The organism is Mycobacteroides sp. LB1 (assembly GCF_013449725.1).
GTDB lineage: Bacteria > Actinomycetota > Actinomycetes > Mycobacteriales > Mycobacteriaceae > Mycobacterium.
The window spans coordinates 230,687-287,621 of the sequence record NZ_JACCFF010000005.1 but is presented as its reverse complement, the minus strand read 5'-3'; the positions used below and the strand labels follow the sequence as shown (position 1 = coordinate 287,621).

Annotated in this window: 55 protein-coding genes and 1 other RNA gene (1 of these 56 only partly in view); 27 read left to right on the top strand and 29 right to left on the bottom strand. The window is 63.8% G+C overall.

What is annotated here, in order from left to right:
- Positions 1-25: 25 nt before the first annotated feature.
- The 6 genes from MLB1_RS19625 to MLB1_RS19600 all read right to left on the bottom strand — a co-directional run bounded on the left by MLB1_RS19625 (position 26) and on the right by MLB1_RS19600 (position 6,944).
- Positions 26-679 carry a hypothetical protein gene (locus MLB1_RS19625; RefSeq protein ID WP_180751513.1) on the bottom strand — a complete coding sequence of 218 codons (654 nt, stop codon included), beginning with the start codon at positions 677-679 and terminating at the stop codon, positions 26-28.
- A gap of 1,508 nt (positions 680-2,187) precedes the next feature.
- Entirely contained in the window at positions 2,188-2,640 is a 453-nt protein-coding gene (locus MLB1_RS19620; protein WP_180751512.1) for a hypothetical protein, read from the bottom strand.
- A 673-nt stretch (positions 2,641-3,313) separates the two neighbouring features.
- The gene (locus MLB1_RS19615) at positions 3,314-3,724 is read right to left on the bottom strand and encodes a hypothetical protein (RefSeq protein WP_180751511.1); all 411 of its coding nucleotides are present in this window, start codon (positions 3,722-3,724) and stop codon (positions 3,314-3,316) included.
- 12 nt (positions 3,725-3,736) lie between these two features.
- The gene (locus MLB1_RS19610) at positions 3,737-5,782 is read right to left on the bottom strand and encodes an ADP-ribosyltransferase (RefSeq protein WP_255486026.1); all 2,046 of its coding nucleotides are present in this window, start codon (positions 5,780-5,782) and stop codon (positions 3,737-3,739) included.
- Between the two features lie 290 nt (positions 5,783-6,072).
- Positions 6,073-6,318: a helix-turn-helix domain-containing protein gene (locus tag MLB1_RS19605; RefSeq protein ID WP_219603321.1), complete on the bottom strand. Its 246-nt coding sequence runs from the start codon at positions 6,316-6,318 to the stop codon at positions 6,073-6,075.
- Positions 6,319-6,590: 272 nt separating this feature from the next.
- Entirely contained in the window at positions 6,591-6,944 is a 354-nt protein-coding gene (locus MLB1_RS19600) for a DUF6319 family protein (protein ID WP_219603379.1), read from the bottom strand.
- 710 nt (positions 6,945-7,654) lie between these two features.
- Here MLB1_RS19600 and MLB1_RS19595 point away from each other — a divergent pair.
- The 3 genes from MLB1_RS19595 to MLB1_RS19585 all read left to right on the top strand — a co-directional run bounded on the left by MLB1_RS19595 (position 7,655) and on the right by MLB1_RS19585 (position 10,618).
- Positions 7,655-8,383 carry an MspA family porin gene (locus MLB1_RS19595; RefSeq protein WP_180751509.1) on the top strand — a complete coding sequence of 243 codons (729 nt, stop codon included), beginning with the start codon at positions 7,655-7,657 and terminating at the stop codon, positions 8,381-8,383.
- Positions 8,383-9,657 (top strand): hypothetical protein, encoded by a 1,275-nt coding sequence (locus MLB1_RS19590; RefSeq protein WP_180751508.1) that lies wholly within the window; start codon positions 8,383-8,385, stop codon positions 9,655-9,657. The genes MLB1_RS19595 and MLB1_RS19590 overlap by 1 nt, the downstream gene beginning before the upstream one ends.
- A gap of 364 nt (positions 9,658-10,021) precedes the next feature.
- Positions 10,022-10,618 (top strand): LpqN/LpqT family lipoprotein, encoded by a 597-nt coding sequence (locus MLB1_RS19585; protein WP_180751608.1) that lies wholly within the window; start codon positions 10,022-10,024, stop codon positions 10,616-10,618.
- Here the strand turns inward: MLB1_RS19585 and MLB1_RS19580 are convergent.
- From MLB1_RS19580 to MLB1_RS19555, 6 genes are all read right to left on the bottom strand, one after another.
- The gene (locus MLB1_RS19580) at positions 10,608-11,666 is read right to left on the bottom strand and encodes a DUF2235 domain-containing protein (RefSeq protein WP_180751507.1); all 1,059 of its coding nucleotides are present in this window, start codon (positions 11,664-11,666) and stop codon (positions 10,608-10,610) included. The two genes, MLB1_RS19585 and MLB1_RS19580, sit on opposite strands and share 11 nt — an antisense overlap.
- Before the next feature lie 13 nt (positions 11,667-11,679).
- Positions 11,680-13,056 carry a PPE domain-containing protein gene (locus MLB1_RS19575; RefSeq protein ID WP_180751506.1) on the bottom strand — a complete coding sequence of 459 codons (1,377 nt, stop codon included), beginning with the start codon at positions 13,054-13,056 and terminating at the stop codon, positions 11,680-11,682.
- Between the two features lie 88 nt (positions 13,057-13,144).
- Entirely contained in the window at positions 13,145-13,681 is a 537-nt protein-coding gene (locus tag MLB1_RS19570; RefSeq protein ID WP_180751505.1) for a DUF3558 domain-containing protein, read from the bottom strand.
- 14 nt (positions 13,682-13,695) lie between these two features.
- On the bottom strand, positions 13,696-14,064 hold the full coding sequence (locus MLB1_RS19565; RefSeq protein ID WP_180751504.1) for a hypothetical protein: 369 nt from the start codon (positions 14,062-14,064) through the stop codon (positions 13,696-13,698).
- A gap of 122 nt (positions 14,065-14,186) precedes the next feature.
- On the bottom strand, positions 14,187-15,230 hold the full coding sequence (locus tag MLB1_RS19560; RefSeq protein ID WP_219603377.1) for a HoxN/HupN/NixA family nickel/cobalt transporter: 1,044 nt from the start codon (positions 15,228-15,230) through the stop codon (positions 14,187-14,189).
- A gap of 37 nt (positions 15,231-15,267) precedes the next feature.
- On the bottom strand, positions 15,268-16,080 hold the full coding sequence (locus MLB1_RS19555; RefSeq protein ID WP_180751503.1) for an oxygenase MpaB family protein: 813 nt from the start codon (positions 16,078-16,080) through the stop codon (positions 15,268-15,270).
- Between the two features lie 28 nt (positions 16,081-16,108).
- Here MLB1_RS19555 and MLB1_RS19550 point away from each other — a divergent pair, with 28 nt between their 5' ends.
- Positions 16,109-17,053 (top strand): cobalamin biosynthesis protein, encoded by a 945-nt coding sequence (locus MLB1_RS19550; protein WP_180751502.1) that lies wholly within the window; start codon positions 16,109-16,111, stop codon positions 17,051-17,053.
- On the opposite strand, the gene MLB1_RS19545 is transcribed toward MLB1_RS19550, so the two are convergent.
- The 3 genes from MLB1_RS19545 to MLB1_RS19535 are packed head-to-tail and all read right to left on the bottom strand — an operon-like array spanning position 17,038 to position 18,984.
- Positions 17,038-17,835 carry an SURF1 family protein gene (locus MLB1_RS19545; RefSeq protein WP_180751501.1) on the bottom strand — a complete coding sequence of 266 codons (798 nt, stop codon included), beginning with the start codon at positions 17,833-17,835 and terminating at the stop codon, positions 17,038-17,040. The genes MLB1_RS19550 and MLB1_RS19545 overlap by 16 nt on opposite strands.
- The gene (locus MLB1_RS19540; RefSeq protein ID WP_180751500.1) at positions 17,835-18,332 is read right to left on the bottom strand and encodes a low molecular weight protein-tyrosine-phosphatase; all 498 of its coding nucleotides are present in this window, start codon (positions 18,330-18,332) and stop codon (positions 17,835-17,837) included. Before MLB1_RS19540 ends, MLB1_RS19545 begins: the two co-directional genes overlap by 1 nt.
- Positions 18,325-18,984 carry an HAD-IA family hydrolase gene (locus tag MLB1_RS19535; protein WP_180751606.1) on the bottom strand — a complete coding sequence of 220 codons (660 nt, stop codon included), beginning with the start codon at positions 18,982-18,984 and terminating at the stop codon, positions 18,325-18,327. Before MLB1_RS19535 ends, MLB1_RS19540 begins: the two co-directional genes overlap by 8 nt.
- A 34-nt stretch (positions 18,985-19,018) precedes the next feature.
- Here MLB1_RS19535 and cobC point away from each other — a divergent pair, with 34 nt between their 5' ends.
- From cobC to MLB1_RS19505, 6 genes are all read left to right on the top strand, one after another.
- The gene (gene cobC, locus MLB1_RS19530) at positions 19,019-20,044 is read left to right on the top strand and encodes an Rv2231c family pyridoxal phosphate-dependent protein CobC (RefSeq protein WP_180751499.1); all 1,026 of its coding nucleotides are present in this window, start codon (positions 19,019-19,021) and stop codon (positions 20,042-20,044) included.
- Positions 20,044-21,189, top strand: coding sequence for a Nif3-like dinuclear metal center hexameric protein (locus tag MLB1_RS19525; RefSeq protein ID WP_180751498.1), 1,146 nt, complete (start codon positions 20,044-20,046; stop codon positions 21,187-21,189). The genes cobC and MLB1_RS19525 overlap by 1 nt, the downstream gene beginning before the upstream one ends.
- Positions 21,186-21,908 carry a C4-type zinc ribbon domain-containing protein gene (locus MLB1_RS19520; protein WP_180751497.1) on the top strand — a complete coding sequence of 241 codons (723 nt, stop codon included), beginning with the start codon at positions 21,186-21,188 and terminating at the stop codon, positions 21,906-21,908. Before MLB1_RS19525 ends, MLB1_RS19520 begins: the two co-directional genes overlap by 4 nt.
- Positions 21,905-23,014, top strand: a complete 1,110-nt coding sequence (locus MLB1_RS19515; protein WP_180751496.1) for a bifunctional RNase H/acid phosphatase — start codon at positions 21,905-21,907, stop codon at positions 23,012-23,014. Before MLB1_RS19520 ends, MLB1_RS19515 begins: the two co-directional genes overlap by 4 nt.
- 9 nt (positions 23,015-23,023) lie before the next feature.
- Positions 23,024-23,818: a DUF2470 domain-containing protein gene (locus MLB1_RS19510; RefSeq protein ID WP_180751495.1), complete on the top strand. Its 795-nt coding sequence runs from the start codon at positions 23,024-23,026 to the stop codon at positions 23,816-23,818.
- A gap of 116 nt (positions 23,819-23,934) precedes the next feature.
- Positions 23,935-25,134 (top strand): DUF222 domain-containing protein, encoded by a 1,200-nt coding sequence (locus tag MLB1_RS19505; protein ID WP_180751494.1) that lies wholly within the window; start codon positions 23,935-23,937, stop codon positions 25,132-25,134.
- On the opposite strand, the gene MLB1_RS19500 is transcribed toward MLB1_RS19505, so the two are convergent.
- From MLB1_RS19500 to MLB1_RS19465, 8 genes are read right to left on the bottom strand one after another with little or no spacing between them, the layout of a single operon-like run.
- Positions 25,101-25,571 (bottom strand): hypothetical protein, encoded by a 471-nt coding sequence (locus tag MLB1_RS19500; RefSeq protein WP_180751493.1) that lies wholly within the window; start codon positions 25,569-25,571, stop codon positions 25,101-25,103. The two genes, MLB1_RS19505 and MLB1_RS19500, sit on opposite strands and share 34 nt — an antisense overlap.
- Positions 25,568-26,797, bottom strand: coding sequence for a DUF58 domain-containing protein (locus MLB1_RS19495; protein WP_180751492.1), 1,230 nt, complete (start codon positions 26,795-26,797; stop codon positions 25,568-25,570). The genes MLB1_RS19500 and MLB1_RS19495 overlap by 4 nt, the downstream gene beginning before the upstream one ends.
- On the bottom strand, positions 26,794-27,756 hold the full coding sequence (locus MLB1_RS19490; RefSeq protein WP_180751491.1) for a MoxR family ATPase: 963 nt from the start codon (positions 27,754-27,756) through the stop codon (positions 26,794-26,796). The genes MLB1_RS19495 and MLB1_RS19490 overlap by 4 nt, the downstream gene beginning before the upstream one ends.
- Complete coding sequence (locus MLB1_RS19485; RefSeq protein WP_180751490.1) at positions 27,753-28,238, bottom strand: hypothetical protein; 486 nt, start codon at positions 28,236-28,238, stop codon at positions 27,753-27,755. Before MLB1_RS19485 ends, MLB1_RS19490 begins: the two co-directional genes overlap by 4 nt.
- Positions 28,235-29,155, bottom strand: coding sequence for a DUF4129 domain-containing protein (locus MLB1_RS19480; protein WP_180751489.1), 921 nt, complete (start codon positions 29,153-29,155; stop codon positions 28,235-28,237). Before MLB1_RS19480 ends, MLB1_RS19485 begins: the two co-directional genes overlap by 4 nt.
- A gap of 52 nt (positions 29,156-29,207) precedes the next feature.
- Positions 29,208-29,627: a VOC family protein gene (locus tag MLB1_RS19475; RefSeq protein WP_180751488.1), complete on the bottom strand. Its 420-nt coding sequence runs from the start codon at positions 29,625-29,627 to the stop codon at positions 29,208-29,210.
- Between the two features lie 9 nt (positions 29,628-29,636).
- Complete coding sequence (locus tag MLB1_RS19470; RefSeq protein WP_180751487.1) at positions 29,637-30,077, bottom strand: helix-turn-helix transcriptional regulator; 441 nt, start codon at positions 30,075-30,077, stop codon at positions 29,637-29,639.
- A complete protein-coding gene (locus tag MLB1_RS19465; protein ID WP_180751486.1) occupies positions 30,074-30,457 on the bottom strand; it encodes a VOC family protein in 384 nt (127 codons plus the stop codon). The genes MLB1_RS19470 and MLB1_RS19465 overlap by 4 nt, the downstream gene beginning before the upstream one ends.
- Positions 30,458-30,494: 37 nt before the next feature.
- On the opposite strand from MLB1_RS19465, the gene rnpB reads away from it, so the two are divergent.
- An RNA gene (gene rnpB, locus MLB1_RS19460) (RNase P RNA component class A) lies at positions 30,495-30,915 on the top strand.
- Between the two features lie 20 nt (positions 30,916-30,935).
- Positions 30,936-32,360: an RNB domain-containing ribonuclease gene (locus MLB1_RS19455; RefSeq protein ID WP_180751485.1), complete on the top strand. Its 1,425-nt coding sequence runs from the start codon at positions 30,936-30,938 to the stop codon at positions 32,358-32,360.
- Here the strand turns inward: MLB1_RS19455 and MLB1_RS19450 are convergent, their stop codons facing one another.
- A complete protein-coding gene (locus MLB1_RS19450) occupies positions 32,361-33,845 on the bottom strand; it encodes a CYTH and CHAD domain-containing protein (RefSeq protein WP_180751484.1) in 1,485 nt (494 codons plus the stop codon).
- Positions 33,846-34,114: 269 nt separating this feature from the next.
- Between MLB1_RS19450 and MLB1_RS19445 the strand changes: the two genes are divergently transcribed.
- A complete protein-coding gene (locus MLB1_RS19445; RefSeq protein ID WP_180751483.1) occupies positions 34,115-35,947 on the top strand; it encodes a fatty acyl-AMP ligase in 1,833 nt (610 codons plus the stop codon).
- A gap of 18 nt (positions 35,948-35,965) precedes the next feature.
- Here the strand turns inward: MLB1_RS19445 and panB are convergent, their stop codons facing one another.
- On the bottom strand, positions 35,966-36,811 hold the full coding sequence (gene panB / locus MLB1_RS19440; RefSeq protein ID WP_180751605.1) for a 3-methyl-2-oxobutanoate hydroxymethyltransferase: 846 nt from the start codon (positions 36,809-36,811) through the stop codon (positions 35,966-35,968).
- A 187-nt stretch (positions 36,812-36,998) separates the two neighbouring features.
- Here panB and MLB1_RS19435 point away from each other — a divergent pair, with 187 nt between their 5' ends.
- The 9 genes from MLB1_RS19435 (at position 36,999) to MLB1_RS19395 (ending at position 49,034) form a co-directional block, all read left to right on the top strand.
- Positions 36,999-38,381 (top strand): wax ester/triacylglycerol synthase family O-acyltransferase, encoded by a 1,383-nt coding sequence (locus MLB1_RS19435; RefSeq protein ID WP_180751482.1) that lies wholly within the window; start codon positions 36,999-37,001, stop codon positions 38,379-38,381.
- Positions 38,382-38,440: 59 nt separating this feature from the next.
- On the top strand, positions 38,441-39,970 hold the full coding sequence (locus tag MLB1_RS19430) for an alpha/beta hydrolase (RefSeq protein WP_180751481.1): 1,530 nt from the start codon (positions 38,441-38,443) through the stop codon (positions 39,968-39,970).
- A 35-nt stretch (positions 39,971-40,005) separates the two neighbouring features.
- Positions 40,006-41,535, top strand: a complete 1,530-nt coding sequence (locus MLB1_RS19425) for an alpha/beta hydrolase (protein ID WP_180751480.1) — start codon at positions 40,006-40,008, stop codon at positions 41,533-41,535.
- A gap of 38 nt (positions 41,536-41,573) precedes the next feature.
- On the top strand, positions 41,574-42,914 hold the full coding sequence (locus MLB1_RS19420; protein ID WP_180751479.1) for a glutamine synthetase family protein: 1,341 nt from the start codon (positions 41,574-41,576) through the stop codon (positions 42,912-42,914).
- Between the two features lies 1 nt (position 42,915).
- Complete coding sequence (locus MLB1_RS19415) at positions 42,916-45,897, top strand: bifunctional [glutamine synthetase] adenylyltransferase/[glutamine synthetase]-adenylyl-L-tyrosine phosphorylase (protein ID WP_180751478.1); 2,982 nt, start codon at positions 42,916-42,918, stop codon at positions 45,895-45,897.
- 49 nt (positions 45,898-45,946) lie between these two features.
- Positions 45,947-46,279: a hemophore-related protein gene (locus MLB1_RS19410; RefSeq protein WP_180751477.1), complete on the top strand. Its 333-nt coding sequence runs from the start codon at positions 45,947-45,949 to the stop codon at positions 46,277-46,279.
- A 145-nt stretch (positions 46,280-46,424) separates the two neighbouring features.
- Positions 46,425-46,988, top strand: coding sequence for a hemophore-related protein (locus MLB1_RS19405; RefSeq protein ID WP_180751476.1), 564 nt, complete (start codon positions 46,425-46,427; stop codon positions 46,986-46,988).
- Between the two features lie 49 nt (positions 46,989-47,037).
- Positions 47,038-47,748 (top strand): response regulator transcription factor, encoded by a 711-nt coding sequence (locus MLB1_RS19400; protein ID WP_180751475.1) that lies wholly within the window; start codon positions 47,038-47,040, stop codon positions 47,746-47,748.
- On the top strand, positions 47,745-49,034 hold the full coding sequence (locus tag MLB1_RS19395; protein WP_180751474.1) for a HAMP domain-containing sensor histidine kinase: 1,290 nt from the start codon (positions 47,745-47,747) through the stop codon (positions 49,032-49,034). The genes MLB1_RS19400 and MLB1_RS19395 overlap by 4 nt, the downstream gene beginning before the upstream one ends.
- 9 nt (positions 49,035-49,043) lie before the next feature.
- Here the strand turns inward: MLB1_RS19395 and MLB1_RS19390 are convergent, their stop codons facing one another.
- The gene (locus tag MLB1_RS19390) at positions 49,044-49,547 is read right to left on the bottom strand and encodes a nuclear transport factor 2 family protein (RefSeq protein ID WP_180751473.1); all 504 of its coding nucleotides are present in this window, start codon (positions 49,545-49,547) and stop codon (positions 49,044-49,046) included.
- Between the two features lie 52 nt (positions 49,548-49,599).
- Between MLB1_RS19390 and MLB1_RS19385 the strand changes: the two genes are divergently transcribed.
- Entirely contained in the window at positions 49,600-50,541 is a 942-nt protein-coding gene (locus MLB1_RS19385; RefSeq protein ID WP_180751604.1) for an endonuclease/exonuclease/phosphatase family protein, read from the top strand.
- On the opposite strand, the gene MLB1_RS19380 is transcribed toward MLB1_RS19385, so the two are convergent.
- The 3 genes from MLB1_RS19380 to glnA form a co-directional block, all read right to left on the bottom strand.
- Positions 50,525-50,944 carry a DoxX family protein gene (locus tag MLB1_RS19380; protein ID WP_180751472.1) on the bottom strand — a complete coding sequence of 140 codons (420 nt, stop codon included), beginning with the start codon at positions 50,942-50,944 and terminating at the stop codon, positions 50,525-50,527. The genes MLB1_RS19385 and MLB1_RS19380 overlap by 17 nt on opposite strands.
- A gap of 35 nt (positions 50,945-50,979) precedes the next feature.
- Positions 50,980-51,390, bottom strand: coding sequence for a DoxX family protein (locus MLB1_RS19375; RefSeq protein ID WP_180751471.1), 411 nt, complete (start codon positions 51,388-51,390; stop codon positions 50,980-50,982).
- 189 nt (positions 51,391-51,579) lie between these two features.
- Positions 51,580-53,016, bottom strand: a complete 1,437-nt coding sequence (gene glnA, locus MLB1_RS19370) for a type I glutamate--ammonia ligase (protein WP_180751470.1) — start codon at positions 53,014-53,016, stop codon at positions 51,580-51,582.
- 141 nt (positions 53,017-53,157) lie between these two features.
- On the opposite strand from glnA, the gene MLB1_RS19365 reads away from it, so the two are divergent.
- The 4 genes from MLB1_RS19365 to MLB1_RS19350 all read left to right on the top strand — a co-directional run.
- Positions 53,158-53,622 carry an RDD family protein gene (locus tag MLB1_RS19365; protein WP_180751469.1) on the top strand — a complete coding sequence of 155 codons (465 nt, stop codon included), beginning with the start codon at positions 53,158-53,160 and terminating at the stop codon, positions 53,620-53,622.
- A complete protein-coding gene (locus MLB1_RS19360) occupies positions 53,623-55,020 on the top strand; it encodes an MFS transporter (RefSeq protein ID WP_180751468.1) in 1,398 nt (465 codons plus the stop codon).
- 90 nt (positions 55,021-55,110) lie between these two features.
- The gene (locus MLB1_RS19355; protein ID WP_180751467.1) at positions 55,111-55,947 is read left to right on the top strand and encodes a GNAT family N-acyltransferase; all 837 of its coding nucleotides are present in this window, start codon (positions 55,111-55,113) and stop codon (positions 55,945-55,947) included.
- A gap of 16 nt (positions 55,948-55,963) precedes the next feature.
- Positions 55,964-56,935, top strand: partial view of a lysine N(6)-hydroxylase/L-ornithine N(5)-oxygenase family protein gene (locus tag MLB1_RS19350; protein WP_180751603.1) — the 5' portion only. 291 nt of this gene lie beyond the right edge of the window; the window shows 972 of its 1,263 coding nt (coding positions 1-972); it begins with the start codon at positions 55,964-55,966; its stop codon lies off the right edge, out of view.

Here is a 56,935-nt window from a genome sequence, read left to right as displayed (position 1 = left end):
CTCGGTCACCTCGCCGATGCTCAGGTCACGCACGTCGACCCCCGCCGAGGTGATGGTCGTGGGCGTCGAAGACAGAACGGAGACGTATCAGGGCCTCCTCTTTTTCGCCTTCCTCTTCGTACCAGCCGTTGGCGACTTGCTCAGCGATCACGGCCTCGGGGGTGAATTCCTTCCCGAACAGGCAGTCGCCCACTGCGTAGTCGAAGCCGACGTCGTGGCTGAAACCGGCGTCCGTCAACGGGGTGATGCCGTTCTTTTCGCAGTAGGCGATTAGGCCCGCGGCGATATGCCAGGTGGTGCCATCGAACCAGAAGACACCGCTGGCGTGCGGGAGGGTGTTCTCGGAGGGCGTCTCGGTCAGGTTGAGGAACTCGTAGCTCTCGGGCTGGTTCGCGACCAGTGCCACCAACTCGTCGGGCAAACCCCGGAAGATTTCGGCCTGCCCGGCGTAGTCGCTGTCGTAGAAGTTCAGCGCGCTCTCGTGTTCGAAGGTCAGCAGTAGGACCTTGCCGTCGTCGGCGAAGAACCACCCCGACGACTGGCCACCGCCATCGTTCCACGCATACCGCGTGCCGCCTGGAACCTCGACCGAATCGATGTCATTCCACTGGTCGATGATCGCCGCCCGGCGACGAACCTCTTCGATCGGCGTTTGCTGCAAGTCCTCCCACACACCCATGCGCGAATCCTGTCATACGCCTGCCGCGCACCACGACGTCCACTGAGTGAAATCAAGTTCCGTAGCAGCGCAGCGTGATCCGAACACGCATTAGCCGGCGACGTGGCGTTCGACCAGATCGAGGAGGCTGAACGCCTCGCGGAGATCAGCTGGGGGTGTGCGGAGACGCTGGCGCTGGGCGGCCGCCGCTCTGCTCCGAGCACGGAGGGTGATCGATCCGATGACCCACCGTTGACCCATTCACCGCGACGGACCCCGAACGCTACGAGGTAAAAAGCCAGGTCAGCGCGATGAGCGTAGCTACGCGAGCTGGGCGAATACTCGATCTTGGCTTTTACACACCAGCGGTCGGGGGTTCGAAACCCTCCGCGCCCACCAAAAATTGCAGGTCAGATGTCTTTCACCAATATCACGGTGATGTGGCTTCGACCAGAACAGTGAACGCAAGGACGGGACGCCTGTTCGCCGCGTCTATTTCCGACATCAGAACCAGCACCTTTGAGGACGAGGCGCTCGCCCAGGTGGTGGCTCGTAGTCATCAGGCAGGGTCGAGCTCGGCCTGTTTTGTGGCTTGGGCTAGTAGTTGGGCTCGTGCGTCGAGTAGGGCGGGGTTGATTGCTTGATAGCCGCCTATAGCTGCGAAACACAGGAAAGCGAGCATGCTGATCCGATTGAGGTTGTCGGAGGTGACAGTCGCAATAATGCCTATGGACAGGAGTCCGAGTGGGTCACCCTTTCTGCCGAGATTGGGCTGAGCGAGCTGTGTAGCTGCGTGCAGCACGACTGAATCGGTGGGGACTGGGCCGGTGCGAGAGTGGTACGGACAGCTTGTGAACGTTGTTGTGGCCATAGGTCTTTCACAATTTCGCGAGCGCGGACGATGCGCTTCCTGTCGACTAGGGCGAGGACAAATCCGATCGTCGTTGAGACGGCCGCGCATGCTGGCAGCCCGGGTGTGGAAGTCTTGCCATCCCAGCTCAGTGCTACGAACGCACTGAAAAGCAGAGTCGAATAGATGGGCCAGCGCAGCCACCAGGGAGCAAGCTCGAATCTAGATTACACGAGCAAAGTGTAGTTGTGTAGCAAACTTCTTGGCGTTCGTGTCGGCCGCGTGGGCCTGTCAACGATCAGAGGTGCCCTCATTGACCTCTCAGCTCCGGGGTTCGCGGTGATGCCACCATGGCGCTGATTGCCAAGCGTGATTCCGCTCCCACCGTGCGGCCTGACTGCTTGGTGGCTTGGGTCATTGTCAGCGAGCGGTCCAATGCGACCGCCAGTTCGGCACCGGACCACCGCTGCGGTTTGCGCTGCGCTACCGGGTCCGGCGCATTCTCGGAGTATGCGAAGCGGGCCTGCTCCACCGCGAAGATCGACCGGGCCTAACTGTTCGGCGACTTGGCGTGCGGTCAGCGGTCGCCTAGTACGGCAAGGTCGGCGTCAGACCACCGCCGCATTCCACGTCGCCCAGCCACAGCAGCAGAGACTACTTTCTCCGGGCTGGGGTGTTGCTAGGACGGTATTTGGTGCGCGACCGCGTCACGCATGTCGGCGAGCAGTTGGGGTGTCTTGCCTGCCTGCAGGTCGCTGGTCTGTTCGGCGGTGAGCAGGGTGTCTCCGTAGACGGGGATGATGCTGTAGATGTGTTCGTCGCCGCGGTAGGTTGCGGCGAACAGATAGGTGCTGCCCACTGTGAGCGGTGTGTCGCCCTTGACGATGTAGGTGATGTTGTTTTTATCGTTATGGCCACCTTCCTGCTCAACGACGACATCACTTGCAGGTGTGCCTTTCAACGCTTGCAGGACTTTGACCTTGAACTGGGTGTTTGCTTGCCCGTACCGGATGATGACACCGGACTGTTCAGATACGGTGCCGACAAAGACGGCGTTCGCCAGCCCGGCAAGGCGCCGCAAGTCTTTGATATCGGTGGCGTAGTAGGGCACTACTTCACGTAGTGTCGGCACGGTGTCAAAAGGTGTCGGTGCTGCGGTGGGAGAAGACTGTGGTGAAGCCGAGGATTGTTGTGACGCAGTGCTGGACTGGGGTGAATGATCTTTTGTCGCTGGTTCGCTGCCGCACGAGACGAGGGTAATAACGCATACCCCGCCAAGTAAGAACCGTTGAACGACGCCATGAAAACGTGTCAAGGTTGTCGCTTTTAAGGGTGTGCTGCTGGCGTGTAGGAGCAGATTTTCCATCCCGAATCCCCCTTCTGCATATCTACCACATAATCACGTGTCAGTTCCGCTGCGCGTGGCAGGGTGCCGGTGTATTTCACCGTAATCGGTACGTACGCTCGATCTCCATCTAGGTGTGGTGTCGCGACTTTTGTCAATTCTGTACGCAAACCCATCAATTCGGCTGGGCCTTGATTGTCGCGCAACTTATCGTCGGGATGGGCTAGATCAGCGGCCATCGTCCCGCACGCCAAAAGCCGTGCACCCGTAAAGTCGTTCTTGCTGATTGCGGCACTAAACTCGTGCACTACCTGTGTTATCGCCACAACTGGGTCCGGCTCCTGGGTGCAACTGGTGACCAACATCGTCCCGGCCGCAATCCCCGTGATGCCCACAACTTGACGCAGCGCCCGTGCCGCTGCCAACGTGCTCCTAGTTATTGGTGAGGTGCTCTGGCCTGTCATTGCGAGCCGAATATTCTGCGAAGGAATGCACGCCGCTTCCCTTTGCGTACTTGTTGTTGGATTTTCTTTTGTCGTTGGCGTTCTTGCTGGTCGGATTCTTCTTTCCACTTCTTGAGACCTAAGTCGATTGGCTTATCGCCGGGTTTCCAATTTGCGAGTACGTCGCCGGTCACATTCAGCGTCCCGTCTGGCGACATGCCGATCGGCCAGTTCTGATTCCCATATTGTCCCCTTGATGGGGGCAATGTTCCTGCCTCCTCCTGGCGTTCGTGTTCAAGCAGGTGTTCGCGGCCTTGTCGCAGCAACTCTTGGACGACCTGCTGATCGTCCTCCGTCATCCAAGTGATATCGCTGGTGTATGAACTTTTGTCAGGTTCTAAGTCACCGGGCTCCATGCGATCACCCACCTTTCGCTCCATCTACGGTACCTCGTGCATCACGATATTTACGCCGTCTTTCCCGACCTGCTGGATGGCATCGACCATGAATTTTGTGCCCTGAGTAAACAGCACTTCGCTTTCGATTCCTTGATAGGCAGAATACTCGGCAATATGTTTTCCAGTCTGTGACGTTATTGTCATTACAATATTTCCCGGCAATGGCTTTATCATGTCGGTACTTGTGAAGGCATTTTCTGCCACGATCTGCCCAGGCTTGTATTTTGCAAGTATCTCGCCTGGATCGTGTGAGAATCCACGAACTACGGTTCCTATATAATTTGGCATTTTCGCCAAAGCTGCGCTGAGATTTGTTGCGAGTTCTTGTTGCCCAGTTGTCAAACTTTGGCCATCACGGAGCGCGCTATTGAGTGCCTTAAAGAAGTCATCGCCTGTGTACTTGGCGAGCGCTTCGACCTCCTTAGCAGTCAGCCCGATACCACGTACTGCGCGCAAAACATCGGCAACTTTGCGCACGGCGCCACCTACCCACTTAAGGAGTTTGGCGGCTGCGCCAGGTGCACCCATAGTGATGGCGAGTTCGAATGCTGTCGCTACGACTCGTTCGGCGGCCTTCTTGTAGTTTCCGGCGAACCAGTCGTCCCATCCAATGAGCTGGTTACCGGACTCATGCAGCAGTTGCAACCAGGCATCCCCAATGCTTGGGCTTCCGTTAGGTCCCAGGCCTACCAGCGGACCTAAGGCCTGCCTCAGAGCCGTGCGGGATATCCCGTCGTCGGTGTTGCCTATCGCCCGATAGAACATCTGGAGCGCTTCCCACAGCTCCTTGACATCCCCGCCTACCATTTGACCGGAGCTGCTAACAAAGTCCCAGGACTGCCGGGCAACTCCCGCACCAATGCAGCTACCATTGTCATTTGTTCCGAATGGGCACCAGAATTCTTGTAACGCTTTCGCCATATTCTGCGCGGCACATTGTTGAGTTGCGCCTTGAGTGCTTATTTGCTGGAGCATTTGTGCGTCGAGGGCTTGGGGGCCGTCTGGCAGCGGTCCGGAAGGGGCCATGAGCTGTCCGGGCACGCTATCGGAAAGACCTAGGTCATGCCCGAGTTCATGGCCGAGCACAGATTCCATACCGCCGGGTCCGGCGTCTTTCATGCGGGCCAGGTTGATCAGGATTTCGGCAGGGGAATCGTCATCACGACTGGTGTGACGGCCACCCCACCCCACGTTAGGGTCGTCGATGACCGAGATATTGAGTGTGACCGGCGAGTCGGCATCGTCTTGCGACTCCTGCCCCGAGCGGTTGTCATTGTCGTGTTGGTGGTCGCTTGACTTGTTCGAGGAATTGGAACTCGCCGGGACAATCTGAATGCCGCCTAGGTCGTTCCATTTCTTGGCCGCGTTGGCCACCTTTTGGGCGATCTCGGCCGGTGCAGAGTAGGTGATCTTCCCGTCAACTGCCGACGACATGCCCGAGATGTATTGGCAATCTCGCTCTTGTTCTTGCTTGTCTTCCCGGTTCGGGCTTGACGTCTGTGTCGGCGACTGCGTCGGCTGTTGACTGTGCGTGGGAGTCTGCGTCGGCCGTTCTGTGTGGGTTGGCTGTGTGGGTTGCTGCTGACTTGGTTGCTGCGGCTGTGGCGAGTTTTGTTGTGGCCCTTGATAATCAGGGTTAGACCGACCGGGTCCCTGGGTGTATCCGGGTGCGGTGGAGTAGTCGGGGATCTGGGTGCCGTGCTGGGGTTGCTGCGCGCCTTGTTGAGGCTGGCCGCCTTGCTGGCCTCCGGGTTGTTGCCCGGCTTGCGGGGCGCCGGAGTTGTAAATTGAGATCCCTGAGTTCTGGTCCAACGGGGGGAGGTTGTTGCCGCCCCGGTACTCGGGTTGCTGCGGTGGTAAACCGGGGGGTTGGAATTGCCCGCCGTTCATACCGCCATCGCCGGGGCCACCTGTGGGTCCGGTTGGGTCCGCGGCAGCGGTCTGGACGGTCGAAAAACCTGTGCCGGGCATCGTGTGGTCGCTGGCGATCTTCGCTCCGCCGATGACGAGCGTCGTGATGGCCACCATCGCCGATACCCTGCGCAAACCTGGCGACATGCGCCAACGATCGCTCGTAACCACGTGTAGATTCCCCTCCAAAATCCTTGCTGCATGCGACCCGTGCATGCAGCTGCTGCCAGGATCATGACAGACCGTCCCAGGTTATGTCCAGAGAACTGAGTAATGGCGGTGTTTGCTGAATCGAACTGACCGACCGAGTGGTGACGCTGAATTGATGAGTAACCTGTATCCACCTGGCAATATCGCGACCGCGGCGTCAACGCCGAATCGAGAGCACGGCAGGAATGCTGGCTTAGCTACTGATCTGACACCGCACGCGAGCCCCGGCGCCGATCGGTCGTCTCGGGTGGGAATGGAACCTGGTTGGGTTTGTTCGGTCCACCGCGCCCGCGCAGCTGTGTACCTGTCTCGATGAGTGCATCGTGGACGTACCCGTAGGAGTAGCCATCGGCAACAGCCGCGGCGCGGATGCGGGTACCGCCCTCACGGGCCGCTTTCAACGCCGCGCGTTCCTCGGTGCGTTGAGCCCCACGTATTTTCATTCTGGGCCGTGCCCATGCGCCAGCGCTTGCACCTCATGGATCGACCGCGGCGCGATGCGCAGCTGAAGGTTCTCTAATGCGGCGAATCGGAGCGTGATCGGCCCGGCACGCGTCGCCTACCACGCACTGGCCTGAGACGCTTTCGCCTGATCAAGAGTGGCCTAAAGACGTTGTAGAACAATCCAAATCGGCCGATGCTGGACTAGGCGTCAAATAGTTGTAGCCGGATAGCTTTCATTCGTCGGCAATGACCGGGGTTTGGTTCAAGGATCTCAGTCCAAGTCGGCGAGGACCTTGCGGGCGGCTTCGAGTTCGGCTTCGAGTGTGGCGACCCGGGCGGCCTGCTGGGAGCGTGCTTCCTCGATTACCGCGTCGATCGGGGTGGAGAGATCCTCGTGCAGTTCCTTGGCCGCGCGGGAGACGGCGGCGGCCGCGACGGCGAGGTTGCGGGCCAGATAGGTGCTGCCCTGCTTGAGCTCGGCGTGCCATTCGCCGTCGGCGGTACCGGTGACAGTGAGGGTCAGTTCGAGAGTCTTGGTCCGCTTGCCTGTCGCCTTTTTGGCCGTCGCCTTCGTCGGTTTCTCCTCGGCGGAAGTTTCAGAGGCCGACGCGTCGGGTGCTGGCATATCCCCAGGTGAGGTGATGTCGACAGGACTGATCGGGACGTCGGAAGTGTCGAGGTCGGTGTGCAACACTTCTGCCGCCAGAGTGTCTACAGTCATCGTCACAGTGAGCTCCTTCTGAAGTTCGCGCGCAGGGGCGGGCCGTAAGAATCATTAGAACACATGTTCGATACCCTGGGACAACTTGCCTCGCGCACCAACTCATCGCCGGCAATCACTCTGGGGTGGCTGGGTTCAGTCGAACCGTCCCGCGCCCGCCCCGTCAGCACTAGTTAGCAGGCAAACGTCTCGGCGTTGCCCGTCAGCAACCTTCCGTTTTGGTGCCGGATGCTGCCCCTCGCCCGTTTGTCGATCATCGTCAGCGACATTTCCGCAGATGTGGCATCTGTGTGCGACCAAGTCCTCTGGTGTGTTGTCGGATGTCGCTCCCTGTGCTGGTCGGTATCGCGCCAGGAACGTTTCCTGTAGCTATGCTGGCGTCCTTTTGCTCTGAACTGCAGTCACCTCGGCAAAGTTCGCGATCTTGAAGGCGCAAACTATGACGACACGGTCTCGGTGTTGACAAGAGAGTGTCTCGGCCTTAGATTCTCCAGCATTGCCATGTGATGTGTTTTCGCAGGAAAATACAACTTGCAACATTATCTATGGCGAGGGGATTCGAACGGGGGTCCGGCCCACATGGGGCAGGACGAAACACGGAGGGGTTCAGTTTCATGAAGTTGCCAGATCTGGCGCGTCGAAGCTGTGTCACTGCCGTCGCAACATCAATGGCAGTTGCGACAGGGATCTTGATCGGCGCGTCTGGCGCCGCCGCTGATCCGCAGGGGATGCCGGACCAGTACCAGCAGTTCGTGACAGACGATGGCTGGACGGTTGGCTTGACGTTGACCAACGAGGTCATCGATCACATCGACAACATCGCGGGTGCGAGCAACTCCTGGCAGGCGCGGGTGTCCTACCGCGCCGAGGCCACGATCACCGGCAATGGCGGTGCTGTGATCCAGGATGCGCAGCTCGAGACGGGGTATTTCGTAGGTTGCCGCACCGACTCCTCGTCGGGGGTGGAGTTGGGCGGTGACCTCGGTCTAACGCTGAGCCAGCAGGTGTTCGGGCAGGGCTATGGCGGCGGTTACGGCCAGGGCAGTCAGAGCGGTGGTGGCGGCGGTGGCTTCGGCGGTGTGTCCGGTGGTGGCTCGCTCGGCGCCCAGGAGCACATCGGCGGCTACATGCGTGTCCTGCTCAAGCCGGGTGGTTTGGCTCAGCTGCCGATGGACCGCATCAACTTCCGGAACATGCGTGCGGTCTCGCAGGTGCGCAACCAGAACGTCGAGGCCGACGGCTGCGGTGGCCAGGTGAAGATCCAGTCCTTCGCGACATTCCGGATCCGCACCGAGAACGGCAACGACACCCAGACCATCTACGGCGAACCCAAGGATCTGTGATGACTACCCGCACTCGCGGTGCCGCGCTGATGGCCGCGCTGGCGTTCCTGTTTTCGATCGTGATGGGTGCTGCGCCAAGGGCTTTGGCGGACCCGATTCAGCCGCCGCCTCCGAAGCCGATTCCGTATCCGGTGGCTCAGCCCGATGATCTGCCACGGATCGCTCCGATCGGTGGGGCTCAGGTCAAGACGAACACGCCGTTGGGAATGGGACCCGGGACGGGACGGCCGTTGGCGGCGGGCCGCGAGCGCTCCAATGCCACGATCTCGCCCTCGCCCACCGATGGCACCCATTTGCCGACGGCCATCGCCGGTAAGGATGTCGTGCTGCACCTGCCGCAGGAGCGTGAGCTGACGCCAGCGCAATGGGGCGACGGTGGGTCCGCGACCTTTACCTCGCGTGACACCGACTACCGGATCTCCCCGTTCGCTGGTGGCGGAGCCGATGTGAACATCATCCGGCGCACCATTTTCACGCCGGAGAACTTCACCTTTGGCCTGCGGGTTCCCGAGGGGACCCACGTGCGCCAGGGCGCGAACGTGGTGTTGGTCGAGTCCGACGCCGCGCCGGGACTGCCCGCAACGACCATCGCCACGCTTTCGGTGCCGGTCGCGCGCGATGCAAAGGGCAATCCGGTGCAGGTGACGCCGGTGATCCACGGCGATTACATGTACCAACAGTCCAACCTGGCACTGGATCTCGGACCTGCGGATATCTTCGCGTTCCCGATCACGATCACCCTGTCGTACCGGGCCTCGTCGATTCCGGCGAGCGGGCAGCTCGCCACCGACTGGGAGGGGCTGCCGGAAGGTGGTGGGCCGCCCGAAGCGAAGAAGGCTGCTCAAATCATTGGTGCACCAGGCGATTACGTGGTGGACCCGGGCGGCTCCTACCGGCCCGCGAGCGTCGATCCGGTCCTGTACGGCCAGCGGCATGCTGACCGGTGCCTGTCCGGACCGAACGAATTCCGTTCGGAGGATGGACGATCGACCGATTTCTGGAGTTCGTGCCAGCGGCAGGCCATGTGCCTAGATGTCACGCCGGCGCAGATGTCGGTGGATGTGTGCAATAACCAGGCGTTCGCCAACATGTCGGCGCAGTGCACCGCCACCTTTGGGCAGACAGGTCCCGAGTATGACGCGTGCCTGAATGTGGCGAACGGACACTCGGTCTGGTCCAAGGCGAACCTGTTGGGTGGGTGGCTCTGCCAGCCGGTCGGTCCCGGCACCAATACCCGGTTCTTGCCATCCAACAACAACCGTTATTGCAGTTGACCGGTAGCAAAGAGGGGATCGCTATGACTCCGGATGAAGTCGCGTAGGACGCGTATACCCGCGAGTTTGTGACTACAGCTGGCTGCTGTGGCGATCGGTGTTGTGGCGATGGCTGGGTTGGCATCTGAACGCCAGCGCTCCCTCCGGGATTGGTGTGTTCGGGTTGCCCGCGCGGCGGCTGACGCACCGCTGAAACGACTAGAAAATAGAGACCTATCGATGACAGATCACGACGTTGCACAGCGGCATCGGACGCACCGAATCGGCTGTCGTCCAGAAACGGCTCCAGGTGCATAGAGACCGTTACGCTGATCCAATGATTCGGGCGACTCGATGGATGCTGGCCGCGATGTGCGCTGCAACGATGCTGGCTTCGGGGTGCTCGGCCGTCGTCGACGGTGACGCGATCGCCACTCCCGGCGAGGAGGGCAAGCGGCTTACCAACCCGAAATGCAATTCGGTGACGGTGCCGCTCATGGAAGTGCCGCTGGACAACGACTCCGAGCCGCGGGTAGAGGTTCCGCAGCCTGCGGGGTGGGAACGGGTCAAGCGCTTCGAGAGCGGAGTGGTGCGTATCTACCTGGCGGCCACGAATCTTCAGTCCAACGGGTTTGTGCCAAATGCGACGGTGGCCATCGCGAACCTCACCGGCAAGGCTTCCAATGAGGACGCCGCCTTCGCCGCCGAGCGTAGTGGGTTGGAGTCGTTCGGTGTCACGGATCTCGTTGAAGCCGCGGGCACTATCTGCGGGTATCCCTCGAAGACTTTGACTTATAACATGGGGCTTGGGCCCATCCCATCGCACCGGGTGACCACGACCCTTGTGGCGGTCAAGAACGGCAGCAAGGTTTTCACCATCGGAGTGTCGGTACAGGCGTTGGACGACACCGTGCGTGGATTTGACACCGGCCGCGAGACGATCCTCTCGGGGCTACAGGTCAGTCCGCCCGCTATATCCTGATATCTGTTTCCGGAGAAGCCCATTGGGCATCGATAACGGTGGTGTGCTCCGGTAGCCGGGGACGGTAGCTCTCATCCTCCGCCATGCGGTCGGCGACGCTGGCGTGAATCCAGGCGCCGTCGGGGATGCGGCGACGACGGAATGTCAGGAGTATCCAGAGCCAGCTGACCCGGTGAATCTCACCCATCGCATAGGTGGGTTCCACCGAGCAATACCGTTGATACTTCTCGGTGTTGAGCACCAAGCCATGTTCGGCGGCGCCTTCGATGACCCATTTGAGTGCGATATCGGAGAGTCTGTCGTCGTCGGGGTAGTCGCCACCGATATCCGAGTGGATACCGGCGAACCATGCCTCGTCAACGAGTCGTTGATCGCCAAGCGGTTTGATGAGGTACTCACGATACGGTCGGCGCTTCTCGTCGATCGACACCGCGTGCCGTCCGGCCGAGGCGTTGGGAACACTTGGCGCATAAGGCCATTGCATGCTTCGTTTGAAGATGCCGGGCGCACTCACCGTATCCCACAGGCCGAGATACGCGATGGGGATGGCGACCTTGCCGTCTTGGCGGCGCGCCAGGGTGCGTGTGAACGAATGCAGCTGGTCCCATCGATCGGGGGACCAGCGCGCGCACGACTGTGCGTACAGGCTGATGGCGTACGGCACCAGGTTTGCAGAACCGGGGCGCAGCATGCCCACCGAGTTGAGAAGCCCGGCAAGGCCTCTCGCGCAGAGCGCGCCTCGACTGAACCCGAAGATGAAGATGTGATCTCCGGGTTGCCATCGTTCGATCAGATATGTGTAGGCCTGCGCCAGCTTGGCCCGCAATCCGATCCCGAACGCGATACCTAGGATGCGAGAGACGAATTGGCTGACTGGGGCATAGGTGCCGATGGCGGGATCGGTGCCGACGCCCGGGTCGTAGTACGAGATCTGGCGGTCGGTCAGATCGTGGACCAGCATGTCGTAGCCGCGGACCACGTTCGTGTTTCCCGAGGCACGGATTTGATTACCCGTGCCGTCGAAACAGATGACGATGTTCTTGCCCATCGTCGGTCTGTTTTTAGTCGTCGCCGTCGTATGGCTTGGGGTCGTACACCGAGGGATGTGGATTCTGGTAGGCCACATGCTCCTCGTTCCACACGCCAATAACGGCGGGGGACACCTTGGGCAGCGGGCCGACGAGTTCGTTGCCGTTGTCGATACTCACCAGGAATTCGGGGGTGAAGTGCTGATCTTCGTCTTCCTGGTGTTGGTGTGCGCCCGCGGCACCCGGAGTCATCATGGTCGGCGGCTGGGCGATGCCCATGCCCTGCATCGGAGACGGCGCGGCCGCAAGTCCCATGCCTGCACCCGCGGTGTAGGAACCGGCGATGATCGGTCCGGCGGCGAGGGGACTGAAGTCGGACTCCTTGTCCTTGTCCTTGTTTTCGTCTTTGTTGGTGGTCGGCTTGCCCCACCGGCCGATGCCGTAGGTGCCCGGGACTGAGCCCGTATTTGGACCGGTCGCGGTGGTGCCGCCACCCGACGTTGGCCTGGTTCCGGCACCGCCGGCCGCGCCAGCTGCTGAGGCTGCGGCTGCCGCAGGTCCACCACCGCCTGCTCCGGAAGCACCACCTGCCGCACCCGCGGCGGCCGCCGCGGCACCGGCCGCACCAGACCCGCCACCGCTTGATGACTGCATCGGGTCCGCCAGGGCTGCTGCGGCCGCCGCACGCACCGAGGCTTCGTCGATGGGCTTGACCGTGTCGGGCTTGATGTCTTTGCCGCCGCCCCAGTCCGACGCGGCTTTGGTGATTGCGTTTACCGCCGAAGCATCGCCGAATTGCGGGGCCGCCGGGAGGGTCGGGAGCCCGGATGCGGCCTGCTGCGAAACGGGGGACCAGACGTTCCGCATGATCATGCGGGCCTCGTCTTGCTTCTGCTGGCCGAGCGCTTGATCGGCGAAATGCTGCTCCACCTGAGCTCGTGACGCCCCCGTCGTCAGTGGTTGCACCTCTACGGGGTCGGGCATGAGGCTCTTGATCTGTGTCATCGCCGTCTCGACTTCTTGAGGCTTGGTAGCCATGAGTGAGAGGCCGTCGCTGACTTGTTCGGCGTGGCTCTTGTAGTCCGAGATGCCCTGCTTAGCGGCCTCAGCGCCCTCGCCGGTCCACTGGGCACCTACCGCGGCATCAAAGGTGTGCTTGAAGTCGTCTAATGCCTTGCTGAATCCGGTGGCCAGCTTCTCCCAGTCCTTGGACGCCTCGATTGCCTTTCCAGGTTCGAAGGCGTCAGAAGCCGCTTTGATCTGCTTATGGGACCAGCTGTCGAAGCCTTCGGTCGGGACGTTGACGGACTCGGTTCCGCCGTCGATGTTCGAGCCGCGCTGACGCTGCCTCGCATAGACGACCTCGCGTTCGCGGTTTCCCCTGGTCCAGCCGTCTTCTTCTCCAGTCATGGCCGCTCCTTCATGTCGTGGCGTGCAACTAGCTCTTTAGGTTCAGACGTCGTACACGGCAATTCGGTTCCATCTTTTTTCGGAGATATCAAAGCGGGAAGTAGGGGAGAAGCGCGTCGATATTCGTGCGAACTGCTGTGATGCAGTCTGGGTACGGTGTGAAGTCCTCATGTGACGTACTTACGGCAACTCCATACACGCCGGAAGTTGCTGCGACGTTGATAACGCAGGAGTCTTTGTCCGGTGGTGTCCCTCGATAGGCGAAGAGTGCCTGTCGGCCACCGACTTCCAGATCCTGGTATCCCCACTGATTATTGGCTTTCTTGAGCATGTCCAGCGTGTAGTTCGAGGCTGCAATAGTAAGTAGATATCGAGTGCGCGAATAGTACTTGCAGAACACAGTCTCGATGTCCCCGTCAGTCTGGGTGTCGGGACGTGGTGGTTTCCTGTCCAGCTGCAGTTGCTCGACGGTGCTCTCGGGAATTTCCTTACACGGGTCAAAAGTGATGTGGACACGGCCTTTGGAGTTGGTCGGGAGTTGTGATGTCACGGCAGTCCCGGTGACGGGACTGGAACATCCCGCGATTACCAGAACGAGTGATGCCAAGAACGCGACGCGAGACACTCTGGTTGATCCTGCTAGCGGCCCTGCTGCCCAAAATTGTTCGCGTTGTTCGCGTCTGTCGCCTTGTAGCCCTTGCGGAGGGCGGCGAACAGGGTCTTCATCTCTTCGACTTGGTCGATGTGTGACTTGAACGTGTTGTCAGCGCTCGTCAGGCTGCCAGAGGCCTTCTGTTGAAAAGCCTGTGCAAGTGCGGCACCCGAGCTGAGTCTTGCCTCTGCGAACCCTAGGGGATATCCGGACAAGTCCTGTGCGTCTCGGCGAAGATCGTCGAGCGCCTGGACATAGTCGCCGCACGCGGCGATGATCGCATCGATCGCGCCGTCTTCTAGGTGTAGGACGAGCCGACCGTCCTTGGCGTTCTGTTTGAGGTTTTCCAACGACATAGATCCCCCTCAGGTCATGGCCGGTTTGGCCAGGTCAGATTCATCGTATGTGTATAAGACGTCGGACGGCCCGAATCGGTTCCATCGAATTTCGATGAAGTTTCGCCCGACTAATGCGCCGCCTACCCGCCCCAGCGTCTGCGCACTCCGGTGTACCGCCAGCCAAGCGCCGCCGCGGCCCACGTCACGATGAACAGCGCAACGATCACGTAACCCATCGCGGCCAGATCGAGCCCGCCCACCGCCGCCAGCGGCCCCGTCGTGATGTCCAGCTTCTCGGTGAGGATCGAAATGATCTCCTGCGCACCAATCAGCATCGCCACCGCCACCGACAGCCCGGTGACTACCAGGTTGTAGTAGATCTTGCGAGCGGGCTGCTGAAATGCCCAGTCGTAGGCGAAATTCATCAGCGACCCGTCGAGCGAATCGAACAGCGACATCCCGGCGCTAAACAGGATGGGCAGCACCAGAATCGCGTACCAGGGCAGCCCCGTCACCGCGGCACCGCTGGCGATCACCAGTAGCGACACCTCGGTCACCGTATCGAAGCCCAGCCCGAACAGCAGACCCACCGGGTACATCTGCCACGGCTTGCGGATCGCCGTCATCAACCGCCCGAAAAGCCGGTTCAGCCCACCGCGATTGGCCAGCTCGCGCTCCAGCGCGGCCTCGTCGACCTCGCCGCCACGCATCCGCTGGGCAATCCGGTAGATACCGATCAGCGACACCAGATTGAGCAAGCCGATGAGCAACAGGAACGTTCCCGATACCGCCGTCCCGAACACGCCAGTCCACTGCTGCAGTGACGAGTGTTCGTCGGAAACATTGGCCGCCAACGCCTTAACGCCGAGCGCGAGCAGTCCGACCATGATGAACACGATCGACGAATGTCCCAGCGAGAACCAGAAACCCACCGACATCGGGCGCCGTCCATCGGCCACCAACTTGCGGGTGGTGTTGTCGATGGCCGCGATGTGATCGGCGTCGAAGGCATGCCGCATGCCCAGTGTGTATGCCGTGACACCCAGCCCGACACCGAAGACGCTGCCCTGCACCGTGAAATGCCCGGGAGCCACCAGGAGGAGCAGCATGCCCCAACCGAGGACATGTAGGGCGCCCACCGCGACGCTCATTCCGATAACGCTGCGCTTTTGACCTTCATCCAGGCGACGCCAGGCGGTGAGTATCGGCACGTTTGGGAGCCTAGACGACCGGCTTACCCATGCGCTCGCGTAATCGCATGTCCCAGATGAGAACGGCATAGGACAACGTCCATAGCTGCGTAGGCACCAGTCGATCGGCCACCCGCAGCGCGCCGAGCAATCCGTCAAAGCGCCGTTGGTCGCGCTCCGTCCAAGGCACCCGCAACAGCTCTCGGAACTCTGGAGGCAGAAACCCTTTGGTCGCAAACAGATTGAATCGTCCGGCCATCCGCAGCGGCCACGGCAGCATCTTGAACGACGCCACACCCAGCAGGTGCTCGCGTACCGGCGCATCGATGCGGAGCTCATCGAGCGAGCGCTTCCAGTAGTCGTTGAACGCATCCCGGTCGGGCGGCCACGCCTCGGGCCGCACCTGCAAGGCGGTGCCGATCCGAGCCCCGTCGCGATAGATCTCATCGGCCGTCGCATCATCGAGCGGACCGTGCAGCGCCTCGTGGGCCTGCACGTAGTACTGGTACAGGCACGCCGCGACCCACAGCTGCAGGTCCGGATCGAACGCGTTGTACTTCACCGGGCTCTGGGGCGTCGAACGCACCTGTCGATGCACGGCGTCGATACCCCGCTTGATGACCTCGCGGTCGGCGCGGTTGCCCATAGTCGCTACGGCCAGAAACGCGCCCGTGGTGCGTGCGCGTTTGAACGGGTGCTTGTAGACGTTGCCGCTGTCGACGGGGCTTTCCAACACTCCATACCCGACACCCGGATGGGACAGCTGCATGATCACGTTCGAGGCAGGCAACAGCAACGACGCCGGGTTGACCAGGTCGACAAGCCTGGCAGGGGAGTGCTTCATTGCACAGCAAATTCTATACAGTGACGACGTGTCGCGTCGAGGATCCCGCGCCGCGGGTATTGCCCTCGGCTACGCATTGGACCGGTGCTTCGGCGACCCGCAACGGTTCCACCCGGTCGCCGGGTTCGGCCAAGCCGCCGGGGCATTCGAGACGTTCACCTACCGCGACACCAGGCTCGCAGGCGCCGTCCATACCTCTGCGCTGGTCACCGCCGTCACCGTCGCCGGATGGGCCGCCGAACGCGCGGCGCGTCGCTCCGAAACGGCCACCGTCGTCGTGACTGCCGCCGCGACCTGGGCCACTCTCGGCGGGACCTCTCTGGTCCGGGTCGGCGCCCACATGTCGGAACACCTGTACGACAACGACATCGACGACGCCCGCGCGCTGCTGCCGTCCCTATGCGGCCGCGACCCGAGCCTCCTCGACGCAGCCGGCATCGCCCGCGCCACCGTGGAATCCCTGGCAGAGAACACCTCCGATGCGCACACCGGCCCGCTTGTATGGGCCGCGATCGCCGGCGTGCCCGGGCTGCTGGCCTACCGTGCGGCCAACACCCTGGATGCGATGATCGGCCACAAATCGGCCAGATACCTGCGATTCGGTTGGGCGGCAGCACGGTTAGACGACTTGATGAACCTGTTGCCCGCCAGGATCACCGCGCTGGTCACGGCAGGTGCGGCTCCGTTCCTCGGCGGCTCGGCGGTCGCCGCGCTGCGCGTGTGCCTGCGTGACGGACAAAGCCATCCCAGCCCCAACGCCGGTGTCGCGGAAGCGGCATTCGCGGGAGCTCTTGGCGTACGCCTCGGCGGCCCCGTCCGATACCCGTACGGCGAGGAGATACGTCCCACCCTGGGACGCGGCATCGCCCCCAGAACTGGTGATGTGCATGAGGCGGTGCGGCTTTCGCGTGCTGTCCAGAATGTGACGGCCGTCGCCGCGGTGATTGCGGCGCTGTGTCAGCGCCGACCGTAACGGTCGGCAATCCGCTCTTCAGTGGTCTGCAGCGCATTGGGTTTGGCCGCGGCGCGGCGCTGCTTGATCTCGGAGAACGCGAAGTATCCCAGTCCAATTGGCGCGAGAATTCCGAAGGCGATCCACTGGATGCCGTAAGACAGGAACGGCCCCGCATCCAACTGCGGCAGCGAGATGACCCCCAAGCCGCCCGGCTGATCTTCCGCCAGCTGCAGATAGGGCCCTGCCAACGGAATTTTCAGCAGTGTCGACACCTGGTCCGGGACGATCGAATACACCTGGTATTCGCCGTTTTCCATGAATGGCGCCTTCTCCGACTGCTGTTCGGACTCCCGCAGCCGCGCCGAGATGGTCACCTGCCCCGATGGTGCCGCGGGTATCGGGGGCGCGGCGGTGCCCTGCTCGGGCCGCGCATAGCCGCGGTTCACCAGAATCGCGGGTCCGCCGTCGACCTGGAAGACCGTCAGCGCCTCATAGGCCGGTTTGGCATCGACCACCCGCAAGCGGGCCAGCACCTGACGGTCCGGCAGATAATGACCGGTCGCCGTCACACGACGCCACTCGGAGTCCTCGGGCATCGAATAGTCAGGCCGGAGCTCGCCTTTCAGCGGCACCGGATCGGCGCTCACCGAGTGGGCGATGCGGTCGTTTTCCCGCGAGGTCTTGGTGTTCTTACCCAGCTGCCATGGCGCCAGCACCGTGAAACACAGATATGCGAATGCGATGACCACCAGCGCCAAGGCAATCCAGCCAGGACGCAGCAGAAACGCGAGCCGACGCATCAGGTGTTCTCACGCTCCGCGAGCGACTTGTCGACCCACTCGTGCAGACCGGGCATCGCTGCTTCGATCACCGAGAGCACGTCGACAAAATCGTCGCGGTTGCCGTAGTACGGGTCCTCGACATCCAGAGCCGCCCGGCTGGCCCGCGGATCGAACGACCGCAGCAACCGCACCCGCTCGGGGTCAGCGCCCAAATGCAGCAGCATCCGGGAGTGGTTGCGCGCCAAGGCAATAATGAGATCAGCGCTCAGATGATCGTCGTCCACCTGGGCCGCACGGTGATCCGTTGGATAGCCGTGTTCGGCCAGCACGCTGACAGCGCGTTCGTCGGCGGGATTCCCGGCATGCCAGTCTCCGGTGCCGGCACTGGTCACCCGGACTCGATCGCCAAGACCTCGCTCGGCCAGCTGATGGGCCAGCATCTTCTCGGCAATCGGAGAGCGGCAGATGTTTCCGGTGCACACGAAGGTGACGTGAAGACCGTGAGATTCAGACATGAAGCTCCTCCCGCAGCTCCTGCGGGGTGCCCACCCGCCCGATGATCCACCGAGAAAGATCGCCGGAGCTCACCGCCTCATCATCGAAATCGGTTGCTCCATAACCCCAGTCGACGATCACGGTGCCGATACCGTGCGCGGCCGCGCCCTCGACATCGTGCACCCGGTCGCCGACCATCACCACACCGACCGAAGGAACCTCGTCCAACTGGGACAGCGCGTGCGCGATCACTTCGGCCTTACCGGACCGGGCGCCGTCCGGGCTCGCCCCGGCAATCACCTCGAAGAACTGGGTGAGCTCGAAGTGGTCCAGGATGCGGCGTGCGATCGGTTCGGACTTGGACGTCGCCACCACCATCGGTACCCCGGCGGCCTGCAAACCGCTCAGGACCTCGCGGACACCGTCGAACATCTCATTGACGGCCCATCCACGTTCGCCGTAGTCGGCGCGGTATGCCGCTATCGCGTCATCGGCCCGGTCGCCAAGCCCCATCGAGCCAAGTGTGACGTGCATCGGTGGTCCGACCACCCGAGACGTGAGGTCGCCAGCGGGCTCGGGAGCTCCGACGTGGCTGAGCGCATGACGGAAACTCGAGACGATTCCCGGTGCTGAGTCGGTCAAGGTGCCGTCGAGATCGAAGATCACCAGCATCGGAGGAGCCACCCCCCTACATTAGTGTCGAGACATGAATGGGCACGGGACAGGTAGCCGAGCAGCGCGCTACCACGGCGACCAGGCGCTGACTCCCGGCGTCCTGGACTTCGCTGTGAATGTGCGCGCTGCCGCGCCGCCGCCGTGGCTGCGTGAACGGCTCGCGGCCCGCCTCGACGAGTTGGGCAGTTACCCGCGCCGTGCCGACGAGGAACGCGCAATCTGCGCGATCGCCGACCGTCACGGCCGCCCGATCGATGAGGTGCTGCTGCTGGCCGGAGCCGCCGAGGGCTTCGCGATGTTGCCCCGCCTGAATCCGCGGCGGGCGGCGGTGTTCGCGCCGGGCTTCACCGAGCCTGAGGCCGTCCTAGCCGAGGCCGGTATCCCGATCGACCATGTGGTGCTGCCGCCACCGTTCGCGATCGATTGCGCGGCCGTGCCCGAGGACGCCGATCTGGTGGTCATCGGTAACCCCACTAATCCGACCTCTGTGCTGCACTGTCGCGAGGACCTGCTGGGGCTGGGTCGCCCTGGACGGATCCTGGTGATCGACGAGGCCTTCATGGATGCTGTGCCCGGCGAGCCGGAGTCGTTGGCGTCACTGCGGTTGTCCGGCCTTGTGGTGCTGCGCAGCCTGACCAAGACGTGGGCGCTCGCCGGATTGCGCGCCGGCTATGCGGTGGGTGATCCCGAGGTGTTGCGAAGGCTTGCGCTTGGGCGTGCGCATTGGCCTTTGGGCACACTGCAACTCGAAGCCCTTGCGGCCTGCAACACCCCAGAGGCGGTGGAGCACGCAGCGCTGGACACGGAGCGTCTCGTCGACACACGGAAGCAGCAGGCCGAGGCCCTGTGTGGATTGGGGTTGGCTGTCACCGCGGGATCCGCGCCGTTCCTGCTGGTGGCTGTGCCCGATGCGGAGCTGATGCGCAAACACCTGGCGATGAAGAACATCGCTGTCCGCCGCTGCGACACCTTCGTGGGTCTGGATGGGAACTATCTGCGGGTCGCGGTGCGATCCGAATGGCCGGAGCTGGTGGAAGCGATGAAGGAGATTCTCTAGTGGGTGTGCGGCTCGCGGACATCATCGGCGTGCTCGACGGAGCGTATCCGCCGGCGCTTGCCGAATCCTGGGATTCGGTGGGCTTGGTCTGCGGCGACCCTGACCAGCAGATCGATACGGTGACCATCGCCGTCGATGCGACGGCGTCTGTACTCGACGAGATGGACAGCGCTGCAACCGGTTCGCATCTACTGTTGGCGCATCACCCGCTGCTGCTGCGCGGTGTGGACACGGTGGCAGCCAGTACGCCGAAGGGCGCCCTGATCCATCGTCTCATCCGGTCGGGCGGCGCGCTCTTCACCGCGCACACCAACGCGGACTCGGCGAGCCCCGGTGTATCCGACGCCCTTGCCGAGGCCCTCGGGCTGACGGTGACCTCGGTACTGTCGCCGCAGCTCGCCGCCTATGATAAGTGGGTCGTGTTTGTGCCCATCGCATCCGCGGATGCGGTGCGCCGCGCGATGTTCGATGCCGGAGCAGGCCACATCCGCGACTACTCCGACTGCTCGTGGAGTGTCACGGGCACCGGCCAGTTCCGGCCGTTGGAGGGTTCCGATCCGACCATCGGCACGCATGGTGTACTGGAGCAGGTCGTCGAGGACAGGGTGGAAATGGTTGCCCCGTCGCGATTGCGGTGCGGGCTGTTCGCCGCGATCCGGGCCGCCCATCCCTACGAGGAACCCGCCATCGACGTGCTGCCGATGGCCCCCGCACCGGCAGGCACGGGTCTGGGCCGCGTGGGTGTGCTGACTACACCGGAGCCCCTACGTGACTTCGTATCCCGTGTCGGCGCCGCGCTTCCCGAAACCGTGTGGGGAACCCGAGCGGCAGGCGATCCGGATGCGGTGATCGAGACCGTCGCCGTCTGCGGCGGCGCGGGTGACTCTTTGTTGAGCACTGCCGTCGGATCGGGGGTTGACGCGTATGTCACCGCAGACCTGCGGCACCATCCCGCGGACGAGCATGCCCGGGCAAGTAGTGTTGCCCTGGTCGACGTAGCCCACTGGGCCAGCGAGTTTCCGTGGTGTGCGCAGGCGGCACGGGTGCTCGACGCCGAATTCGCGGAGAAGCTCACGACCCGGATATCACCGATACGTACCGACCCGTGGACGCTGGGTGGCCCAGAGAAGGAAGTAACAGTATGAAAGCCGTTGCAGCGCAACAACGTCTACTGGTCGATTTGGCCTCGGTGGACGCCGAACTGACGCGCATCGCGCACCGGCGGGCGAATCCGTTGGAACGTCAGGAACGCGAGGAGTTGCAGGCGCAGCAGCGGCCCATTCTCGACGAGGTGGGTGCACTCGGCCTCGCGCTGGAGGACCTGGATGCCAAGGTGGCCAAGCTGGACGCCGAGGTGACCGCTGTCCGGCAGCGGGAGGATCGGGACCGCTCGTTGTTGGCCTCGGGGAGTGTGAACCCGAAGGAACTCACTGAGATTCAGCATGAGCTCGACACCCTGGAGCGTCGCCAGTCCAGCCTGGAGGATTCCGAACTGGAGTTGATGGAGCGCCGTGAGGAGCTCCAGGCTCAACAGGTCTCGGCACAGGCGAATGCCGACAAGGTCGCCGAGAGGATCGCGGAAATCGAACGGATCCAGCGTGCGGTCGACATCGACATAGACGCCGAGGAAAACCGTTCCCGACAGCGACGTGACGGTCTGATGGCCTCAATTGATGGTCCGTTGCTGGAAACCTATGAACGCCAACGTCGTTCGGGTGCTCCGGGCGCGGGATTGCTACAGGGCAATAAGTGTGGCGCCTGCCGCATTGAGCTGGATCGCGGTGAGCTGGCACGGATCTCGACGGCCGACGCCGACGAGGTACTGCGGTGCCCCGAGTGCGGCGCGGTCCTGGTACGTCTGTGAAGGTTCTTGTCGAGGCTGATGGTGGTTCGCGTGGCAACCCGGGATTGGCCGGGTATGGCACGGTGGTGTTCGCCCCGGATCACGAGACGGTATTGGGGGAGGCGTGCGAGGCGATCGGTCACGCGACCAACAATGTGGCCGAATACCGCGGTCTGATAGCGGGACTCGCCGAGGCGGCACGGCTCGGCGCCACCGAGGTGAGCGTCTCGATGGACTCCAAGCTCGTTGTCGAGCAGATGTCCGGCAGGTGGAAGGTCAAGCATCCCGACCTCATCACTTTGTACCGGCAGGCCGTCACTGCGGCCATGCAGTTCGAATCGGTCAATTACAAGTGGATTCCGCGAGAACGCAATAAGCACGCCGACCGGCTGGCCAACGAGGCGATGGACCGCGCCAGCGGCATCGAACCAAAGCAGCCGAAGAAGTCCAAGGAAGCCGCAGAGCCCAAGGCCAAGCCGGCTGATACCGCACCGGGCTGGACCGGGGCGCGCGGCAAGCCCACTCGGATGCTGTTGTTACGCCATGGGCAGACGGAACTTTCGGTGCAGCGCCGCTACTCGGGACGCGGAAACCCCGAGCTGACGGAACTTGGTCGCGAGCAGGCCGCAATGGCAGCGCGATACCTCGCAGGCCGCGGCGGCATCTCGGCCGTCATCAGCTCACCATTGAGTCGCGCCCGCGAGACTGCGGCCGCGGCCGCCGATGCGCTTGGGGTTCCGTACACCGTCGATGACGATCTGATCGAAACAGACTTCGGTACATGGGAGGGTTTGACGTTCTCCGAAGCGGCCGAACGTGATCCGGAGCTGCACGGCCGCTGGCTCAGCGATACCTCGGTGATTCCGCCAGAAGGGGAGAGCTTCGACACCGTGCACCACCGGGTGCGGCGGGCCCGCAACCGGATCATCGCCGAGCACGGTGGCGCAACGGTTTTGGTGGTCTCTCATGTCACGCCCATCAAGACGCTGCTGCGCCTGGCGCTCGACGCCGGGCCCAGTCTGTTATACCGGCTGCACCTGGATTTGGCCTCGCTGAGCATCGCCGAGTTCTATTCGGACGGGCCGGCATCGGTCCGACTGATGAACGAGACGTCGTACTTGACTTAGGCTGTCGCCATGGCCTCTCGCGATCACGGCGATCCGGGCGATGCGCCCACCATCGCCCCACCCCTGACAGACGTTGCCAATCCGGCTAGACCATCGGCCGCGGAGGAGGCCCGAACCGTCGCGGCGTCCACGAACATCGCGACGCTTGCGACTCTGTCCGCCGAGGGTGACCCCTGGGCTTCGCTGGTCACCTACGGGCTGCTGGACGGGGATCCGGTGCTGTGCGTCTCGCGAATGGCCGAGCACGGCCGCAACCTGATGCGTGATGCCAGGGCAAGTGTTTCGATCGTGGCGCCCAACCCGCCCGAGGACCCGCTCGCCAATACCCGGATCACCCTCGCCGGGGCGGTGCGCCAGCCGAGTCCGGAAGAGTTACCCGCGGCGCGAGAGGCGCATATCGCCGCGGTGCCGGCCGCTCGTTACTACATCGAGTACAGCGACTTCACCGTCTGGCTCCTGGCGGTTGACCGAGTGCGTTGGGTTGGTGGCTATGGCCGCATGGACTCGACAAGTGGTGCCGAATACCATTCGGCCTCATCGGATCCCGTCTCCACCAACGCCGCCGGTGCCATTAGTCACCTCAACGATGACCATGGGCAGGCGCTGCTCGATATGGCGCAACGACTGGGCGGATATCCGGACGCTACCGCGGCGCGCTGTGAGCGGGCGGACCGGTACGGGTTGGACATCAGGGTGAGCACTCCGCGGGGGTGGGCGGTGACCCGAGTCGGATACGTCGATCCGATTGATTCGATCGACGACCTACGGCTCGCCACGGTGCAGCTGGCGCAGCTAGCACGTTAGGGCGTTGGTTTCCGCCAATCAGTGAGATTGTGGATAACTTGAAGATTGCTCGAATGACTGTGGATAACAGCATGATCCGATCGTTACTCGAACGTACGTTCGAGTAACGTGATGGCATGTTCCCCACCGATCCAGCTGCCGAGGCGGCCCGGCTCGTCGACCGAATCGCCGAGCTGGAGCGGATGAAGGCCGCGGCTGCCGCGGAGCAAGCTCATGCCACGGTGCTGCTCGACCGTGCCCGCCGCGCGGATGAGGCCGCCAAGGGAGTGCCTCGGCGTCGGCAGGGGATGGGAGTATCCGCGGAGGTGGCCTTGGCGCGGCAGGATTCGCCGGCCCGTGGCAGCCGTCACCTCGGCTTCGCGAAGGCGCTCGTCCACGAGATGCCTCACACGCTCGCGGCATTGGAGTGCGGCGCGCTCAACGAATGGCGCGCGACGATTCTGGTGCGCGAAACCGCCTACCTCGCCGTCGAGGACCGGCAGAAGATCGACGTCGAGATGTGCGCGGACGTGGCGTGGCTGCACGGAATGGGCGATGCCAGGCTCACCGCAGAGGCGAAACGCCTGGCCTATCGGCTGGATGCCGAGGCCGTGGTGCGCCGTGCACGTCGAGCGGAGAGTGAACGCCGAGTATCCATCCGTCCTGCACCCGACACCATGACCTACCTGACGGCACTGCTGCCGGTGAAACAGGGAGTGGCTGTGTACGCGGCTCTCAAACGGGCCGCCGATACATCAATGGATCCTGTTCGCGGCCAAGGGCAGATCATGGCCGACACCCTGGTGGAACGGGTGACCGGCGTATCAACCGCCGAGGCTGTGCCCATCGGCGTGAACATCACGATCTCCGATGAGGCCCTACTTGGCGGGGGTGTCGAGCCCGCCACTATCGCGGGTCACGGACCTGTCCCTGCGGGAGTGGCGCGCAGGCTCATTTCCGATGCCGTCAGTGCCGGTGCGAAGGTCCTCGCGCGGCGGTTGTATCGATGCTGTGGCACGGGTGCCTTGGTGACCTCAGATTCGCGAAGTCGCCTGTTCCCCAAGGGATTGGCCGAGCTGATCGACCTCCGCGACCAAACCTGCCGCACACCGTACTGTGATGCTCCGATTCGCCACCACGATCATGTCGTCGGGAGTGCACGGGGTGGGGCGACCTCATTCGACAACGGTCAAGGCCTCTGCGAGCGATGCAACTACGTCAAAGAGGCGCCGGGTTGGAACGCAACGTCTGTGCTCGGTCCGGATCGGCACACCGTCGAGATCACGACACCGACGGGAACCGTCTATCGGTCCACGGCGCCACCACTGCCTGGGTAGATCCGGGTAAATGGCCACACGGCGACGACATAGATAAGTACGACCGTGACCGGCACGATGAACGGCAGCCAGGACTGTCCCTGCACGGGTAGTGCGGTGGCGAGCAATGCCGCGCATGCGAACAGCAGCGCGGGAATGATCACCTCATTTCTGACGGCAATGACGGCGGAGGGCAAGTGCAGGGGATAGGCGGTGAGCAGATAGGTCGCGGCCGTGAGGCCGGAGAGCGTTGCCAACACTGCGGGAGTGTTACCCAGCGCCAATGCACCGATGGCCGATAGCACCGCGAGTATCGCGGCTATCCGAAACCGAAGACCGGCGAGAACCAAGACCGTCGCGCAAACCGCTACCGGTACAGCATATTTTGTGATCCCACCGACCGCTGCTGTCACCATCAAGAGGCCGAGAGCGGCAGCGACTATCGCGCGTACGTTCATCTGCGCCGTCCGATTCGTTGGCGCTGCGGTATGAGATGCATCGCGTGGTTGAGTCCGGCGTCCTGGCTCCAGGCGATCACATCGACACCCGTCACGGCGATGTTGCGGTACATCCGCGAGCGCTCCAACCGCCACCAACGCGCGACGATCGGATCTGGTTCTACACGAAATGGCAAGCGATCGAGCACATCAACTACCAGGACGGGGTGCCCGCGTCGCCGAAGGTCGGTAAGCGCAAGGCCGAAATCGGCATTCAAAAGGGTGGAAAATGCCACGACGATCGAGTTGGGCGGCATCGCGGCACGTGGGGCAAGCGCGCTGGTGCTTTGCGAATGCCACTCTTCGGCATCGAGAACGGCATCAAGCACGCGGTAGAACTGGTGACGGCCTATATCAGGAGAAAGCCACCGCGGTGCACTGCCCAACACGACAACGCCCGCGCGGTCGCCGCGCTGCAACACCGACTGCACGAGCTGCGCCGCACCGCGCGCGGATCGCTCGGTCGCCGTGGTCGCCGGGCCCAACGGCTGCGGATAGGCGTCGATGAGAACAACGAGATCGGCTGCGCGGTCCGTGAGCCGGTCGGTGACATGTAAGCGTCCCCGTCGCGCGCTGACTCGCCAATTGACCGTCCGCAGAGAGTCGCCCGGGACATACTCACGGATATCCGCGTACTCGACGCCAGACCCATGGTGTCTCGTCAGATGTGTGCCGATTCGATCGGGTAGCTCGGCAGGTGGTAGCGCGACATCCTGCGGGTCCGCGGATGGATACACACGCAACTCGGCGACAGAAAGCGGGATCGGAGCGCCAACCCAGAGCCCGGATGTCGACACCGTATGAACCTCAACCGCAATGGTGTACCGGCCCCATCGCGGGGCCGACACATGCATCGTCACCTGGTTGGGCGCGGTCGCCTCGTCCACTGTGATCTGCAGACCATCGATGTGCACGGGTCGCAGCCGGTAGACCACGGCCGAATCGCTCGACTCGACCGATGCGGTGAAGGTCACCGTCTCAGACTCCAAGCACCGCAATGGATCTGGAATATCCGACGCCCATGCCCGGGCCTCCGCAGGCTTTCTGGCGGCGCCGACGAGAATGCCGAGGAACGGCGCCGCGAACAGGATCAGCTGCCACCGCCCGGCGATTACCGCGAGCGCCAGCGCGACGGCGGTGCAGGCGGCCAGTGCCGATATCAGCGGGGAAGCGCGCCAACCGATCATCCGGATGCCCGCGGTACCGGCAGTCGATGGAGCAGCTCGTCGACCACGTGCGCGCCGGTGATGCGGCGCACCCACATCTCGGGGCGCAGACTGATGCGGTGCGCCACCGCGGGCACTGCGAGCGCCTTGACATCCTCGGGGATCACGAAGTCACGCCCCAACAGCATGGCTCGGGCCCGTGACATCTGCACCAGGTCGAGCTCGGCGCGCGGGCTGGCACCAACCTCGACATGCGAGTGATTGCGCGTCGCCGCGGCCAGGGCGACGACGTAGCGAAGGACGTCCGGATGCACCGAAACCTGTTCGACCGCCTCTCGCATCATGATGAGGTCTTCGGCGGCGACCACTTGCGACACCGTCTGCTGCGCTGATCCCCGCGTCAATCGACGCTGCAGCATTTCGATCTCAAGGTCCTCGGTGAGGTAACCCAGTTCGAGCCGGACCGCGAATCGGTCAAGCTGAGCCTCCGGTAACGGATAGGTTCCCTCGTACTCAATCGGATTATCCGTTGCCAGCACAACGAACGGTGTTGGCAGCCTCCGAGTTTCACCGTCGATGCTGACCTGACCCTCTGCCATCGCTTCAAGCAGTGCCGACTGCGTCTTGGGTGGGGTTCGGTTGATTTCGTCCGCCAGTAGGAGGTTCGTGAAGATCGGCCCGGTCCGGAATTCGAACAGCCCGGACGACATGTCGTAGATCGTGGAACCCAGCAGATCCGCGGGCAACAGATCGGGAGTGAATTGCACCCGGGCGAAATCCAGACCCAAGGCGGCCGCGAACGACCGGGCGATCAACGTCTTGCCCAGGCCCGGCAGATCCTCGATGAGCACATGACCGCGCGCGAGGATGGTCAGCAGAATGAGTTGTAACGCATCGCGTTTGCCGACAACCACACGTCCGATCTCGTTCAGTACCGCATCCGCGTGCTGGGTCGCGACGGTGACCGGAAGTGTCGTCACATCTGTTCCAATCGTTCGAGTATCGACTGCAGTACGGCGCGGCCGGGAGCGGGATCAGCGCGGTCCGCGTACGACGCGCCATTCGGATCGACCCAGAGCCATAACTCGGGGCCAAATGTCATGCGACCGGTCGCGGCGAGCGCAGCTCGATCTTTGGACTGGCGCTGACCCGCCGCCGTCTGGAAGTCCGCCGCGATGAGCGGACGCAGGTGCCGATCCCAATCGCCACGGGTCCGTTCGGCCCAACTGATCCTCGCCTCGGCGCGGGCAAGCCATCGCTGCAACGTCTCATCCGCCTGGGGGCCTAGCGCGTCCAAGGGCTTGGGGTCAGGTGGGATTCGCACCTGCGTCCACAGCAAGTACAGCGCGACGGCCACAACAACGCCGGTGACCGGAAGGGTGAGCGCGCGCAGCGGGGTCGCAGCCACACTCGCCTCGGTCACGATCACCAGCAGCAGCGCGGCCGGCACCAGCCATTTCACTGTCTGCTCCGAAGGTCGTCCAACACGGTTTGCAGCCACCGCGCGGCGGATTCGCGGTCGGTTTGGGTCATCTGGTGCGGGCTGAATCGAGCTTCCGAGAAGAGTGAGACAAGCTGTGTGCCCGCGTGGGACTGGAGTGCACCGATATGGACTGCCCGCTGCAAGACTTCCGATGGGGTGTCTGACGCGAGTGGTGCCGCATCGGGTGCCGCGGTGAGTCCCTGCTCCATTGCCGCGTAACACGCAATGATCGATGCGCGCGGATCGCGCCCCGGTTCGGCGACCTCAGCGAGGCCGAGCTCAACGAGATGGGCCAGGGATCCGGACGTCGTATCAGCGCCTTCGGGTGCCGCGGATTGAGCAATGCCGCCGACGGCGGCGTCCGGCGCGCGCCCCCTCAACACAAGGACCATGACGGCCATACCGACCAACACCGCGCCGAGGATCAACAGTGGCGTGTCGGGCTGCTCCCGTTCGGGTTTGGCGCGTGGGGCCTGACGCGGCTCGGTGCTATCTGCCCGCCTCGGTTCCGAGGTACTTGAGGCCGGCTCCCGCACGGGATTTTCCCCCGTTGGCCTGGTCAGATAGAGCGACGTCCAGAGCGCGCCGACCAGGAGAAGCGTGCCCACGAGGGCGATGATCGCTTCGCGTCGGCTCAGACCCCGCAACCGCAAATACGACGGGCCCGCGGCGAGCGCTGGCTGCTGGCGTCGCCGACGAAGGCTCAGCAGTATGAGAATGGATAGGGCACCACATAGCAAGAGCTGCAAGGCTATTGAGTGAACCTCATCCCGAGGTTGTTCGGGTTGAGGGAGTGCCTTCGCGTCCGGCAGATAGCTGCGCAGGGCGACGACCGATAGCGCGACAAGGACGATGAGCCCGGCCACTCGAATGAGCGGCCTGTTGGCACCGTTCATGCCTCATCGTTGCACGACGACGACCATTCAGTCCCTAGATCTCGAGAAGGAGCTAGTAAATGCTGCGCTCCACCATTCGGATGTGATTGCCGGATGGGTCGCGGAACGCCGAATCTATTCCGTAGGGCCGTGTTTCGGGCTTCTCGGCGAATTCGAGGCCGCGCGCCGACATCTCCTCGTAGGACTTCTTGCAATCATCGGTGGTGAGAAACACGGTGCCCGCGAATCCCTTGGCGGCCAGGTCGAGCACCGACTGGCGGGTCGGCTCATCCATCACCGGTTCACCGGGCACCGCCATCAACACAATGTCCACATCGGGCTGTCCGGGCGGACCCACCGCCAGCCAACGGAAGTCGCCCAGCTCCGGCATGCTCACATCCGAACGGACTTCAAAGCCAACCTTTTCCGTCCAGAACGCCAGCGCGGCCTCCTGGTCGTGAACCCACAATTGCACACTGCCGATTTTCGCCATGCGCCCACGCTAGAGCCGCACGAGGGCATCCGTCTTCTCCATATGTGCTGTTTTCATATCCGGCCTGGTGCGCATGCGCAGGATGCAGCCGGGCACTCGGGCATAGGTCGACGCGGGCGGCATGCTCGCCCGATAGACGGTGGGGGACACGCCGAAGGTGCGGGTGAATGTCGAGGTAAATGACCCGACGCTGCGCAGGCCGACCTCCACACAGATATCGGCAACGGAGTGATCGGTGTACCGCAGTAGCGCGGCCGCCCGCTCCAGCCGTCGCGATTGCAGATACGCGTGCGGCGACTCTCCGAACGTCCGACTGAACATTCGGCTGAAGTGTGCGCGGGACAGCCCCGCGGCCGTGGCCAGATCCGTGACGGTGATGTCATCGGCGTACCGCGAATCCACCAGGTCCTTGGCCCGGAGTAGATATCGCGCCGGCGGCGCCTGAGTCATGAATAGGTGCCCTCTGGGATGAGGTTGGTGATGCAGAATGGGTGACCGGCCGGGTCGATCAGCACCCGCCAGCCGGCAGAATTGGGTTGAACTTCGGCCTTGGTGGCGCCGAGGCCGAGGATGCGCGCCTCTTCGGCATCCAGGTCTGCGGCTGCCAGCTCGAGGTGTAGTTGTTTCGGCACCGCACCTGCTGGCCACTGCGGCGGCTGATGGTCGGCCACCCGCTGGAACGTCAGCAATAGGGCTGCGCCCTTCAAGGCGACCATATCCGGGCTCTCGAACAAAATCTCCAGGTCAAGAACCTGCTGGTAGAACCCGGCCAGCGCCGCTGGATCGGAACAGTCGATCGATATTGCGCCCAGCCGAGCCGTTGTCGTCATGGTGATGAGCTTGTCACGAGTAAGATGACCGCGCGGACGAGTTGGCCGGGCGGCTGCGCGTTGCGGGAGATATCCCGCGACACGAGGAAAGTCCGGACTTCACAGAGCAGGGTGATTGCTAACGGCAATCCGAGGTGACTCGCGGGACAGTGCCACAGAAAACAGACCGCCACCACTGAGTCTTTCGGGAGTCAGCGGTGGTAAGGGTGAAACGGTGCGGTAAGAGCGCACCAGCGGACCGGGTGACCGGTTCGGCTCGGTAAACCCCACCCGAAGCAAGGCCAAAAGGCTGTGCTTGCACAGCTGCGGAAGTGTTCGAGGGCTGCTCGCCCGAACTTCCGGGTAGGCCGCTTGAGGTACCCGGCGACGGTGTGCCCAGATGGATGGTCGCCGCTACGCGGCCGCGGCTAGCCCGTGGCTGCGTGGAACAGGATCCGGCTTACAGGCCAACTCGCCCGCCTCGCACTACCCTGACGTGGTGACGTTGAAGCGACTGGTCGCCCGCGACCTCAGTTTCGACGGCATCCGTACGGAGTTCGCGCTTCCGGCCGAATTCGGTTCCGACGTACAGCGCGATGCCGAACAGGCCGTCGACCGTCACCACGGTGAGCGCGTCGACCGCACCGACCTGGGGCTGGTCACCATCGACCCGCCCGGGTCGCGTGATCTGGATCAGGCCCTGCACCTGGAACGCACCACCAATGGTTATGTGCTGCACTACGCCATCGCCGATGTCGCCGCGCAGATTGAACCCGGCAGCGCGTTGGACCTCGAGGCACGCCAACGGGGCGAGACCATCTACCTGCCCGACGGTTCGGTGCCGCTACACCCCTCGGTGTTCTCCGAAGGTTCGGCGAGCTTGCTGCCCAACGAGATTCGACCCGCCGCGCTATGGCGCATCGAAACCGATGACGACGCCAACCCGGTCAACTGGAGCGTCCAGCGCGCCCTCGTGAAATCGGTACTGCAGTTGACCTACCGGGAAGCTCAGGACGCCGCGGATGCCGGACACTCGCACCCCGCCATCACTGTACTCGCTGAATTTGGCCGCAAGAGAAGAGATCTCGGACTGGCCAGGGGTGCTATCGAACTGAACCTCCCGTCCCAGGAAGTGGTGCGCGGCCGCAGTGGCGAGTGGGAACTCGCCATCGAGGCCCGTACCGAAACCGACGGCTGGAACGCGCAAATATCCCTGCTCACCGGGATCTGCGCGGCGCAGATCATGCTCGACGGCGATGTCGGCATTCTGCGCACGCTGCCGCCCGCGGACGGTGATGCGCGTCGGTGGATGCGTCGCACCGCCGACGCGCTCGGACTGCCCTGGGTAAACGACATTCCGATAGGGTCGCAGCTCGCCGCGTTGGACCCCTGCGCCACAACCACATTGGCGATGATGACACAGGCCACCACACTCCTGCGGGGTGCTTCCTACCTGGTCTTCGACGGAAACCGCCCGGATGATCAGGCCGCCCAGCATGCGGGCATCGCCGCCCCCTACGCACACGTGACCGCGCCACTGCGCAGGTTGGGGGATCGATTCGCCACCGAAATCTGCCTGGCGCTATCCGCAGGCACGCCGGTCCCGCAATGGGCACGTGATGGTCTTGCCGACGCCAGATCGTCGCTGCTGAGCTCGAACACCTTGGCCAACAAGGTGGAAAAGGCCTGTGTGGACCTCACCGAGGCCACGGTGCTCGCCCCGCAGAAGGGCCAGACCTTTGATTCGGCGGTGCTCCGGGGTGCCGAAAAGAAGCGGCCCGCAGAGGTTTTCGTGACCGATCCGCCAATCCTGGCCCGCTGTGAAGGCGATCCGCCCGAGGGTCAGCGGGCCAAACTCAGCCTGCGTGAAGCAGATCCGGACAGCCGGACCGTGCTCTTCGGCTTTCCGGCCGACGGCAGCTGATCACTTCTTGTAGCGCACGGCCCTACGGAGCGCCTTGAGTGTCGTCTCCACCTGGTGGCGTGCGGATTCGGCCGCATCGTGGTCACGCTGGTACAGCACCCCGTACGTGAAGGTGTCCTCACCGGCGGTGTGCGCCTCGGCGGCCTGCGTGGCCACATAGGTGCGGCTCACCACGCTGTCCTGATGCTCACCCAGCAGCTCCTGAATATCCTTGGCTGCTTGGGCGATTCGCTTGGCGCCCTCCGCGCTGGCCACATAGCGCAGGCGCTTGGCCGACTTGCGGATCCGGTGCAACGCCTCATCGCGATACTCGCCCTCGGCGCGCGCCGCCGCCCGCGCCGCACGGCGCAACTTGCGGTACGCAGCATCGAGCGAGCCGCCCTCATCCGAATGATGGGTGCCCGGTGCCGGGCCCGCGGAAGCTACCAGCGTGTCCAAGGAATCGAGCAGCCGGAAATAGCGATGACTGCGCATCGCCGCGAGGGACCGGTGTAATCCGTTGTCGTACCGCTCCCTGGCCGCATCCACCAGCCGTTCATGCACCGGGCCGCGAATCAGCTCCTCGGGGATCTCGGCGAGTGCAGATTCGTACCGCTGTGCGAGCACCTCGGCGTCACGCGCCACCCCGAGGATGTTAGCCAGTAGACGGAGCTCGTCGAGCGGCTCGGGATTCGTGTCCAGGCCGAAGCGCTCTGGATTCGACTGCAACAGGCTGCGGATGCGCCGGATGGTGACGCGCATCTGGTGCACCGAATCATCGGTGTCCACCCGGACCGCGCGGTCCCAGCCCTGTAGCTGGTCCAGCTGTTCGAGCAGTGCCCGCTGGATCGAGTCGGTTCCTTGGGGGCGCTCGCGTTCGGGCACGTCAAGAACCCGGGCCAGCTTGGAACCATGGCCAGCAGGGGCCGCACCGGCGTCGAGTAGGCGTGCGGTGACCCGGTCGAACAGTGCGGTGTCGCCGGAAACCGACAGCTCCAGCTCCCATTCCCGCCAGCTCTGCTCGGAGCCCTCCTCATCGGAGTCCTGGCCCACCAGCCGGGCCGCGGTCACGTGGTCATCGCAGAATTCCGCGAGCTGCTCACCGTCCGCGCCGATCAGTATCAGCACCGTGCGGGCGGTACTGATACGTGCGACAGGAGCCAACTCGTTCTCGCGCACCACCGCGAGCACGGTGTCACGCAGTTCTTCCGGGACTGCAAGGGAATCCGCGTCATTACTCTCGAGGGGCAGACGTAGCTCGGTTCGGGTATCCGGCCCCGCAGGCAGCTTCACATGCCATCCCGCGTCGGTACCGCCGGTGCGGCGACGCAAGGTTATGCGATGTTGAGCCAGCCGCTTGTCGGGTGTGTCAAAGTACACGGCGTCCAAATGTTGCTGGGGCTGCTGCTCCACATGAGTGACGGCGGAGATTCCGTCGAATGACGGATTGATCGTCGCGTCCGTGACGTCGAACTTTCGCTCGACCTCGACGTGTTGAGATGGCATGAAATGTGTGCCCTGACGGTCGAAGGGACGGGATGCTCGGGTGCGCGGGCGAGACGATTACGCGACACGGTGCCACATTCAGGTAAACAATGGTCACGACTCGTCACGGGGTAATCTAAGATTCTCTTAGGGTTCTCATAAGGTCGGGGTATCGGTTTGGAACGCGATATTCGTTGCGCACCGCGTGTGGTGCCGGGTGTTGGTGTTCTGTGGTCGGTATCGTCCCCTCATGGGACGCCAGCCGTATCCACAGCTAGACCGAGGTCACCATGAAGTTACTTGTTGAGGAGTACCTGAACGGTAAGGGCGAAATCGTCTTGCCGGATGGCTATACCGTCAACTACTACCTTGAGCGTGCCATCAGCGAGCTGGGCGATGCCTTTGCCTACCGCTATCTGGACTTCAACACGAACTCCGATGGCGAACCTAACGACCTCAACTGGACGCAGCTTGGCCAGCGCTCTCGCGCGGTTGCGGCGAGACTCCAGCAAGTAACCAAGCCCGGCGACCGCGTCGCGATCCTGGCCCCTCAGGGCATCGAGTATGTTATCGGCTTTTTCGCGGCGATCGAGGCCGGAAACATTGCGGTCCCATTGTTTGCTCCGGAACTTCCCGGTCACTCCGAGCGGCTCGACGCGGTGCTCACCGACGCAGAGCCGACCGTCGTCTTGACCAACAACGCCGCGGCCGAATCCGTCAGCCGGTTCGTGCGTGGCCTGCCCCGTGACCGACGTCCGCGTGTGCTCGCCGTCGACAGTGTCCCCGATTCGGTGGGCGACACCTACGTCAAGGTGACCCCGGATACCGACGACATCGCGTACCTGCAATACACCTCCGGATCCACCCGGGTGCCTGCCGGTGTCGAGATCACCCACCGCGGGGTGATGACCAACGTGTTGCAGATGATCTTGTCCCTCGGCCTGGACGAGAGCACTCGTTGTGTCAGCTGGCTGCCGCTCTATCACGACATGGGCTTGTTATTGACCTTCTTCCCGCTGTGTGGCGGCCGGGTCACCCTCATGTCGCCGGTCTCCTTCGTACGTCGCCCTGGACGGTGGATCAAACTACTGGCGGCAGAGGCGAAGCTGGGCCGCACCCTGGCAGCTGCCCCGAATTTTGCCTTCGAGCTCACCGCCGAACGTGGCTTGCCCAAAGATGGGGAGACCCTCGACCTGAGCAATGTGGCGGGGTTGATCAACGGTTCCGAGCCGGTGAGCATTGCCTCGATCCGCAAGTTCAACGAAGCGTTTGAACCGTATGGATTGGCGTCGACCACGATCAAACCGTCGTACGGCATGGCCGAGGCGACGCTGTTTGTCTCCACCATCGCCCCCGACGCCGAGGCGTCGGCGATCTACCTTGACCGCGAGCAGCTCGGTGCCGGACATGCGGTCAGGGTGAGCGCGGATGCCGAGAACGCGGTGCCACAGGTGTCCTGCGGCAAGATTTCGCGCAGCCAGTGGGCGGTGATCGTCAACCCGAACGCGGACACCGAGCTGCCCGACGGTGAAGTCGGCGAGATCTGGCTGCACGGCGACAACATCGGCCGCGGCTATTGGGGCAGGCCCAAGGAGACCGACTTCTCGTTCCGCAACAAGCTGCAGGCCCGGCTTGACCACAGCAGCCATGCCGGTGACACCGAGCCCGGCGCCACCTGGTTCCGCACCGGAGATCTGGGCGTCTACCTCGACGGCGAGCTGTACATCACCGGCCGAGTCAAGGACCTCGTCATTATCGACGGCCGTAACCATTACCCACAGGACATCGAGGCCACCGTCGAGGAGGCCTCAGCCGCGGTGCGGCATGGTTTCGTGGCGGCGTTCTCGGCGCCCGTGAACGAGCTGCCTGTCGGCGTCGGCCAGGACAACGGGACAGGGGAGCGCTTGGTCATCGTCGCCGAGCGTGCCGCCGGTGCGGGTCGCGCCGATCCGGAGCCCATCGTCGATGCCATTCGCGCTGCCGTCTCACGGCGCCACAACCTGCCCATTGCCGATGTGCAGTTGGTTCAGGCGGGCGCGATACCGCGCACTACCAGCGGAAAGCTTGCACGCCGAGCGTGCCGCCAGGAGTATCTGGACGGCAAGCTCGGCGTGCGTGCCTAAAGTTTCCGACGAAGAACTTCAGTACGAGTGCTCGGGGGCGGGAAATACGCCGCGAGCCACCTCATCGGCATACTGCTCGGCGGCCTTGCGTAGCTCCGCGCCGACCTGACCGAACTGTCTGACGAACTTGGCGGTCTTGCCGCTGGTCATCCCGGCCATGTCCTGCCACACCAGCACTTGGGCATCGCAGTCCTTGCCCGCGCCGATACCCACGGTGGGGATGGTGAGCTTGCCGGTGATCTGCGTTGCCAGGTCCGCGGGCACCATTTCCATCACGACGGCGATCGCACCGGCCTCCTGCACGGCGATTGCATCGGCGACGAGCTGCTCGGCGGCGTCATCGCGGCCCTGAACCCGGTATCCGCCAAGGCCGTTCACGCTCTGCGGGGTGAACCCGATATGCGCGACCACCGGAATCCCGGCGGCGGTCAGCGTGGCGATCTGCTCGGCAACCCGTTCTCCGCCTTCAAGTTTCACCGCATGCACGCCGGCTTCTTTCATGAAGCGGGTGGCCGTTGCGAGAGCCTGAGCAGCGCCACCTTCGTAGGAACCGAAGGGCAGGTCGGCGATCACCAGCGCCTCGGTGGCGCCGCGAACCACACCGCGCGCCAATGGAATCAGCTCGTCGGCCGTGATCGGCACGGTGGTGTCGTACCCGTAGATCACGTTCGCGGCCGAATCCCCGACCAGCAGAACGGGAATCCCGGCATCGTTGAATACGCGGGCGGTGGAGTAGTCGTACGCGGTGAGCATCGACCACTTGTGGCCCTCGGCCTTCCACTTCTGCAAGTGGTGCGCGCGGGTCTTAACGCGGGGTTTGCGCTCCGTGTCGGAAGCAGCGCCATACAAGGCAGATTCGGACATCTCGGACATGAATGAGTCACCTCATCGATCGAATTCCTCAAGGCCCGTCTGGGTCCCTGGGTTTCTAACGATCTTCAGTCTGCCACTGCGTGGCGATGAGGTGAATAACAGAGAGGGTGGATTTGATCACACCGGCAGTCACGGCATTTGGTCACGACAGAATACCCGGCTCGCCTAGCCTGTGCGCATGCAGCGGCTTTCCGGACTCGACGCCAGTTTCCTCTACCTGGAGACACCCACCCAACCCATGCACGTGTGCGGGGTACTGGAATTAGACACCACAACCATTCCTGGTGGCTACTCGTTCGAGAAATTACGGACGAAGCTGATGGAACGGGTCGAGGGCATCTCGTCCTTCAAGGAGAAGCTCGCCGACAGCCGCCTGAACCTGGATCACCCGGTGTGGGTCGACGATGACGACTTCGACATCGACCGGCACCTGCATCATGTCGGCCTGCCCGCACCCGGAGGCAGGGCCGAGATCGCGGAGATGTGCGGACACGTCGCCTCACTGCCCTTGGATCGCGCCCGGCCGCTGTGGGAAATGTGGGTCATTGAAACCGGAGCGACCGGTGGCGGCACCCGCCTGGTGGTTATGACCAAGATGCACCACGCCTCCGTCGACGGCGTTACCGGCGCCAACCTGATGTCGGCGCTCTGCGGCCTGGAACCAGACGCGGAAGCACCCGAACCCGCCGCGGGCGTGGGCGGCGCCAACAGCCTCGAAATCGCGATCACCGGAGCCCTCAAGTGGGCGTCGCGGCCACTGAAGTTCGCCAAACTGCTGCCCGCGACCATCGGGGTCATCCCGGCCTGGCTGGAACGCTCGAAGCGCGGCGAGGCGATGACGGCGCCCTTCTCGGCGCCGCGCACCTCCTTCAACTCCACGATCACCAGCCGCCGCAACATCGGGTACGCCCAGCTGGACCTCGAGGACGTCCGCGCGGTCAAGAACCACTTCGACGTCAAGGTCAACGATGTCGTAATGGCCATCTGTGCCGGTGCGCTGCGCAAGTACCTTGAGGATCGGGGCGAGCTCCCGGAGAGCTCGTTGGTGGCCATGGTTCCGGTTTCGGTGCACGAGAAGTCGGACCGGCCGGGCCGAAATCAGGTGTCGGGCATGTTCTCCCGTCTGGAAACCAACGTGAATGACCCAGTCGATCGCCTTAGAGCGATCGCCGAGGCCAACAACGTCGCCAAGGAACACACCGCCGTGCTGGGTGCCACCCTGCTGCAGGACTGGAGCCAATTCGCGGCGCCTGCGGTCTTCGGAACCGCGATGCGGGTCTACTCGCGCATCCGGTTGGCCGACCGCCACCCGGTGATTCACAACCTGGTGGTTTCCAATGTGCCGGGACCACAAGTGCCGCTGTATTTCTTGGGCGCCGAGGTCATCGGGATGTACCCGTTGGGGCCGATCTTTCACGGCGCCGCGCTCACCGTCACGGTGATGTCGCTGAACGGGAAGCTCAACGTCGGCCTGATCTCCTGCCCCGATCTGATGCCCGACCTGTCCACGCTGACCGACGATTTCGGCGTGGCGCTGCAGGAGCTGAAGGCTCGCATCTAATCCGGCGGGCACGAGCGCAGCGAGCGGGGAATTGGCGGGCTCATGGCACCATGGCTGACATGATGTTTCGTGGGTTTGCCCGCTCTGGGTTGCTGCCGCTACTGGCTCTTGCCTCGGTGGTAGCCGTCGTCTCTGGTTGTGTGCGTTCGGTGGAGGGCGAGGCGATGGCCGCGCGCCTGTCGCAGGGCACCCTGAACTGGGGCGAGTGCGGCGAGTTTGTCCCGGAGAACCAGACGGTGCCGGCGAGCACGCAATGCTCGGAACTGGAGGTTCCCGTCGACTACGCGAACCCCGACGGAGCTAAGGCGCGGCTCGCGATCATCAAGTACCCGGCGAAGGGCAACAAGATCGGGTCGCTGCTGATGAACCCAGGCGGCCCCGGACAGTCGGGTATCGAGGCCGCCATCGAGATCGTCAAGCACGCGCCCAAGGAGATTCGGGAGCGCTTCGATTTCATCGGGTTCGATCCGCGCGGGGTCGGCTCGTCCACACCGGCGATCGAATGCAACACCGACGCCGACGTGGATCGGATGCGTGCACAGAACGACACCGACTACAGCCCCGAGGGTGTTGCTCGCATGGAGCAGGACTCCAAGGACTTCGTGAAGCGCTGCCTGGACAAGGTGGGCAAGGAGTTCTTGGCCAATGTCGGCACCGTGAATGTCGCCAAGGACATGGACCGGATGCGCGAGGCGCTCGGCGACGACAAACTCACCTACCTGGGCTACTCGTACGGAACCCGCATCGGGACCACCTATGCCGAGCAGTTCCCGCAGAACGTGCGGGCCCTCATCCTTGACGGCGTGATCGACCCCAACGCCGATCCAACCCAGGCCGATATCGACCAGATCGCGGGATTCCAAAAGGCATTCGACAACTACGCGGCTGACTGCACCAAGAACCCGACTTGCCCGCTGGGTACCGATCCGGCGCAGACGACGGCCCGCTACCGGGCCATGGTCGACCCGCTCGTCGAGCATCCGGTCAAAACCAGGGACGGCCGCGGTCTCTCTCATGCCGACGCCATCATCGGCACCATCATGGTGATGTACTCGCCCACACTGTGGGACACCTTCACCAAGGCGCTGCGCGAACTCAGCGAGGGCAGGGGCGACATTCTGCAGCTGCTTTCCGACGCGTACATGAAACGTGACGACGAAGGTCACTACAGCCACGCACAGGACGCGCAAACCGCCATCAACTGCGTCGACGAACCGCCGCAGACCGACCGCGCCAAGGCCATCGAGAAGGACCGGCGCATCCGGGAAGTGGCGCCGTTCCAGGACTACGGCACGTTCACGGGTAATGCTCCGCTGGGTGTGTGCGCGTTCTGGCCGGTACCGGCGACCAGCAAGCCGCATCCCATCAACGTGCCCGGTCTGCCCAAACTGCTGGTGGTGTCCACCACCTACGATCCGGCGACCCCGTACCAAGCGGGCGTTGAGCTGGCCAAACAGCTCGGCGGAGGCTTGCTTACCTACGACGGAACCAAGCACACCATCGTGTTCGACGGGAACCAGTGCGTCGACCAAGCGGCCCAGGACTATCTCATCAAGGTCACGACTCCGGCTGAAGGCACCCGCTGCTGAGCACTTTTGGGGTCCGACGTGGCACGATGTGGCCCATGATGCGGATGCGCCGGGCGTTGCCGGTGATTCTTTTGATGTTCTCGGCTGCGATCCCGGCCATCCCCGCGGCCGCCACGCCGCTCCCGGCGCCGGGTCCCGCCCTCCAGGCGTTCTACGACCAGCAGGTCACATGGGGGAGCTGCGCCGGCTTTGTCGGTGACACCAGCCGCATCCCGACCGCACGGTGCGCCAAGGTGAAGGTGCCCGTCAGCTACGAGAAGCCGACGGGTGCAGTCGCGCAGCTGGCCGTGCTGAAGGTGCCCGCCACTGGCAAGCGCGTCGGCGCCCTGCTGGTCAACCCCGGTGGACCAGGTGGGTCGGGCGTTGACCTGGCGGCCGGCATGGGTGCCAAGCTGGCCGAATCCGCAATTGGGCAGAGCTTCGATATCGTCGGGTTCGATCCGCGTGGTGTCGGCGGTTCCACACCGACCCTGCGATGCCGTACCGACGCCGAGTTCGACGCCTTCCGTAAGGAGCCGCTGGCCGACTACAGCCAGGCCGGCGTCGCCCACATTGAGGGTGTATACCGCCAATACGTCGCCGAATGCGCAAAACGGATGGGGCTGGATTTCCTTGCCAATGCCGGAACTGCCTCCGCGGCAAGGGATATGGACATCATCAGGGCAGTGTCCGGGGACAGTAAGCTGAACTACCTTGGCTACTCCTACGGCACCGAGCTGGGTACCCAGTACGCCGAATACTTCCCGCAGAACGTGCGCACGATGGTCCTCGACGGCGCGATCGACCCGACTATCGACCCGGTGGAGTCCAACGTCCGGCAGATGACCGGGTTCCAGGTGGCGTTCAACGACTATGCGGCCGACTGCGCCAAGGACCCCAAGTGCCCGTTGGGGACCGATCCGTCGCTGGCCGTCAAGAAATTCCACCAACTGATCGATCCATTGGTGGCCAAACCCGCCAAGACCAACGACCCGCGCGGCCTGGGGTACCAGGACGCCATCACCGGCACTATCCAGGCGATGTACACGCCGCGGTATTGGAAGTACCTCACCTCGGGTCTGGCGGGCCTGGTCGACGGCAGTGGACCCGATGACCTGCTGTGGCTGGCCGACCAGTACCAGGAGCGCGACGACCAGGGGCAGTACGACAACCTGCAGGACGCGTTCAATTCGATTCGGTGCGTCGACGGGCCGACACCGACGGACTCCGCCCCCTGGGTAGCGGCCGATAAGACGCTGCGGCAGCAGGCGCCGTTCTCGAGCTATGGCGAGTTCACCGGATATGCCCCGCGCGATATGTGCGCCTTCTGGCCGGTGCCGCCGACCTCGGCTCCGCACACCCCGTCGACCCCCGGCCTGCCGCCGGTGGTGGTGGTCTCCACGACCCATGACCCCGCGACCCCCTATGAGGCCGGGGTGGCACTGGCGCAGCAGTTGGGTGGATCGCTCATCAGTTACGAGGGCACCCAGCACACCGTCGCCTTCAACGGAGAGGCCTGTGTCGACGAAGCCGTCACGCGCTACTTCGTCGACGGCACCGTTCCACCCAGGGACGTGCGGTGCTGACGGACGCTATGTCGACGCAGATGTAATAGCCTCTCCCCATGGATCGTCAGAAGGAATTCGTGCTGCGGACGCTGGAAGAACGCGATATTCGTTTCGTCCGGCTGTGGTTCACCGATGTGCTCGGTTACCTCAAGAGCGTGTCCATCGCGCCCGCTGAACTAGAGGGTGCGTTCGAGGAGGGCATCGGCTTCGACGGGTCGTCCATCGAGGGCTTCGCACGTATTTCCGAATCGGACACCGTCGCGCACCCCGACCCGTCGACATTCCAGGTGCTGCCGTGGACGACGAGCGCCGGAAAGCACCACTCCGCACGCATGTTCTGCGATATCAAGCTGCCGGACGGATCACCGTCCTGGTCCGACCCGCGGCACGTGCTGCGTCGCCAGCTCGCCAGGGCGAGCGATTTGGGCTTCTCCTGCTACGTGCACCCCGAGATCGAGTTCTTCCTGCTGAAGAACATGCCCGATGACGGGTCGGCGCCGATTCCCGCCGATGACGCCGGGTACTTCGACCAGGCCGTGCACGAGGCGGCGCCCAACTTCCGTCGCCACGCCATCGACGCGCTCGAATCCATGGGCATCTCGGTGGAATTCAGCCACCACGAGGGTGCGCCGGGTCAGCAGGAGATCGACCTGCGCTACGCCGACGCGCTGTCCATGGCCGATAACGTGATGACCTTCCGCAACGTGGTCAAGGAAGTGGCGATCATCGACGGTGTGCATGCCACGTTCATGCCCAAGCCGTTCAGCGATCACCCGGGCAGTGCGATGCACACCCATATGAGCCTGTTCGAGGGCGATACCAACGCCTTCCACAACCCCGATGACCCGCTGCAGCTTTCGAGTGTCGGCAAGTCCTTCATCGCGGGAATCCTGGAGCACGCCAACGAGATCAGCGCTGTCACCAACCAGTGGGTGAACTCCTACAAGCGTCTGGTGCACGGCGGCGAGGCGCCGACGGCGGCATCCTGGGGTGCGGCCAACCGCTCGGCGCTGGTGCGGGTTCCTATGTACACGCCCAGCAAGTCGTCCTCACGTCGCATCGAGGTGCGCAGCCCCGACTCGGCCTGCAACCCGTACCTGACGTATGCGGTACTGCTGGCCGCCGGCTTGCGCGGAGTGGAGCAGGGCTACACGCTCGGACCCGAGGCCGAGGACAACGTCTGGCAGCTGACCGCCGCCGAGCGGCAGGCCATGGGCTACAAGGAACTGCCCAGCACATTGGAGAACGCGCTCATCGCCATGGAGCGTTCCGAGCTGGTAGCGGAAGCCTTGGGAGAGCACGTCTTCGACTTCTTCCTGCGCAATAAGCGGGCCGAGTGGGCGCGCTACCGCAGCAATGTGACCCCGTTCGAACTGCGGGCCTACTTGGGTTTGTGAGGTGACCCGAGCCTCCACCGAGCGTTCGAAGGTTCCCAGCGCTGGAAGGCTGGGGCTCGTCGATGCACGGGCCGCCTCGCTGCTCGAAGAGCTGGGCTGGACCACCGAGACGCATATCGCGCAGCTGTGGTCGCTCTCACGGTCACCCGATGCCGACGCCGCGTTACTCACCCTGATCCGGCTCCGCGAGGCGCTGGGAACCGAGTGGGCCGCACTGGATCGAGAGCTGAGCGACGACGCCGCCATGCGAGGCCGACTGCTGTCGGTGATCGGATCTTCACTGGCACTCGGCGATCATCTGGTGGCGCACCCCGATCGTTGGCGTCTGCTGGTCGGGGAAATCGAGCTGGAGTCCAAAGATGCTCTACAGGAACGATTTTTAACTGCCGTCGGCTCCGTTGGGGGACGCGCCTCGGTATCCGAGCCCGCTGCCATCGCTGCGCTGCGGGACGCTTATCGAGACCGGCTATTGGTACTCGCCGCACTCGACCTGGCGGCCACCGTCGAGAACGAACCGGTGTTGCCGTTCCCGGTGGTGGGTCAGCACCTGTCCGATCTCGCCGATGCGGCGTTGACGGCGGCGCTGGCCGTCGCGGTGTCACTGGTGGTTCCCGATGGGCAGGACCCGCCCCGACTCGCGGTCATCGCGATGGGCAAATGCGGTGCGTGCGAACTCAACTACGTCAGCGATGTCGATGTCATCTTCGTGGGGGAGGAGGCTGATTCGCTGACCACCCGCGTCGCCGGGGAGATGATGCGCATCGGCTCCAGCACCTTCTTCGAGGTGGATGCGGGGCTGCGGCCCGAGGGCAAGCGGGGGGCGCTGGTGCGCACCCTGGATTCCCATATCGCGTACTACAGACGGTGGGCCAAGACCTGGGAATTCCAGGCACTACTGAAGGCGCGTCCCGCCGTCGGCGATCCGGAACTGGGCAAGGCATACGTAGACGCACTCATGCCGATGGTGTGGACCGCCTGCGAGCGTGAGGATTTCGTAACCGAGGTACAGGCCATGCGTCGCCGAGTGGAATCGTTGGTGCCAGCGGAGCTGCGCGAGCGTGAGATCAAACTGGGCACCGGCGGGCTACGTGACGTCGAGTTCGCGGTGCAGCTGCTGCAACTCGTACACGGGCGGGTGGATGAGTCGCTGCATGTCGCGTCGACTATCGAGGCACTAGCGGCGCTTTCCACAGCCGGATACATCGGGCGCGACGACAGCGCGAACCTCACCGCCTCGTATGAGTTCTTGCGGCTGCTGGAGCACCGGCTGCAGCTGCAGCGCCTCAAGCGCACCCACACCCTGCCCGCGCCGGAGGACACCGAGGCGATGCGCTGGCTGGCGCGCGCCGCTCACGTGCGCCCGGACGGGCAGAACGACGCCGTCGGGGTGCTGCGGGCAGAGATCAAACGCCAGGCCATGCGAGTGTCCCGCCTGCACAGCAAGCTGTTCTACCAACCGCTGCTGGAATCGGTGACCGAGTTCGACAAGGAAGCGTTAGGGCTCTCGAACGAGGCTGCGGTACGCCAGCTCGCTGCGTTGGGTTACCAGTCACCGCAGCATGCGCTCAGTCACCTGTCCGCGCTGACCAAGGAGGGCGGCCGCCGCGGGCGCATCCAAACTATCCTGCTGCCAACGCTTTTAGACTGGTTGGCGGATACCCCCGATCCGGATGCCGGGCTGCTGGCCTATCGCCGGGTGAGCGAGGCGCTGGTTGACCAGACCTGGTACCTGCGCACCCTGCGCGATGAGGGCGCGGTGGCCAAGCGGCTCATGCAGATCCTGGGCACCTCCGCCTATGTGCCGGATCTCATCATGCGGGCACCCGAGGTGATCCAGCTGTACGGCGACGGGCCTAGCGGCCCCAAACTTCTTGAGGCCGAACCGATTTCAGTGGCGGGCGCGCTGATCGCGTCCTCGGCCCGGCACGCCGACCCGGAGCGGGCGATCGCGGCGGCACGAACATTGCGGCGCCGGGAGTTGGCGCGGGTGGCCTCGGCCGATCTGCTGGGCCTGCTGGATGTGATCGACGTGTGTCAGGCGCTGACATCGGTGTGGGTGGCGGTGCTGCAGGCGGCCCTGGACGCGGTAGTCAAGGCAAGTGTCCCCGCAGATTCCGAGGCACCGGCCGCGATAGCCGTCATCGGGATGGGCCGTCTGGGTGGCGGTGAACTGGGCTACGGATCCGATGCCGACGTCCTTTACGTGTGCGAGGCGCGTGGCGATAGCACCGATGCCGAGGCCGCGGGATGGTCGGCGTCGGTGGCTGAAAAGGTTGGCAAGCTGCTCGGTGCGCCGAGTACCGACCCGCCCCTGCAGGTCGACACGGGACTACGTCCTGAGGGGCGCAACGGGCCGATGGTGCGCACGCTGGCGGCCTACGAGACGTACTACGCGCAATGGGCACAGGCATGGGAGGTGCAAGCGCTGCTGCGCGCGCACAGTGTCGCCGGGGATGCCGATCTCGGGCTGCGGTTTCTGCGCATGATCGACAAGACGCGGTATCCCGCCGGCGGTATCGCCCTGGACGCGGTGCGCGAGATCCGCCGGATCAAGGCACGGGTGGATGCCGAGCGGCTGCCGCGCGGGGCCGACCCCAATACCAACACCAAGCTGGGCCGCGGCGGGCTGGCCGATGTGGAGTGGACCGTGCAGCTGCTGCAGTTGCGGTACGCCCACGAACATCAATCCCTGCACAGCACCTCCACCCTGCAGACATTGCACGCCGCGGCAGAGGCGGGCCTTGTCGACGCCGAGGATGCCGAACTGCTGCGGCAGGCCTGGCTGACCGCCACCAATGCCCGCAATGCGCTGGTGCTGGCGCGAGGCAAGCCCACCGACCAGCTGCCCGGCCCCGGCCGGCTGCTCAACACGGTGTCTGCCGCGGCGGGCTGGCCGGATCACGACGGCGGCGAGTTCCTGGACAATTATCTGCGGGTGACCAGGCGTGCGAAAGCGGTCGTACAGCGCGTCTTTGGGGAGTAGCTTCGTGCCGATCCCAATCGGCTGATCCAGACCTTTCAAGGAGTGGTTCATGAAGTGCACATCGATCATCGTGGGTGTCGGCGTGGTGGCAGCCGCCCTCGGCATCGCAGCACCCGCCCAGGCGAAGCCGGGTGACTGCACCGTCTCGGAGGAGGCTCGGCTCGATGCGGTGGCGTCAACCAAGCGGGCCGAGTACCTGGAGAGGCATCCCGACGTCAACACCGGGATGAGCGACGCACTCAAGAACACCCCCGGAGACGGTGAGGCGAAGCATGACGCGGTGCAGGTGTACCTCAACGCCAACCCCGCTGCCAAGGCCGACCTGGACGCGATCCGGCAGCCGGTTCAGGACTTCAAGACCAGGTGCTGGTCCGAGGGGTAGGCACCCGACGAACTTCACCGACGTAATTTCTGCCCGGCTTCTAATGGTTCCTTAACGTTAGGGCCATGACCGTCCAACCAACGCTCGATAGCGTCCCGGACGAGTCGGCACATCGTCGGCTGTAATGCTGAACAAGGAGTACTCCATGAAGTTCACCTCTGCTGTACTCAGTGGTGTTGTTGGTGCCGGTGCTGTTGCCGGCGCCCTGGCATTCGCGGGTGCGGCCACTGCCAAGCCCGGCGATTGCACCGCTGCAGAGTTCGCCCGGACCCATTCGACTGTGTCGAGCCAGGTCGCGAGCTACCTGGACAAGAACCCGACGATCAACGACGGCATCACCAAGGCCGCCAAGGGCGCACCCGAGGGCGAGCGACGTGAAGCCATCAAGACCTACCTGGATGGTCAGCCCGCCGCCAAGGCCGAGCTCGACAAGATCCGCCAGCCGCTGACGGGCCTGAAGAGCAGCTGCGGTGCGGACACCGATGACGACAAGCCGGCCCCCGCTGCGCCTGCAGGTCTGGTCGGCCAGCCTGCACAGCCCGCCACCGAGAATGCTCCTGCCGAGCAGCCGCAGCAGCCGTGGAATCCCTTCGCGCCGCAGCAGCAGCCGGCCGAGGAGACCGCCAACACCGAGCAGGCAGCGCCCGCAGCTCCGGCGAAGCCGGCTTCGCCCGCCGTCACCGCCGTGGTCGATCAGCAGGACGCCTAACAACACCATGAGACGGGCGGCTCGGAATGAGGCCTAGCCTTAGGCAGCGATGACTCACGAAACTGCCGCCCGTCACAAGGTGTTGATGGTCGATGACGACCCGGATGTCAGGAACTCGGTAGCCCGCGGGCTACGTCACTCGGGTTTCGACGTCCGGGTCGCCGTCGATGGCCGCGATGCGCTTACCCAGCTCGCGGCCGATGAACCCGATGCCCTGGTGCTCGATGTGCAGATGCCCGAGCTGGATGGCGTGGCAGTGGTTACCGCCCTGCGGGCCCTGGGTAATGACATTCCGATCTGCGTGCTCAGCGCGCGCGACACCGTCAACGATCGGATCGCCGGCCTCGAGGCAGGCGCCGACGACTATCTGACGAAACCCTTCGACCTTGGCGAGCTGGTGGCGCGTCTGCGCGCACTGCTGCGCCGTCGCGGCGCCGGTGGTGGTGGCCTCGCCACCTCCACCATCACCGTTGGACAGGTCACCGTCGACGTTTCCCGCAGGTTGGTCTTCTCCGGTGGTGAACGCGTCGAACTGAGTAAGCGCGAATTCGATCTCCTGGTGGTGCTGGCGGAGAACACCGGGGTGGTGCTCAGCCGCACTCGGCTGCTGGAACTGGTGTGGGGGTATGACTTTGACGTCGAGACCAATGTGGCCGATGTCTTCGTGAGCTATTTGCGTCGCAAACTGGAAGCCGGGGGAACCCCGCGGATCATCCACACCGTCAGGGGGGTCGGATACGTGATGAGAGAAGAGCCGTGAAACGTTCGCTCTCGCTGCGTACCCGGGTAGCGGTCGCGGCATTCCTGGCTACCGGTCTGGTGGTGGCGCTTATCGGTATTGTCGCCGGTATTACCTTGGTACGCAACGATACTCAGCAACTTGATCGACGCTTGGACGTGCTGGTGGACGCGGTACAGGCCACCACTCGGCACGGGGACACCACATTTGTGCTCACCGTCCGTGACGCCCAAAGCGGAGGGCTGGTGATCTTCCGGGGTGTCGAGCTGCCGAAGCTGCCGCCGGGAACCGAGAATGTCACCGTCGGCGGTGCCACTTACCGCGTCCGGACCGTCCCGAACCCCGAAGAGCAGACCGTGATCTCACTGGGGACCAGGGCCGACGCGGTGCTGGTCAACCACCGCGGAATCCCGGTGTTCATTGCCGTCGGTGTGCTATCGATGCTGCTGGCAGGCGGTTTCGCGTGGCTGTTCGGCGGGCGCGCGGTGCGACCACTGCGCCAGCTCACCGAACAGACCCGTCAGCTCGACACCGATGGCCTGCACGTAGCCGCGGTGCGCGGCGCCCGCGAGGCCGAAGAGCTTGCCGACGCCCTGGCTGCGATGCTCGGCCGGGTCTCGGCGGCGCAGTCCGAAACCACCAAATCCCTTCTCGCGGCTCGCGATTTTGCCGCGAGCGCTGCCCACGAGCTGCGGACCCCGCTCACCGCGATGCGTGCCGACCTGGACACTCTGCGGGCACACGACCTGTCGAACGAGGAACACACGGAGGTGATCGGCGACCTGCAGCGCGCGCAGCGACGCGTTGAGGCCACCATCACCGCACTCGGCCAGCTGGCCTCCGGGGACCTGGCTCGGCCCGAGGACCGCGAGCTGGTGGATATCGCGGATCTGCTGGATCGGGTGGCCGGAGATGCGTTGATGCACCCCGCCGCCGCGCCGGAGATCACCGTCAACGCCGACGATGGTGGTGTGGTGCTGGGCTGGCCTGACGGTTTGCGGTTGGCCGTGGACAATCTGGTGCGCAACGCCATCAACCATGGCAATGCCAAACATGTTGTGCTGTCCGCGAATCGGATCGACAACCGGCTGGTCATCGAGGTCGACGATGACGGTAGTGGTCTGCCGGAGGCGGACCGGGAACGAGTGCTCGGACGTTTCGAACGCGGACCCGGCGCCAACCCTGGCGGGCTGGGATTGGGGCTGGCGCTCGTCGCGCAGCAGGCCGCGTTGCACGGGGGTGACGTGGTGCTGTCCTCAAGCCCGATGGGCGGTTTGCGGGCGACGCTGACGATCTTGGCTGAATAGATCTGCCGGTTAGTTCTTACGTGACCCGTACTTGGCGAGCCATTCGCGGGCCTCGTCGGGCAGGTTCCCCGAGGTCTCGGCGGCCTTGCACCAGCGCCGCACCATCTTGACCATGTTGGCGGGGTTGTAAGCGTCCTCCTGCTGCGACCACAGGCCGTCCCCGGCGTAATGCAGCACGGTCAGGTTCGGTTCACCCCAATGCTTGCCGTCACCCGGATCGCTCATCACATTGTCGATTTCGCAGACCACCCAACCCTTTTCGGGATCGAACACCGTCCAGGTGGCGGGCAGGCTCGGCATGTGGTTGCCGGGGAAATCTGCCATGACCGCGGTGATGTACTGCCGGATGGCCTCCTTGCCCTGCAGGCGACCCACCACATGCTCGATGTAGAGGGCGTCCTCGGTGTACATCTCGGCATAGGGGTTCCAGTCGCCGGTTTCGATACAGCGATGGACGGTGGCCTGGTGTTGCGCGAACGCTTCCTCGAGTTCGGCGCGGCTGAATGACGGCATGGGTAAAAGAGTGCCATAAGGTACCGTCCCTGAGGTGCGAGGACGGACCGCCGTGGGGGCGCTGGGTTGGCTGCTGAGCATCGTCGCCGTGCTGGCCATCGCGTCCCGCTGGGCGCGGTCGAGCTGGTCGCCGCTGATCGGGTTGGCCGCCGCGTGGCCACTTACCTGTGTGCTGATGATCTTGGCGCTGTTGCTGTTCCTGTTGGTACGGCAGTGGTGGGGTGTGATGACGGCGGTAGTGGTGATCGCGCTGCAGGTTCTGGCCATCGCACCGCTGTACCTGCCCGATAGTCATCTGCAGGGAACAACCATCACCGTGCTGCAGATCAACCTGCGCTTCGGTGCCGGCGATGCCGGGGCAGTGGTGGCGACGATTCGCGAACACGATGCGGGTGTGGTGACCGTTAACGAGCTGACCCCGGAAGCTCGGGCGAAACTCGTTGCTGCGGGTATTGATTCGGTGCTTCCGTACTCCTACACCATCGCCGAACCGAAGGCCGCGGGCACCGGGATCTGGAGTAGATATCCGTTGACTCCCGTGCACCAGGACGATCAGAGCTACGCCTTCCGGCAGATCTGGGCAGAGGCCGAGGTGCCCGGAGTCGGGCCGGTCATGCTGGTAGCCGTGCACACCCGCCCACCGGAGAAGGATATGAGTTCGCCGGGCTGGCTGACCGAGCTGGACACCATCGGGCGGCAGTTAGGAGCACTTCGTCCCGACGTCAAAGTCATTGTTGGCGGTGACTTTAACGCCACGTACGATCACTTCGCGTTTCGGCAGATCCTCACCGGCGGATTCGCCGACGCCGTCGATCAGGCAGGAACCGGCTGGGTGCCGACCTGGCGCGAAGGACGCTGGTACACAAGGCTGATCGGGATCGACCATGTGCTCACGCGTGGCGCGACGGCCAAAGAGGTACGCACCGAGGCGATTTATGGCACGGACCACCGGGCGCTCATCGCCACGGTGGTGGTGCCTAGCTCTTCTTCTTGAGTGCCGCGTCTATCGACAGCGATCCGCCACCGGTGAACACCAAGAGGAAGAAGGCCCAGCAGTACAGGGCGGATAACTCGCCCTGGTTCACGATGGGCAGCAGCCCCAACTTCTGGTGCTGGGTGAAGTAGGCCACCGCCATCGTGCCCGATGCGATGAAGGCCGCGATTCGCGTGCCTGCGCCGAACAGAATTGCGACACCGGCGAGGAACTCGATGGTGCCGGCCCACCAGCCCAGCGACCATGACTCGATCGGCGGCATATCCGCCAGCTCTGGCCAGCGGAAAAGGATGGCCGTGCCGTGGCAGACGAATAGGAAACCGACGACGATGCGGAACAGCGACAGGACAAGGGGTGTGGCGCCGTCGAGCTTGGCGACTGCGTTGGTGCTGGAGGAGGCCATGGCACAGGATGCTAAACCAATTCTGGCGTAACGACTTAGCGCTTAGCTCGGGTAATGAATCGGTCGACCGACAGCGATCCGCCGCCGGTGAACACCAACAGCAGGAAGATCCAGCTGTACAGCGCCGCGGCCTCGCCGTTGTTCTGGATGGGCAGCAGACCCTCGGGCTGGTGGTACGTGAAGTAGGCGACAGCCATGGCCCCGGAGGCGACAAACGCTGCGAGGCGGGTCCCCAATCCGAGGATGAGCGCTGCGCCGCCGACGAATTCGATGATGCCTGCCCACCAGGGCAGGGTTCCGACGGACTGTAGATATGAGGCGAGCGGCCAACCGAAGAGATGGGAGGTGCCATGCAGGAAGAACAGGAAGCCCACTACGATCCGGAATGCCGACAGAACGGCCGGTGTCAGTCCGGCAAGCTTGTTTTCGATGTCTGCGAGAGCCATACGCCTAACAATAGGACTACGGTCCGCATTATTCCTGTTATGTGTCGGCGAGGGCGTTCGCCGGCGCCGAAAGTGAAGCTGTGGCGGAATTTCCGGCGAAATCTCGCCATGGCTTCACACTCGGTGAAAGAGACGCGGAAATGACAAGGCCCCCGGGATTTCTCCCGGGGGCCTCGTCGTAGAACCGACTTAGACGTCGAAGTACAGTGCGACCTCGTACGGGTGAGGCCGGATGTTGATCGGCTCGATCTCCTGCTCCCGCTTGAACGCGATCCAGGTCTCGATCAGATCCGAGGTGAAAACGCCACCCTCGGTGAGGTATTCGTGATCCTTCTCGAGGTTGTCGATCACGGTGCCCAGGTTGGTCGGCGCCTGCGGAATGTTGGCCGCCTCCTCCGGGGGCAACTCGTACAGGTCCTTGTCGACGGGCGCCAACGGCTCGATCTTGTTCTTGATGCCGTCGATACCGGCCATCAGCATGGCCGCGAATGCCAGGTACGGGTTACCCGAGCTGTCCGGGCAGCGGAACTCGAGGCGCTTGGCCTTCGGGTTGTTGCCCGTGATCGGGATGCGCACGCAGGCCGACCGGTTGCGCTGGCTGTACACCAGGTTGATCGGGGCCTCATAGCCCGGCACCAGCCGCTTGTAGGAGTTCACCGTCGGGTTGGTGAACGCCAGCAACGACGGGGCGTGGTGCAGGATGCCGCCGATGTAATGGCGAGCTAGGTCCGAGAGGCCGGCGTATCCGGACTCGTCGTGGAACAGCGGCTTGCCGTCCTTCCACAGGGACATGTGGGCGTGCATGCCGGACCCGTTGTCACCGAAGAGCGGCTTGGGCATGAAGGTGACGGTCTTGCCGTTGGCCCACGCGGTGTTCTTGATGATGTACTTGAAAAGCAGCACATCGTCGGCTGCGGCCAGCAGCGTGTCGAACTTGTAGTTGATCTCGGCCTGTCCGCCGGTACCGACCTCGTGGTGACCGCGCTCCAGGGTGAAACCGGAGTTGATCAGGTTGGTGGTCATCTCGTCGCGCAGGTCCACATAGTGGTCGTACGGGGCGACGGGGAAGTAGCCGCCCTTGGGGCGCACCTTGTAGCCGCGGTTCGGGCTGCCATCCTCCTCGTAGGGCTCGCCGGTGTTCCACCAGCCAGACTCGGAGTCGATCTCGTAGAAGGTGCCGTTGATCTTCGAGTCGAAGCTGACCGAGTCGAAGATGTAGAACTCGGCCTCGGCGCCGAAGTAACAGGTGTCGGCGATACCGGTGCTGGTCAGGTACTGCTCGGCCTTGCGGGCCACATTGCGCGGATCGCGCGAGTAGGCCTCACGGGTGAACGGGTCGTGCACGAAGAAGTTGACGTTCAGCGTCTTGGCGGCACGGAACGGGTCGAGCTTGGCAGTCGAGATGTCGGGCAGCAGCAGCATGTCCGACTCGTGGATCGACTGGAAACCGCGCACCGACGACCCGTCGAAGCCGAGACCGTCTTCGAAGACGCTGGCATCGAATGCAGATGCGGGGATGGAGAAGTGCTGCACGACGCCCGGCAGGTCACAGAACCTGACGTCGACGTACTCGACCTTCTCGTCGGCGATGAACTTGAATACCTCGTCGGGGCTACTGAACGCCATGCTTCTCCTCGTTAATCCCTGTTATCCCTGATTCGATGACCGCGCGACTGAACCTATGAAGCGGGTGTTGCCCGCGGGTCAACCATATGTTGCGCGGATGTTACGCGTAACCATCTGTGGGCTGGCCTTTACGCTGTGAGCATGGCACGGGACCTGGGTTCATGGATGTCGGGGCTGGGGTCGGTAGAGGGAGCGGGCAACTCTCGGTATCCGGGAGACCAGCTCGGCCTGCCCGAGACGGGTCCGGGATCGGCCGCACCGATGTCGCGGCGGCTGGTCGCGCTGCTGGTGGACTGGCTTATCGCGGCGGGGCTGGCGTTGCTGATCGAGCGGGGCGATCTGTTGTCGACGATGCTGCAATCGGTGCAGTGGATCGTCTGGTTCGTCATCGGGGTGGTCGCGGTGCGACTGTGGCGGTTCACGCCCGGCCAGTACATGGCGGGCCTGCAGGTGGCCCCGGCCGACGGCACCGACTCGGTGGGTATCGGGCGTGCATTTGTCAGAAACCTGTTGATCACCCTAATCGTCCCGCCGCTCATCACCGATGTGGACGGCCGTGGTCTGCACGACCGGGTGACGCGCACCGTCGTGGTTCGTAGCCGCTAGATGGTCCTGCTCGCCGTCTGTCTGGCGGTGTTCATGCTGCTGCTCGACATGACCATCGTGTCGAGCGCGCTCGCCGACCTGCAGTCGTCGTTAGGGGCCGATCTCTCCGATCTGCAATGGGTCATCGACGCTTACGCGCTGCCGATGGCGGGGCTGCTGCTCACCGCCGCAACTCTCGGTGATCGGCTGGGCCGCCGCCGGCTCTATATGACCGGCATGGTGGTGTTCACCTGCGCCTCACTGGGCTGCGCGCTTTCCAATAGTGCCGAGATGTTGATCGGCGTGCGTGCCGTGCAAGGCGTCGGTGGCGCGATCCTGCTGGCGGTCTCCCTGCCGATCATCGCGGCCGCCTATCCCGGCGAACGCCGCGGCGGTGCCATCGCGATCTACGGTGCGGTGATGGGGGCGGGCAGTGCCGCAGGCCCGCTACTGGGCGGACTGTTGGTGACCCATTACGGCTGGCAGTCCATATTCCTGGTCAATATTCCGGTGGGTGTGGTCGCGTTGGTGATCGCGGCCCGGCACCTGCCGGAGACCCGCGCCGATGAGACCCGGCCGGTCGACTGGACGGGCACGATCCTGCTCACCTCGGGGCTGATCACCGGCGTCTTCGCGGTGATCTCCCTGCACGAGGGAGGGATCGGAACTCAAGTCTCCGCGGCTCTGGCGGTCTGTGCTGTTGCGGCCCTCGCACTGTTCCTTTGGTGGGAAGGCCGTGTCACGGCGCCCATGCTGAGCCTGCGGTTGGTCTTCTCACCCGGATTCGCGGGGGTGTGGGTTGCCGCGGCCGCGGCCTCCGGCACGCTCATCGCGGCCACCAACTACCTGGCATTGCACTTCATGAATACCCTGGGTTACAACGCATTTGAGACCGGACTGCGTGCTGGGCCGCTGACGCTCGCCACCGTGCTGGGTGCCCCGCTGGGGATTCTGGTGGGCAAGCGGTTGCCGACGGTGGCGACCATTCCCGGCGGAGTTGCGCTGGTGGCGGTCGGGTTGTGGGCCGCCGCCGGTGCGGACGCCGGTACCGATTGGACTCACTTCATTCCGGGCTCGGCGCTGGCGGGGTTGGGGCTTGGCGCGCTCTCGGCCGTGACATCCGATGCCGCACTGCGGTTTGTGCCGTTGTCAGATGCCGGAATGGCGACCGGATCGGTGAGCACGGGGCGCCAGATCGGCATTCTGCTGGGGGTGGCAGGGCTCGGGGTCGCCTTCGGCCACGCCGCGTCGGATGCTGGGCCTGACGTGCGGGCTGCCGGTGCTGCGGGCATCAACAGCGTGCTGACGTTGGGGGCACTTGCGGCGGCCTGTGCCGCGCTCGTTTCGCTGATTCTGCTCGGTGTGGCTACGATGAGGCGCTCGCGTGAACCGGTCACCGGAGAGTCGCTAGCTATCTAGCCATCGGTGATCGGCCCTGCCTGCACGGATGCCCACGGGTATTTGTGCATTGCGGTCGTAACCCGTAGACAGAGGGAGTAGCTTTCGATCATGGAGAGCGCGGCGATTTTCATCGCGGCGCCCGGTGTCGGTTCCGATCGGGGGACGGACGCGAACCCGCGGCCGCGTTACAGCATCGTGTTGTCATCCGACCCGGCTGAAGTGGAAGCCGCACAACGACTTCGGTATCAGGCCTTCGCCGACGAAATGGGCGCACCACTTCCGAACGCCGTTCGCGGGCCGATCACGGGCGAGATGATCGATGTGGACAAGCTGGATCCTTACTGCGATCACCTGCTGGCGCGTGATGAAGACACCGGACGGATTATCGGCTGTTGTCGGCTACTCCCGCCCGAGGGATACCAGGCCGCGGGGGAGACGTTTACCGACTCGATGTTCGATGCGTCGGCGCTTGACCCGCTGCGGCCCAAACTGGTTGAGATTGGCCGAGTTACCGTGGCACCCGATCATCGCAATGGCGCCGTCATGGGCATCTTGTGGGCCGGAATCTTCCGGTATCAGCAGATGACCGAGCACCAGTACGCGATCGGCTGTTTGTCTGTCCGGATGGAGGACGGCGGGCCGCGCGGATCGTTGGTGCGCTCGGTGCATGATTTCGCGCAGCGATTCGCCGCCCCCGACGAGTATCGAGTCATACCGCGCCAGCCTGTTGTGGTCGACGGCGTGCCGTTGGAGAACATACCGCCGCAGGAAAAAGCGAAGATTCCACCGCTGCTCCACGGATGCCTGCGCATCGGCGGACGTATCTGCGGACCGCCCTCCTATGACCCGGAGTTCGATATGGCGGACTTCTTGGTGCTGGTCACCAAGGACACGACACGGCAACGCTATCTGGAGCGTCTGGAGCGGTCCCTTGCCCTCGGATAGCCATGCTTGTCACGATGTGCTCGGCGTCGGTTTCGGGCCATCGAATCTTGCGCTCGGGATAGCGCTCGCCGAGCACCCGCACCGGCTGTCGGCGCGATTCGTCGATGCTCAGCCCGAATTCGGGTGGCATCGCGGGATGCTCATTCCCGGGGCACGCATGCAGGTGTCCTTTCTGAAGGATCTCGTGACGCTGCGAAACCCGAAGAGTCACTACACCTTTGTCAACTACCTGACCGAACGTGGACGGCTGCCGGATTTCATCAATTCGCAGACCTTCTTTCCGACTCGGGAGGAGTTCCACGATTACTTGGATTGGGCGCAGCAGGCGCTCGGGGCGGATGTCAGCTATTCCTCGCGGATGGTCGGGATTGAGGCGGCCCCAGAAGGATTCGAGGTGCGGCTGCATGGCACATCGGGGTCGTCGCCCGATCGTGTGATGCACACGCGGGCCCTCGTTCTTGGTTGCGGAACATTCGCGGCCATGCCCTCGGGAATCAATCCCACTGCGCGGCAATGGCATAGCAGTGAGCTGCTGAACCGGCTCGATGCGTTGGACGCTCCACCGGCGCGGGTTGCGGTGGTCGGTGCCGGGCAGAGTGCCGCAGAGGCGGTGGCGTATCTGCACAGTCGGTATCCCGATGCCCAGGTGCATGCCATTTTCGCGCGGTACGGCTACAGCCCCGCCGATGACAGTCCTTACGCCAACCGCGTTTTTGACCCAGCGGCGGTGGAGGACTTCTACGCGGCGCCCGTCGAGGTTCGCCAGCAGCTGATCGCGTATCACCGCGACACCAATTACGCGGCGGTTGATTCCCCGCTGATCGCCGATCTCTACGACCGCGAGTACCGGGAACGGGTCAGCGGACAGCGACGACTGTGGATGCACAACGCCTCGAAGATCGCTGCCGTGGATGAGGCTTCGGAACGGGTGCGCCTGGCTGTGACACATCTGCCGACATCGACGACCGAGCTGCTCGACTGCGATTTG

Excerpts from the sequence above, each read along its gene's own strand:
- MLB1_RS19580 (WP_180751507.1), bottom strand. The coding sequence starts at position 11,666 with ATGGGCAAGAACATCGTCATCTGTTTCGACGGCACGGGTAATCAAATC.
- MLB1_RS19405 (WP_180751476.1), top strand. The coding sequence starts at position 46,425 with ATGAAGTTCACCTCTGCTGTACTCAGTGGTGTTGTTGGTGCCGGTGCT.
- MLB1_RS19430 (WP_180751481.1), top strand. The coding sequence starts at position 38,441 with ATGATGTTTCGTGGGTTTGCCCGCTCTGGGTTGCTGCCGCTACTGGCT.
- MLB1_RS19425 (WP_180751480.1), top strand. The coding sequence starts at position 40,006 with ATGATGCGGATGCGCCGGGCGTTGCCGGTGATTCTTTTGATGTTCTCG.
- MLB1_RS19595 (WP_180751509.1), top strand. The coding sequence starts at position 7,655 with ATGAAGTTGCCAGATCTGGCGCGTCGAAGCTGTGTCACTGCCGTCGCA.
- MLB1_RS19365 (WP_180751469.1), top strand. The coding sequence starts at position 53,158 with ATGGCACGGGACCTGGGTTCATGGATGTCGGGGCTGGGGTCGGTAGAG.
- MLB1_RS19375 (WP_180751471.1), bottom strand. The coding sequence starts at position 51,390 with ATGGCTCTCGCAGACATCGAAAACAAGCTTGCCGGACTGACACCGGCC.
- glnA (WP_180751470.1), bottom strand. The coding sequence starts at position 53,016 with ATGGCGTTCAGTAGCCCCGACGAGGTATTCAAGTTCATCGCCGACGAG.
- MLB1_RS19545 (WP_180751501.1), bottom strand. The coding sequence starts at position 17,835 with ATGCGTCGGCTCGCGTTTCTGCTGCGTCCTGGCTGGATTGCCTTGGCG.
- MLB1_RS19520 (WP_180751497.1), top strand. The coding sequence starts at position 21,186 with ATGAAAGCCGTTGCAGCGCAACAACGTCTACTGGTCGATTTGGCCTCG.
- MLB1_RS19565 (WP_180751504.1), bottom strand. The coding sequence starts at position 14,064 with ATGTCGTTGGAAAACCTCAAACAGAACGCCAAGGACGGTCGGCTCGTC.
- MLB1_RS19445 (WP_180751483.1), top strand. The coding sequence starts at position 34,115 with ATGAAGTTACTTGTTGAGGAGTACCTGAACGGTAAGGGCGAAATCGTC.
- MLB1_RS19600 (WP_219603379.1), bottom strand. The coding sequence starts at position 6,944 with ATGCCAGCACCCGACGCGTCGGCCTCTGAAACTTCCGCCGAGGAGAAA.
- MLB1_RS19480 (WP_180751489.1), bottom strand. The coding sequence starts at position 29,155 with ATGAACGGTGCCAACAGGCCGCTCATTCGAGTGGCCGGGCTCATCGTC.
- MLB1_RS19500 (WP_180751493.1), bottom strand. The coding sequence starts at position 25,571 with ATGAACGTACGCGCGATAGTCGCTGCCGCTCTCGGCCTCTTGATGGTG.
- MLB1_RS19625 (WP_180751513.1), bottom strand. The coding sequence starts at position 679 with ATGGGTGTGTGGGAGGACTTGCAGCAAACGCCGATCGAAGAGGTTCGT.
- MLB1_RS19555 (WP_180751503.1), bottom strand. The coding sequence starts at position 16,080 with ATGAAGCACTCCCCTGCCAGGCTTGTCGACCTGGTCAACCCGGCGTCG.
- MLB1_RS19390 (WP_180751473.1), bottom strand. The coding sequence starts at position 49,547 with ATGCCGTCATTCAGCCGCGCCGAACTCGAGGAAGCGTTCGCGCAACAC.
- MLB1_RS19605 (WP_219603321.1), bottom strand. The coding sequence starts at position 6,318 with ATGAAAATACGTGGGGCTCAACGCACCGAGGAACGCGCGGCGTTGAAA.
- MLB1_RS19475 (WP_180751488.1), bottom strand. The coding sequence starts at position 29,627 with ATGGCGAAAATCGGCAGTGTGCAATTGTGGGTTCACGACCAGGAGGCC.
- MLB1_RS19510 (WP_180751495.1), top strand. The coding sequence starts at position 23,024 with ATGGCCTCTCGCGATCACGGCGATCCGGGCGATGCGCCCACCATCGCC.
- MLB1_RS19465 (WP_180751486.1), bottom strand. The coding sequence starts at position 30,457 with ATGACGACAACGGCTCGGCTGGGCGCAATATCGATCGACTGTTCCGAT.
- MLB1_RS19540 (WP_180751500.1), bottom strand. The coding sequence starts at position 18,332 with ATGTCTGAATCTCACGGTCTTCACGTCACCTTCGTGTGCACCGGAAAC.
- MLB1_RS19585 (WP_180751608.1), top strand. The coding sequence starts at position 10,022 with ATGCTGGCTTCGGGGTGCTCGGCCGTCGTCGACGGTGACGCGATCGCC.
- cobC (WP_180751499.1), top strand. The coding sequence starts at position 19,019 with ATGAATGGGCACGGGACAGGTAGCCGAGCAGCGCGCTACCACGGCGAC.
- MLB1_RS19505 (WP_180751494.1), top strand. The coding sequence starts at position 23,935 with ATGTTCCCCACCGATCCAGCTGCCGAGGCGGCCCGGCTCGTCGACCGA.
- MLB1_RS19380 (WP_180751472.1), bottom strand. The coding sequence starts at position 50,944 with ATGGCCTCCTCCAGCACCAACGCAGTCGCCAAGCTCGACGGCGCCACA.
- MLB1_RS19535 (WP_180751606.1), bottom strand. The coding sequence starts at position 18,984 with ATGCTGGTGATCTTCGATCTCGACGGCACCTTGACCGACTCAGCACCG.
- MLB1_RS19410 (WP_180751477.1), top strand. The coding sequence starts at position 45,947 with ATGAAGTGCACATCGATCATCGTGGGTGTCGGCGTGGTGGCAGCCGCC.
- MLB1_RS19435 (WP_180751482.1), top strand. The coding sequence starts at position 36,999 with ATGCAGCGGCTTTCCGGACTCGACGCCAGTTTCCTCTACCTGGAGACA.
- MLB1_RS19450 (WP_180751484.1), bottom strand. The coding sequence starts at position 33,845 with ATGCCATCTCAACACGTCGAGGTCGAGCGAAAGTTCGACGTCACGGAC.
- MLB1_RS19400 (WP_180751475.1), top strand. The coding sequence starts at position 47,038 with ATGACTCACGAAACTGCCGCCCGTCACAAGGTGTTGATGGTCGATGAC.
- MLB1_RS19360 (WP_180751468.1), top strand. The coding sequence starts at position 53,623 with ATGGTCCTGCTCGCCGTCTGTCTGGCGGTGTTCATGCTGCTGCTCGAC.
- MLB1_RS19610 (WP_255486026.1), bottom strand. The coding sequence starts at position 5,782 with ATGGTGGCCATCACGACGCTCGTCATCGGCGGAGCGAAGATCGCCAGC.
- panB (WP_180751605.1), bottom strand. The coding sequence starts at position 36,811 with ATGTCCGAATCTGCCTTGTATGGCGCTGCTTCCGACACGGAGCGCAAA.
- MLB1_RS19575 (WP_180751506.1), bottom strand. The coding sequence starts at position 13,056 with ATGACTGGAGAAGAAGACGGCTGGACCAGGGGAAACCGCGAACGCGAG.
- MLB1_RS19420 (WP_180751479.1), top strand. The coding sequence starts at position 41,574 with ATGGATCGTCAGAAGGAATTCGTGCTGCGGACGCTGGAAGAACGCGAT.
- MLB1_RS19355 (WP_180751467.1), top strand. The coding sequence starts at position 55,111 with ATGGAGAGCGCGGCGATTTTCATCGCGGCGCCCGGTGTCGGTTCCGAT.
- MLB1_RS19470 (WP_180751487.1), bottom strand. The coding sequence starts at position 30,077 with ATGACTCAGGCGCCGCCGGCGCGATATCTACTCCGGGCCAAGGACCTG.
- MLB1_RS19495 (WP_180751492.1), bottom strand. The coding sequence starts at position 26,797 with ATGATCGGTTGGCGCGCTTCCCCGCTGATATCGGCACTGGCCGCCTGC.
- MLB1_RS19590 (WP_180751508.1), top strand. The coding sequence starts at position 8,383 with ATGACTACCCGCACTCGCGGTGCCGCGCTGATGGCCGCGCTGGCGTTC.